Genomic DNA, 56,453 nt, shown 5'->3' with positions numbered 1-56,453 from the left:
TGATGGTTTCCGGCTTCTTCACTTCGCCGAAGGACCACGAACGGATCAGGTCCGGCGAAGCCAGCGCGATCTTGATCGCGTCGAAGTCCAGCGTCTGGCGCTGCTGGTTGAAGAGGTTGAGCAGGTCTTTCATGGTGTTTCTCCGAAAGGAGGAAATCTTGTCGATGGGGCTGTCAGGTCACATCCGGCGGCGCGGCTGCCGGGGCAGCCGCGCCTGCACGATCAGTTGTCTTCCAGTTCCATGTTGATGGCCAGCGAGCGGATTTCCTTCACGAGCACGTTGAAGGATTCCGGCATGCCCGCGACCATCTCGTGCTCACCGTCGACGATGTTCTTGTACATCTGGTTGCGGCCCTGCACGTCATCGGACTTCACCGTCAGCATTTCCTGCAGGGTGTAGGCCGCGCCGTAGGCTTCCAGCGCCCAGACTTCCATTTCACCGAAGCGCTGGCCGCCGAACTGCGCCTTGCCGCCCAGCGGCTGCTGGGTGACGAGCGAGTACGGACCGGTCGAACGGGCGTGCATCTTGTCGTCGACCAGGTGGTTCAGCTTCAGGTAGTGCATGTAGCCCACGGTGGTGTGGCGATCGAATGCCTCACCGGTACGACCGTCATACAGCTGGGTCTGGCCGCTGAGCGGCAGGTCAGCCAGGGCAAGCATGTGCTTGATTTCAGCTTCGGTGGCACCGTCGAACACCGGGGTGGCCATCGGCACGCCGTCGGTGAGGTTGCCGGCCAGGCGCAGCAGCTCCTCGTCGCTGAACTGGGTCAGGTCGACGTGGTTGGCGTGCTGGGTCTTGTCGTGGTTGTACACGTCGTCCAGGAACTTGCGCAGGTCGTTGATCGCGGCCTGTGCCTCGAGCATGCCCTGGATCTTGCGGCCCAGGCCCTTGGCGGCCCAGCCCAGGTGCACTTCCAGGATCTGGCCGATGTTCATGCGCGACGGCACGCCCAGCGGGTTCAGCACGATGTCCACGGTCTCGCCCGAGGCCATGTACGGCATGTCCTCGACCGGCACCACGTTGGAGACCACACCCTTGTTGCCGTGGCGGCCTGCCATCTTGTCGCCCGGCTGGATGCGGCGCTTCACGGCCAGGAACACCTTGACCATCTTCAGCACGCCCGGGGCGAGGTCGTCGCCGGCGGTGATCTTGCCGCGCTTGTCGGCGAAGCGACGCTCGAATTCCTTCTCGTGCGCCTGGATCTGCTTCTGGGCGCGTTCGATGGCTTCGGAAGCGTCGTCGTCCTTCATGCGCAGCACGAACCAGTCAGCCTTCTTCAGGCCGTCCAGGTAGGCGTCGGTGATGGTGTCGCCCTTCTTCAGGTTGGCACCGCCGTTGGCGACCTTGCCCACGATCTGCGAACGCAGGCGTGCGTAGATGGCGCCTTCCAGGATGCGGAACTGGTCGTCGAAGTCCTTCTTGACGCGCTTGATCTCGCTTTCCTCGATCTGGCGCGCACGCTTGTCCTTCTCGATGCCGTCGCGGGTGAAGACCTGCACGTCGATGACGGTGCCGTCCATGCCCGGCGGCACGCGCAGCGAGCTGTCCTTCACGTCCGACGCCTTCTCACCGAAGATCGCGCGCAGCAGCTTCTCTTCCGGGGTCAGCTGGCTTTCGCCCTTCGGGGTGACCTTGCCGACCATGATGTCGCCGGCGCGCACTTCGGCACCGATGTACACCACGCCCGACTCATCCAGGCGGTTCAGCGCCTGCTCGGACACGTTCGGGATGTCGGCCGAGATTTCCTCCGGCCCCAGCTTGGTGTCACGCGCGACGCAGGTCAGCTCTTCGATGTGGATCGTGGTGTAACGATCCTCTTCCACCACGCGCTCGGAGAGCAGGATGGAGTCTTCGAAGTTGTAGCCGTTCCACGGCATGAAGGCGATCAGCATGTTCTGGCCCAGGGCCAGTTCGCCGATGTCGGTGGACGGACCATCGGCCAGCACGTCGCCACGCGCCACCACGTCACCCACTTCCACCAGCGGACGCTGGTTGATGCAGGTGTTCTGGTTGGAACGGGTGTACTTGATCAGGTTGTAGATATCCACGCCGGCATCGCTGGCGTCGGTGATTTCCACTTCGTTGACCTTGACCACGATGCGGCCGGCGTCGATCTGCACGATCTCGCCGCCACGACGGGCGTTCACGGTCACACCCGAGTCACGGGCCACGGCGCGTTCGATACCGGTACCCACCAGCGGCTTCTGCGCACGCAGGGTCGGCACGGCCTGGCGCTGCATGTTGGCGCCCATCAGTGCACGGTTGGCGTCATCGTGTTCCAGGAACGGAACCAGCGCGGCGGCGATCGACACGGTCTGCATCGGCGAGACGTCCATGAAGTGGACTTCCGCCGGCGGCTTCAGCAGCGACTCACCCTGGAACCGGCACGGCACGAACTGCTCGGTGAGCATGCTCTTGGCGTCGGTCAGGGCGTTGGCCTGGGCGATGACGTACTCGTTTTCTTCGATGGCCGACAGGAACTCGATCTCGTCGGAGACCTTGCCGTCGTGCACCTTGCGGTACGGGGTTTCCAGGAAGCCGTACTGGTTGGTGCGGGCATACACGGCCAGCGAGTTGATCAGGCCGATGTTCGGGCCTTCCGGGGTTTCGATGGTGCAGACGCGGCCGTAATGGGTCGGGTGCACGTCGCGCACTTCGAAGCCGGCGCGCTCACGGGTCAGGCCGCCCGGGCCCAGGGCCGAGACGCGACGCTTGTGGGTGACTTCCGACAGCGGGTTGTTCTGATCCATGAACTGCGACAGCTGCGAGGAGCCGAAGAACTCCTTGATGGCAGCGGCAACCGGCTTGGCGTTGATCAGTTCCTGCGGGGTCAGGCCTTCGGATTCGGCCATCGACAGGCGCTCCTTGACCGCGCGCTCGACGCGGACCAGGCCCACGCGGAACACGTTTTCGGCCATTTCGCCGACCGAACGCACGCGACGGTTGCCCAGGTGATCGATGTCATCGACCACGCCGCGACCGTTGCGGATCTCGGTGAGGACCTTGATCACGTCCAGGATATCGGAGCTGTCGCCGTGCTCGGCGACCAGGCGCTTGGACTCTTCGTCGTTGCGCTCGCCGAAGTACCTGCGGTCGTACAGCACCGCTTCACCGGTGACTTCCTTGCGGCCGACACGACGGTTGAACTTCATGCGGCCAACCGTGGACAGGTCGTAGCGCTCGAAGGTGAAGAACAGGTTGTGGAACAGGTTCTGCGCGGCGTCCTTGGTCGGCGGCTCGCCCGGTCGCATCATGCGATAGATTTCGACCAGCGCTTCGAGCTGGGTCTTGGTCGGATCGATGCGCAGGGTGTTGGACAGGTACGGGCCACGATCCAGATCGTTCACCCACAGGGTACCCACGGCATCCACGCCGGCCTTGCGGAAGGCCTGCAGCTGCTCGTCGGTGATTTCGTCGTTGGCCTGGGCCAGCAGTTCGCCGGTGCTCGCGTCGACCACGTCGTGGGACAGGATGCGGCCGACGATGTAATCGTCCGGCACGGCCAGGGCGGCAATGCCCGAGGCTTCCAGCTGCTTCACGTGGCGCGCGGTGATGCGCTTGCCGGCTTCGACGATGACCTTGTCGCCGTCGGCCAGGTCGAAGTTCAGGGTCTCGCCGCGCAGGCGCTCGGAGACCAGTTCGAGCTGCACGCCCTCATCGGGATTGATGTGGAAGGTGTTGATCTCGAAGAACTCGGCCAGCATCTCTTCGTTGCTGTAGCCCAGCGCACGCAGCAGGATCGACACCGGCAGCTTGCGGCGACGGTCGATACGGGTGAACAGCGCGTCCTTCGGGTCGAACTCGAAGTCCAGCCAGGAGCCGCGGTACGGGATGATGCGGGCGCTGTACAGCAGCTTGCCCGAGCTGTGGGTCTTGCCACGGTCGTGGTCGAAGAACACGCCCGGCGAACGGTGCAGCTGCGAGACGATGACGCGCTCGGTGCCGTTGACGATGAAGGTGCCGTTGTCGGTCATCAGCGGGATTTCGCCGAGATAGACCTCCTGCTCCTTCACGTACTTGATGGCCTTGGTGGACGACTCGCGGTCGTAGATCACCAGGCGCACGGTCACGCGCAGCGGCGCGCCGTAGCTCATGCCACGCTGGCGGCATTCACGCTCGTCGAAGACCGGGTCGCCCAGCTTGTAGCCCACGTATTCCAGCGCAGCGTTGCCGCTGTAGCTGGCGATCGGGAACACCGACTTCAGGGCCGCGTGCAGGCCGAGATCACGGCGCTTGGCCGGATCCACGTTTTCCTGCAGGAATTCGCGGTAGGAATCCACCTGGATGGCGAGCAGGAACGGCACTTCGAGGATCGAGCGCTGCTTGCCGAAATCCTTGCGGATACGCTTTTTTTCGGTGAACGAATATGACGTCATGGGGTCTCACCTTGGCTGTGCGGGCCCCGCCATGGAGGCGTGGCCCGAAGGGAACATGAAAATTGTCAGTTGGAAGTCGCTGGTATTGCCGGCACCAGCACGCCTTCTCCCGCTACTTCCAACTGCCAACTCGTCGCCGGTGAAGCATCCGACTAACAGTCGGATCTACCGGTCGAATTGGCGCGGACCGGACATGCATCCGGCCTTACCGCAATAACGACCAAAGGCCGGGGGCTTACGCCCCCAGCCTTGGCTGCATCGCCGTGATTCGATGGCGACGCAAGGAGCTGCTTACTTGACTTCGACAGTCGCGCCAGCAGCTTCCAGGTCCTTCTTGAACTTGGCAGCGTCGTCCTTCGAAGCGGCTTCCTTGATCATGCCGCCGGCTTCTGCCAGGTCCTTGGCTTCCTTCAGGCCCAGGCCGGTGATGGCGCGCACGGCCTTGATCACTTCGACCTTCTTCTCGCCGGCCGACTTCAGGATGACGTCGAATTCGGTCTGCTCTTCAACAGCGGCAGCCGGGCCAGCTGCGGCAGCAGCGGCGACCGGAGCAGCGGCGGAGACGCCGAACTTCTCTTCGATGGCCTTGACCAGCTCCATCACTTCCATCAGGGACTTCTCGGCGATGGCGTCGACGATCTGTTCGTTGGTAAGGGACATTTTGATTACCTTTGGATAATTTTCTGGGTTGAGGTTCCGTTCGGAACCACGGAAACGTCGACTCAGGCGGTCTCGGCGGCCGGTTCGGCAGCGTCAGCGGTTTCACCGCCATTCTGCTTGTCACCGATGGCCTTGATGGCGCGGGCGAACATCGTGACCGGCTCGGTCAGGACGCGGGCCAGCATGGCCAGGGCCTGATCGCGGGTCGGCAGCGAAGCCAGCACGTCGACGTGGCTCGCCGGGAACACTTCACCACCAATCGCAACGACCTTGGCCTTGAGCTTGTCGTTGGTCTTGGCGGCATCCTTGATCAGGCGACCGGCAGCGCCGGGCTCCTCGAGCGAGAACGCATACAGCAGAGGACCAACCAGCTTGTCCTGTGCGACTGCGAACTCGGTGCCTTCAACGGCGCGCGAAGCCAGGGTGTTCTTGACAACTTTCAAGAAAACACCGGTTTCACGAGCCTGCTTGCGCATCGCGGTCATCTGGGCGACCGTGGTGCCAGCGTATTCGGCTGCGATCAAGGAGTGGGCCTTGGCGGCGACGTCTGCCAGCTCGGCGACTACTTCTTGCTTCTGGGACAGATTGAGAGCCATTGCACTCCTCCAATTGAACTCCGCTTACGGCTCCTGCCGTGTGCGGTCCTGGGCGGCATCCGTCCTGGACGCCGGGAACATCGGGTTGATGTTCCAAGGGTGGGCCGTTCTAGACCTGGATGGCCAACCTGGGTGAACCCAGACGTGCGTAAACCAGAAAAACTCCAGAAGGGCACCATCTACGCAGGGTGATTCCCGGGGGAAACGATTAAGCGGTCGGTACGGCACCGGCGGCGACTCCCTGCCAATGCGAGCATCCCTGCCCGTCGCCGGTATGCAACGACCGCGCCTGCGGTCTTTGACGGCTATCGTCACGGGCCAGGCCCGCTCGGATTGCCTTCAAAATTCACGGATACGCGACCGAGGCCGCGTACCCGCTTGAAACGATTACTTCAGGGTCAGCGACGACTGGTCGACGGTGACGCCCGGGCCCATCGTCGAGCTGACCGAAACCTTCTGCAGGTAGGTGCCCTTCGAGGTAGCCGGCTTGGCCTTGATCAGGTCCAGCAGCAGCGCCTGCAGGTTCGACTTCAGCGCGTCTTCGGCGAAGTCGGCCTTGCCGATGGTGCAGTGGATGATGCCGGCCTTGTCGGTGCGGTAACGCACCTGACCCGACTTGGCGTTCTTGACGGCTTCGCCCGGGTTGGCCGACACGGTGCCGACCTTCGGGTTCGGCATCAGGCCGCGCGGGCCGAGCACGGTGCCCAGCTTACCCACGACGCGCATGGCGTCCGGGGTGGCGATGACGACGTCGTAGTTCAGATCGCCGGCCTGCATCTTCTCGGCCAGGTCGTCCATGCCGACGGCTTCGGCGCCAGCGGCCAGGGCTTCGTCAGCCTTGGCACCGGCCGGTGCGAACACCGCAACGCGCACGCTCTTGCCGGTACCGGCCGGCAGCACGGTCGAACCGCGCACCTGCTGGTCGGACTTCTTGGCGTCCACGCCCAGGCGCACGGCAACGTCGAAGGACTCGACGAACTTGGCCTTGGTGGCGGTCTTCAGGATCTTGATTGCGTCCTCGAAGGCGTAAGCCTTGCCCGGGACGACTGCGGCCTGGATGGCCTTCTCACGCTTGGTCTGTGCCATCTTCTTAACCCTCTACCACAAGGCCCATGGAACGGGCAGAACCAGCGATCGTACGCACGGCGGCGTCCAGGTCGGCGGCCGTCAGGTCAGCTTCCTTCGCCTTGGCGATCTCTTCCAGCTGCTTGCGGGTCACCTTGCCCACCTTGTCGGTGTTCGGGCGCTTGGAGCCCGAGCTCACGCCAGCGGCCTTCTTCAGCAGCGTGGTGGCCGGGGTGCTCTTGGTGATGAAGGTGAACGTACGGTCCGAATAGGCCGTGATGATCACCGGAACCGGCAGACCCGGCTCGAGCTTCTGCGTGGCGGCATTGAAGGCCTTGCAGAATTCCATGATGTTCAGGCCACGCTGACCCAGCGCGGGACCGACCGGCGGCGAGGGGTTGGCCTGGCCGGCCTTCACCTGCAGCTTGATGTAACCAATTACTTTCTTTGCCATGTGAATACTCTCCGGGTGCTAGCGCCTTGCGACCACAGGCTCCCCATCGGACCGGGAATCTCGCGTCCCGGCATCGCGTTTTTGAATTCATGCAGAAGGCCACCTCGCGGCGGCCCTTTGCTTTTGCCAGCTTCCTGGCAGGAAGCCGCGCACTATATCAGATTTTCAGGCCGCCGCGTGAACAGGCGCGGCCGTCGGATCAGGTGGCCTTTTCGACCTGGCCGAACTCGAGCTCGACCGGGGTGGCACGACCGAAGATCAGCACCGAGACGCGCAGGCGGCTCTTCTCGTAGTTGACCTCTTCCACCACGCCGTTGAAGTCGTTGAACGGGCCTTCGGTGACGCGGACCATCTGGCCCGGCTCGAACAGCACCTTCGGACGGGGCTTTTCGACACCTTCCTGAACGCGGTTCAGGATGGCCTCGGCCTCGTGATCAGCGATCGGCAGCGGACGATCGGCGGTGCCGCCGATGAAGCCCAGCACCTTGGGCGTTTCCTTGACCAGATGCCAGCTTTCGCTCTCGATCCGGGGAATGCCGTTCTCTTCGTGCGTCTCGATCTGGACCAGGACGTAACCGGGGAAGAACTTGCGCTCGGAACGGCGCTTCTGGCCGGAACGCATCTCAACCACTTCCTCGGTCGGGACGAGGACGTCACCGAAGAATTCCTGCTTCTCATTACGCTCGATGCGGCCGCGCAGGTCCTGCGCCACCGACTTTTCGAAGCCTGAATAGGCGTGAACGACATACCAACGCTTCACAGGTTTCTCCTTATCGACCCAGGAACAACTGGATCGCTTTCTGAATCAAGAAATCAAAGCCGCCGAGCAGCAGGCTGAGGATGATCACCACGACCATCACCACCCAGGTCATGCGGATGGCTTCCTGGCGCGTCGGCCAGACCACCTTGCGCAGCTCGAAGCGGGATTCGGAAAGGAACTCACGGGTGTCACGACCCTTGGCGGTCAGCATGAATACGCCGAAACCGGCAGCAAGGCCGATGGCGACACCCAGGCCACGCAGGGGACCGGACCAGGCATTCTGGACCGCATGCTCGGGCATGCCGAACCAGAACCACGCAAAAAGACCCGCAAGTGCCAGGAGCACTGCGGCGGCGTATTTGACGATGTCACCCCCGGTGGAGGTGTCCTTGGAATGCTCGATCTTGCTGTTCATCCGGCTCTGGCTGCTGAGGCGGCATGGCCGCTGGAAGGGAGAAGTGGCACGCCAGGAGGGACTCGAACCCCCAACCTGCGGTTTTGGAGACCGCTGCTCTGCCAATTGAGCTACTGGCGTACTGAAAAAACTGCCTTCCCTGAGACGGCGAAGGCGGACCGAGGTTCCCGGCCCGCCGTTCGCGAGACCGGCAGCGCTGTGCTGCCGCCGGTAGTGCAGATTACTTGATGATCTTGGAGACCACGCCGGCGCCGACGGTACGGCCGCCTTCACGAATCGCGAAGCGCAGGCCTTCGTCCATGGCGACCGGGTTGATCAGGGTCACGACCATCTTCACGTTGTCACCCGGCATCACCATCTCGACGCCTTCCGGCAGCTTGGCGGCGCCAGTGATGTCGGTGGTACGGAAGTAGAACTGCGGGCGGTAGCCGTTGAAGAACGGGGTGTGACGGCCGCCTTCGTCCTTCGACAGCACGTAGACTTCGCCTTCGAACTCGGTGTGCGGCTTGATCGAACCCGGCTTGCACAGCACCTGGCCGCGCTGGACGTCGTCACGCTTGGTGCCGCGCAGCAGCAGACCGGCGTTGTCGCCTGCCTGGCCCTGGTCCAGCAGCTTGCGGAACATTTCCACACCGGTCACGGTGGTCTTCTGGGTGTCGCGGATACCGACGATTTCGATTTCTTCGCCGACCTTGATCACGCCGCGCTCGATACGACCGGTCACCACGGTGCCGCGGCCCGAGATCGAGAACACGTCTTCCACCGGCATCAGGAAGGTCTTGTCCACGTCACGTTCCGGCAGCGGGATCCAGGTGTCCAGCGCCTCGACCAGCTTGATGATGGCCGGCACGCCGATCTCGCTCTGATCGCCTTCCAGCGCCAGACGGGCCGAGCCCGAGATGATCGGGGTGTCGTCGCCCGGGAAGTCGTACTTGCTCAGCAGCTCGCGGACTTCCATTTCGACCAGTTCCAGCAGCTCGGCGTCGTCCACCATGTCGGCCTTGTTCAGGAACACGACGATGTACGGCACGCCGACCTGACGCGACAGCAGGATGTGCTCGCGGGTCTGCGGCATCGGGCCGTCAGCGGCCGAGCAGACCAGGATCGCGCCGTCCATCTGGGCAGCACCGGTGATCATGTTCTTGACGTAGTCAGCATGGCCCGGGCAATCGACGTGGGCGTAGTGACGGGTCGGGGATTCGTATTCGACGTGTGCGGTCGAGATCGTGATGCCACGGGCCTTTTCTTCCGGCGCGGCGTCGATCGAGGAGTAATCCTTGAACTCGCCACCGAAGCGCTCGGCACCGATCTTGGTCAGTGCGGCGGTCAGCGTGGTCTTGCCGTGGTCGACGTGACCGATGGTGCCGACGTTGACGTGCGGCTTGGTGCGCTCGAACTTACCCTTGGCCATGGCTGCTTATCTCGAAATCGTCTGAATGGTGGCACTAAGATGGTGCTCACGAAAGGAATCGAACCTTCGACCTCCTCCTTACCAAGGAGGTGCTCTACCGACTGAGCTACGTGAGCGAGTTTTGAATTATGGCACGAATTTGAATATATTCAAATCCATTCAATGGAGCGGGAGACGGGGATCGAACCCGCACCATCAGCTTGGAAGGCTGAGGTTCTACCATTGAACTACTCCCGCATCGGAAGCTCTTGCCACAACTTGAAACTGCATGAAACTGGTGGAGGGAGGTGGATTCGAACCACCGAAGGCGTAAGCCAGCAGATTTACAGTCTGCCCCCGTTGGCCGCTTGGGTATCCCTCCTTACCACCCTGTCCCGTGGCGCCGAAGCGTTTTCGGTGTGGGGTGGAAGAGCCGTGAATTTTGGGGGTGAATGCGGGTTCTGTCAACAACCTTTTTGAAATTTTTCACACCAATCGCAATTTGCCCTGACAACGCGGGCTATTGGCCCGGAAGCGTCAGCGTTTCGTCCGCGAAGATCGCCACGTGCGGCACGCCGTCGGCACCAATCCAGCCGCGATACATGCCCTGCGTATTGAACGGCGTGGCGGCACGGCCATCGACCCCCAGCACGATCGCACCACCATCGCCGCCCAGCGCGGGAATGCGCGTATTGATCACCTCGCGCCCGGCCTCTTCCGGGCCCTGCTTCAGGTACTGCATGCGCGCGCAGATGTCGTGCGCCGCCGCTGTGCGGATGTAGTACTCGCCCCAGCCGGTGCCGGACACGGCGCAGGTGGCGTTTGCATAGGTGCCGGCGCCGATGATCGGTGAGTCGCCCACCCGCCCGTAGCGCTTGTTGGTCATGCCACCGGTGGAGGTACCGGCGGCCAGGTGGCCCTGGCTGTCCAGCGCGACGGCGCCCACGGTGCCGAAGTGGCGGGCCGTTTCCAGATCGGCATGGGCCTGGCCGCTGGCCTCTTCCTTCAGCGCCTTCTGCAGCTGTTGCCAGCGCTTTTCGGTGCGGAAGTAGGACGGATCCACCAGCGCGATGCCCTGGCTTGCGGCGAAGGTCTCGGCACCCTGGCCCACCATCATCACGTGCGGGGAGTGCTGCATCACCGCTTCGGCGAGGAGGATCGGGTTGCGCACGCGCTGCACGCCGGCCACTGCGCCGGCCTTGAGGCTGGCGCCGTCCATCAGCGCGGCATCCAGTTCGTTGCGCCCGTCATGGGTGAACACCGCGCCCTTGCCGGCATTGAAGGTCGGATCGTCCTCGAGCACGGTGATGGCGGCGGTGACCGCGTCCAGCGCCGGCTTGCCGGCCGCCAGCGCCTGGTGGCCCTTGATGAGCGCCTGGCTCAGTGCCGCGCGCGCCGCCTTTTCCTCGGCCGCCGAGAGATCCTTGCGCTGCACCCCTGCCCCGCCATGGATGACCAGCACCGGTTCGGCGGCCAATGCGAGGGGGCTGAGCAGGCACAGGGACAGCAGGAGGGCGGATCGACGGGACATGGCGATGACCGGAGCGGGTGAACCCCCATCATGCCCGCGCCGCACGCCCACCTGCATCGGCCGAAAGCCATGCAGGCCGTGGCTGGGGCCGGAAATCGGCGTCAGCCGCTTCCTGAAGACGCGGCAGTGGTGAACAGCGTAAAAAAGGCGTTAAATGCGCGCCGTCCGTTCACCGAATGTGAATGGGGGTCGCGGCCTCCCCTGAGGCCTACTTTCTTGTTGGGAATTCTCATGCGTAAACAGGCGATGGCGTGGTCGATCCAGCTGGCGTTGATGGGTGTGGCCGCAACTGCGGCGGCGCAGGCCCCGGCCCCCGGGGTGCAGCAACTGGACACGGTGCAGGTCACCGGCTCGCGCATTCCGCGCGCGCAGGTTGAAGGCCCCGCCCCGGTGACGGTGATCACCGCCGAGCAGATCCAGGCCAGCGGTTTCACCAGCGTGCCGGACGTACTGCGTTCGATGACCCAGAACGGCGGCGAGACCCAGAGCCAGCAGTCCGCCAGCGGCGCCGATTTCTCACCGGGCGCGCAGCAGGTCGACCTGCGTGGGCTGGGGCCGAACCACACCCTGGTGCTGGTCAATGGCCGCCGGATCGCCGACTTCCCGATGCCGTTCCAGGGCCGCAGCAACTTCACCGACGTCTCCAACATCCCGCTGGGCATGATCGACCGGATTGAAGTGTTGACCGGCAGCGCGTCGGCCATCTACGGCTCGGACGCGATCGCCGGCGTGGTCAACTTCATCCTGAAGAAGCAGGTCGATGGCACCACGGTGGACGTGCGCATGGGCACCACCACCGAGGGCGGTGGCGAGTCGTTCGACATGAGCATCGCGAGCGGCTTCGATGCGGGTAAGTTCAGCGCGGTCTACAGCCTGGAACTGCAGTCGCAGACCCCGCTGTGGGCCTATGAGCGCGCGCAGCAGGATTCCACCCTCGACGCCCCCACCGACAGCGCGCGCGCCGCGCGCCGCGCTTACCTGCGCACGGATTACAACGACGATTACCTGGACCCGGGCCAGGCCACCTGCGAAGCGCTGGCCGGACAGAACAAGGGCAGCACCTACTACGCCGAGCGCGCGCGATACGGCTTCTACTGCGGCAGCGACCGCTCGATCGGCTACGGCACGATCCTGAGCAAGCGTCGTGGCGCCAACGGCTACGCTTCGCTGCGCTACGGCTTCGAGAATGGCGCGGAGTGGTTCGCCGACGTACAGCTGGGCTACCACGACATCGCGCTGATGCGCGACGTGACCCAGTGGGGGCTGATGGCGCCGGATGGCAACGAGGACGGCTACTTCCACAACCAGGCCACCGACCAGGTGGAGTTCTGGCAGCGCCAGTTCTCGCCGGAGGAAATGGGCGGGCTGAGCAACGGCATGATCCGCAGCACCCAGAAGACCTTCAGTGTCACCACCGGGTTCAAGGGCTCGCTGGGCGCGGCCTGGGATTACGAGGCCTCGCTGAGTCATTCGCAGTACCAGTCATCGATCCGCTGGCCGCAGATCATCGCGGCCAAGGCCAACGACCTGTTCCTGGGCCCGCAGCTGGGCGAGGACGACGATGGCTTCCCGATCTACAACGCCGACCCGGCGCGCCTGTACCGGCCGCTGACCCGCGCCGAGTACGATTCGATCGCCGCGCGCACCACCTACACGCCCAAGTCGCGCACCGATACCGCCGCGCTGACCCTGACCAACGGCGAGCTGTTCGAGCTGCCCGGCGGAAAGGCCGGCTTTGCGGCCACCGCCGAGTTCGGCAACCAGTCCTACGCGCTCAATCCCGATCCGCTGGCCACGCAGTACTACTACTACAGCTGGAAGGATTCGGACGGCCATGGCAGCCGCAACCGCTGGGCAACCGCCGCCGAGCTGCGGCTGCCGCTGCACGACACGCTCAACGTGAGCGTGGCCGGCCGCTTCGACCAGTACCGCTACTCGGGCAACACGATCGGCAAGGCGACCTGGAGCGGCGGCATCGAATGGCGGCCGATCGATTCGCTGCTGGTGCGCGGCTCGTACGGCACCGCGTTCCGCGCGCCGGACCTGCACTATGTGTATGCCGGCCCGGGCAACGATGAAACCAGCGCCAATGACTATTACGCCTGTGCGGTAGACGGTGCCGACGACTGCTCGGATTACGAAGAGAACCTGATCCGCACCCGCCAGGGCAACCGCCAGCTGGATCCGGAAACCAGCACGTCCTGGAGCGCCGGTCTGGTGTGGTCGCCCGCAGTGGGCCTGGACCTGTCGGTGGACTGGTTCGACATCGACATGCGCGACCAGGTGCAGGACATGGACGTGAGCACGATCCTGCGCGATGAGGCGGCCTGCCGCCTGGGCGATGCCGATGCCAGCTCGCCGACCTGCGTGGACGCCATCAGCCGCGTCACCCGAACCGACGACGGCCGCCTGTACGGGGTGCACGTAAGCCCGATCAACATCGCCCGCGAAACCACCCGCGGCATCGACGTCGGCCTGCGCTACCGCCTGACCACCGGCGCGGGTGATTTCATCCTGAGCGGCAACCACACCTGGGTGCAGCGCCATGATTTCCAGCAGTTCGCCGGGGACGTGGTGGAAGACCAGTTCGCGGTCAACAGCGGCTTCGACATACCGCGCACCAAGACCAGCGCCAGCCTGACCTGGGAGAACGCGGCGTGGTCGACCACGCTGTACGGTTCGCGCCTGGGCAAGCTGCCGAGCTTCGACAGCTACGACCAGAGTTTCGACTGGGAAAGCGGCGACAGCCCGTGGATGAAGGCGACGTACCGCTACAACCTGTCGGTGCAGTACCGCTTCGACGACCATTCGCGCCTGTCGCTGTCGGTGGTGAACCTGTTCAACAAGATGCCGCCGAAGGATGCGACCTATACGTCGTACCCGTATTACGACGTGTCGTGGTTCGATACCGTCGGCCGCCAGTTGAACCTGCAGTACACGCACAAGTTTGGTGGGTCTGCGCTGTAAGCGGGTGAGGCGAACAGCCGTTCTGCAACGATCGTCTGGCTTGGCGGGACGGTGCGGGTTTCCGGGGGACGCCGTGAACCCATCCATGGGGGCTTGTAGAAAACATCCATGTTTTCTACACCCCCGGAAACCCGCCCCGACCCGCCTTTGACGGTATGTCGTTGCCATGGGAAACGCGGGAGACGGCCGTTGGCCGTCGATCATTCCGATCCAATTCATGCGCTACCGGACGTAGATACGTTCACTGCGGTTGTTTGGGAACCAACCCTACCGGCGATGCCGGAGCATGCCGAACAACGGTAATTCCGCTCCTTCCCTGGCCACCGACCAACTGTCGGAGGGTCGGCGGGGGTGGGTTTGCGGGACCGTAGAAAACATGGATGTTTTCTACGAGCCTACAAGGACGTATTTACGGCGTGTCCCGCAAACCCGCACCCGACGGCCCAAGCCAGGTACGTTCGCAGAGCAAGGCTGTTCGCCCATATGCGTGAAGCAGCCCGGCGCTACGTCAGCAGCGTGCATGTTCTCCACAGGGGTCGTGGAGAGCGGTGGGAGTTAGCTGTGGACAAGCCTGCGTGAGCCCCGTGCCGCAATGGTTTCGAATGCATGGTGATTATTTGTCCATGCCGGCGGCGGGTTTTCCACATGGCGCGTGGAAAGCCATGGGAGTTTGCTGTGGACAAGTGCGGTGAAGCCTGTCGCGCAGTGCTTTCGGGGCGTGGCTAATTATTGTCCACGCCCAAACGCAAACGCCCCGCTCAAGGCGGGGCGTTGCGGACATCAGCGTCGGATCGATCAGACGTTGAAGCGGAAGTGCAGGATGTCGCCTTCCTGGACGCGGTATTCCTTGCCTTCCAGGCGCAGGCGACCGGCTTCCTTGGCGCCGGCTTCGCCCTTGTACTTGATGAAGTCGTCATACGCGATGGTTTCGGCGCGGATGAAGCCCTTCTCGAAGTCGGTGTGGATCACGGCGGCCGCCTGCGGGGCGGTGGCGCCCTTGCGCACGGTCCAGGCGCGGACTTCCTTCACGCCGGCGGTGAAGTAGGTCTGCAGGCCGAGCAGCTTGTACGCTGCGTTGATCACGCGGTTCAGGCCCGGCTCGCTCAGGCCGAGGTCGGCCAGGAACGTGTCGCGGTCTTCGTCGTCCAGCTGCGAGAGCTCTTCTTCGATCGCCGCCGAGACCGGCACCACCATCGCGCCCTCGGCCGCAGCGTGCACGCGCACCGCTTCCAGGTGCGGATTGTTCTCGAAGCCGTCTTCCAGCACGTTGCAGATGTACATCACCGGCTTCAGCGTCAGCAGGAACAGGTCGCGCACCAGCGCCTTCTCTTCCTCGTCCAGGCCCACCGAACGACCCGCCTTGCCGTCGGACAGCGCAGCCTGCAGCTTCGCCAGCACCGGCTTGCGTGCCGCGGCATCCTTGTCGCCACCCTTGGCCGCGCGCTCGGCGCGGTTCAGCGCCTTTTCCACGCTGTCCAGGTCCGCCAGGGCCAGTTCGATGTCGATCGTCTCGATGTCCGAGATCGGATCCACCTTGCCTGCCACGTGGATGATGTCGCCGTGCTCGAAGCAGCGCACTACGTGGGTGATCGCATCCACTTCGCGGATGTGGGCCAGGAACTTGTTGCCCAGGCCTTCACCGCTGGCGGCACCGGCGACCAGGCCGGCGATGTCGACGAACTCCACGGCGGTCGGGATGACCTTCTGCGGGTTGATGATCGCCGCCAGTTCGTTCAGGCGCGGATCCGGCACGGGCACGATGCCGACGTTCGGCTCGATGGTGCAGAACGGGAAGTTGGCCGCGGCGATGCCCGCCTTGGTCAGCGCATTGAACAGGGTCGATTTGCCGACGTTGGGCAGGCCGACGATGCCGCATTTGATACCCATCTTTGACAACCTCTGGGGTGGTAGGCACCGACCGTCGGTCGGTACGCCGTGGTTATTTCGGGGTGTGCAGGCGCTTCATCGCCTCACTGTAATCGCCACGCACGGCCAGCGGCAGTACGTCGATGGCGTCGTCGATGCCATGCCCGATCAGCACGTCATCGTCCTTGCTGGCACGGCCGAGCACCCATGGCACCACGCGGTCCTTGTGACCGGGATGACCGATGCCGATGCGCAGGCGGTGGAACCTGCCATGGCCGAGCAGGCGGATGGTGTCACGCAGGCCGTTCTGGCCACCGTGGCCGCCATCGAACTTGAGCCGGGCCACGCCGGGCGGCAGGTCCAGTTCGTCGTGCGCCAGCAGGGTTTCCTCGGGCTCGATCTTCCAGAAGCGCTGGGCGGCGGTGACCGACTTGCCACTGAGATTCATGAAGGTGGCGGGCTTGAGCAGCCACACCGGTTGGCCGGCGATATCGACCTTGGCGGTCTCGCCGAACAGCTTGCTGTCCACGCTCCAGCGCGCGCCGGCCTGTGCGACCAGGGCGTCAATGAAACGAAACCCGGCATTGTGCCGGGTCTGGGCGTGCTCGGGTCCGGGGTTACCCAGGCCAACGATCAATCGCAATCCTGTCATCGCTCTTCTTCATCGCTACCGGCGTCGTGCCGGTACATGCAGAAACGGCGCCTGCCCCGGGGGGACAGGCGCCGCAATCACTTACTCTGCAGCAGCCACTTCTTCGTCAGCGGCTTCGCCCTTGCCGTGCTTGGCAGTGACGATGGCGTCGTCGTGGTCCTTGCCCTGGGCCAGGGCAACGATCTCAACGCCCTTCGGCAGCTTGATGTTGGACAGGTACACCACGTCGCCAGCCTTCAGCTCGCCCAGGTCGACGTCGATCGACTCCGGCAGGTCCTTCGGCAGGCAGCTGACGGTGACTTCCTTCAGTTCGTGGGTGACCACGACGTCGGCAGCCTTGCCGGCCGGCGAGGTGTCTTCGTTGAGGAAGTGCAGCGGCACCGAAGCAGTCAGGGCCTGGTTCTCATCCACGCGCAGGAAATCCAGGTGCATGATCAGCTGCTTGTGCGGGTGGCGCTGCATGTCACGCAGCAGCACCTTGGTGATCTGGCCGTCCAGGTTCAGGCTCAGGATCGACGAGTAGAACCACTCGTTCTGCTGGGCCAGCCAGGTGGCGTTGTGGTCCAGGCTGATGGCGACCGGTTCGGCGTTGCCACCGTACACGATGGCCGGGATCACACCGGCGTGACGCAGGCGGCGGCTCGCACCCTTACGCTGCAGTTCACGCTTGGTGACCTTGATTTCATGGGTCTTCGACATTTTGCTTCTACCAGTTGTTGCCTTGCCGGAGTGGCTTGGCGATGAAGGGCACGTCCGCGACCAGACGTCCCCGGGGCCCTGGCTGCCGTTGCCGGCGGCCAGGAAAAAAACGAATCAATCCACGTACAGCGAGCTGACCGACTCGCCGAAGGCGATGCGGCGCATCGTTTCGGCCAGCATTTCCGCCACGCTGAGCTGGCGGATCTTGCTGCACACGCGCGCTTCTTCACGCAGCGGGATGGTATCGGTCACCACCAGCTCGTCGAGCTGGGAGTTGTTGATGTTGTCCACCGCCGGGCCCGAGAGCACGGCGTGGGTGCAGTACGCGGCCACCTTGAGGGCGCCACGCGCCTTCAGCGCTGCGGCGGCCGCACACAGGGTGCCGGCGGTATCGACGATGTCATCGACCATCACGCAGGTCTTGCCTTCGACGTCACCGATGATGTTCATCACGGTGGAGACGTTGGCGCGCGGACGGCGCTTGTCGATGATCGCCAGGTCGGCATCGTCCAGGCGCTTGGCGACGGCACGCGCACGCACCACGCCACCCACGTCCGGGGACACCACGATCAGGTTTTCAGTGCCGTAGGCGCGCCAGATATCGGCGAGCAGCAGCGGCGAGGCATACACGTTGTCCACCGGCATGTCGAAGAACCCCTGGATCTGGTCGGCATGCAGGTCCACCGTCAGGACGCGGTCGGCGCCAACGGCGCTGAACATCTTGGCGGCTACCTTGGCGGTGATCGGCACGCGCGAGGAGCGCATGCGGCGATCCTGGCGCGAGTAGCCGAAGTACGGCACCACGGCGGTGACACTGTTGACCGAAGCGCGCTTGAGCGCATCGATCAGGACCAGCAGTTCCATCAGGTTCTCGGCGCTGGGCGCGCAGGTCGGCTGGATCACGAAGACGTCCTGCTTGCGGACGTTCTCTTCGATTTCGACCTGCACTTCACCATCGGAGAAGCGCGACACCAGCGCCTTTCCCGGTCGCACCCCCAGTTCCTTGCAGATGCTCTGCGCAAGGCGCTTGTTGGCGTTGCCGGAAAATACCAGCAGGTTCGGGTGATCTTGCATCATGACGGTCTCGGGCGGGAGCGATTGGCGGAGAACTCTGCCGCCGGCGCCCGAGGACGTCTGCGGTGACAACACCGCGGCCGTTCAACCGTGTCCGCGCAGCATGCGCATGGAACGCGGTTGGCGTCCGCAAGTGGCAGGGGCGGGAGGATTCGAACCTCCGAATGCCAGGATCAAAACCTGGTGCCTTGGGCCTCTTGGCGACGCCCCTGCATCAAAATCAATAACGCTCGAGTACATCAAGCAGTGGCGAGCGCTCCACGCCCGCAGCCACCCATGCCCGCAGTTCCTTCGGCAACCGCGCCAGGCCCTGCTCTGCAGCAGCGCGCGTGGCGAACTCGACGAAACAACCGCTTCCCGACCCGGTGAGTCGTGCCCGGCCAATCCTGTCCAACGCGATAAGCACTGCCTCGACGGCAGGTTCGCGACGGCGCAGTACCGGCTCGAACGCATTCCCGAGCAAAGACCCGGAAGCGAAGTCCGCTATTTTCGCTACTGGGGCGTCGCGCGTCAAATCGGGACTGGCGAAAAGTGCAGCCGTGGGCACGTGAACGCCGGGGTCGGCGATCACATACCAGGCCGGCGGCAGCGCCAGCGGGGTCAGTTGTTCCCCCACGCCTTCGGCCCAGGCGTTGCGGCCGCGCACGAAGACCGGCACGTCCGCGCCCAGCTGCAGGCCCAGGCCGGCCAGCGCGTCTTCGTCCAGACCCGTTTTCCAGAGCGCGTTCAACGCCACCAGGACGGTCGCCGCATCGGAAGAACCCCCACCAAAACCGCCACCGGCAGGAATGCGCTTTTCGACGGCGATATCCACACCTTGCGCGACGTTCGCATGATTTTTCAGGAGAACCGCAGCACGCACGGCGAGATCATCGGCCTCGGCCACGCCGGGCACGGACGGCCCCACACGACGCACCTGGCCGTCTTCACGCACCTGCAGCTTGACCCGGTCGCCCCAGTCCAGCAGCCGGAACACGCTCTGCAGTTCGTGGTAGCCGTCGGCGCGGCGGCCGGTGATGTGCAGGAACAGGTTGAGCTTGGCCGGGGCCGGAAACCACGGCCCGCCGGCGTTCAGGTCCAGCGCGCTCATGGGCTGCCGAGCACCCAGCCGTCGACCAGCAGGCGCACCTTGGCGTCGCCATTGACCGCCTCGATCCGCCGCGGCAGCACGGGGCGGTCGCCTTCGGCCGGGTACCAGTCCAGGAATTGGATGTCCCAGCCCATCTGGCGGACGCGGCGCGGCCGGCCTTCGGCGTCCCGATCGATCTGCTCGGCACCGGCCCCTTCGGCGACCAGGCCGCGCACCCAGTCCGGCAACTGGTTGACCGGGATATCCCAGCCGGTGGCCTCCAGCAGCACCTGCTGCGCATCCTCGCCCTGGCGGGGCCCACCGTCCACGCCGTCCAGGCGCCCGCTGCGGTTTTCGCTGTCGCCGCTCAAGGTCCAGCTCTGCCGGGTGACCGGCGCGCTGAGTGACACCACGTATTGCCGCGCCTGCTGCTGCCAGTCGATGCGACCACTGCCGCCGTTGCGCCCCTTGCTGACCGCGACCCGGCCCTGGAACGACCACGCCGGCTGTGCGCGCAGCGCGTCCACGCGCGCGGCCTCTGCCTGCTGCGCTTCGGTGCTCACGGTGGTCACCACATCGGGGGCGGCCGGGGCCTTGCGCGTGTCCAGTGACACGCAGGCCGACAACGACACGGCCAGGACCGCCGCCAGGGCGGCCTTCACGGGAATCAGGTTCATACGCCGTATTTCTCGATCACGCGCTGCAGCGCACGGTTTTCCGGGTCGAGCTTGCGTGCTTCATCGAAGAAACGGCGGGCCTCGTCCTTGCGGCCGAGTACCCACAGCACCTCACCCACATGCGCGGCGATTTCCGGGTCCTTGGCCAGCGTCCACGCGCGGCGCAGCTGCACCAGCGCTTCTTCGTTGCGGCCCAGGCGATAGAGCACCCAGCCGTAGCTGTCGACGATGGCGGCGTTGTCCGGCTCGGCCACACGGGCACGGTCGATCAGCTCCAATGCTTCCTGGTAGCGCGTGGTGCGGTCGGCCAGGGTGTAGCCCAGCGCATTGAGCGCGGCCACGTTCTCCGGCTCGGTCACCAGGATCTTGCGCAGGTCCGCTTCGGCGCGCGGCACGTCATCGCGGCGCTCCCAGGCCAGCGCGCGGGCATACAGCAGCGCGTTCTCGTCCGGGTAGGCGGCCAGGCCCCGGGCCAGCGCGTCCAGCTCACCCGGCAGGTCATCGCCCCGCTGGCGCAGCTCGGCTTCGAGCAGGTAGGCATCGCGCCGCGCTTCGTCGTCGATCATGGCGTCGGACTGGATCGCGTGCACCCCGGCAAAGGCCTTGTCGGTCTGGCCCAGTTCGTACTGGGCGCTGGCCGCACGCAGGCGCGCTTCGGCGCGCTCTTCGCCGCCCGGCACGCTGAGGTACCAGTCCACCGCTTCGGCATGGCGTTTGAGGTATTCGGCGATCTTGCCCAGCAGCAGGCGCTGCGCCGGATCCGGCTTGGTCGCCTGCTTCGAGAGATCGGTATACAGCGCCAGCAGCGCCACATCGTCCTTCTGCTTGGCCAGCAGCGAGGCGCGCATGCCCCAGGTCTGCACGTTCTGCGGACCGACCGCGAGCACGCGCTCGGCCGATGTCGCATCGCCCATGGCGTCGTAGGCGATGGCCACGGCATTGCGCAGCTCCGGGTCTTCGGCGGTGCGCGGCTCCACCGAATGCAGCGCCGCCAGCGCGTCGTCGGTCTTGCCGGCCTGGAACATCAGGCTGGCATTGAGCAGCGCCACGCGCGGCTCACCGGGGAAGCGGCGCACCACTTCATCGACCATGCGCCGGGCCAGCTCGGGCCGGTCCATGCGCATGGCCAGCCGGCCGAATTCCTGCCAGGGCTCGAGCTGGTTGGGGATGGCGTTGTCGTCGACCAGCCGGCCCAGCACATCGGCGGCGGCGGCCGGGTCGCGGCCCCCACCGACCAGCGCGGCCAGTGCGAACTTCCAGCCGCGCGGGTCCGGGTCACGCAGCAGGCTGGCCAGCTCGGTCCGCGCGCCCTTCACATCGCCCTTGCGCAGGTCCAGCGCGGCCGCAGCGCTGCGCATGGACAACGAACGGGGCGCACGCTTCTCCCACAGGGCCAACGCGCGGGTGGCGCGCTTGTCATCGTCGGCGAGCATGGCGATCCGGGTGGCGCGCTCGGCCAGGCCGGCGTCGTCACGGCCCGCCTCGGCGGCCTCCAGGTACCAGCGCGCGGCCTCGGGCAGCTTGCCGGCCTGCAGCGCGAACTCACCGGCCATGACCGGGGTCAGCGACGCCGGTTCGGCCGTTCCGGCCTTGCCAGCCGGTGCAGCCGGGGCCGCCGCCAGGGCGCTGGCGGTGAACAGGGACAGCAGCAGAACGCTGGAGATGCGAATCAATGCGGGCATCGGGGGCTTCTGGCCTTAAAATGACGACTTGAATGGCCAGCAGCTTATCGCAAGCAACTGAACAATGACCCTGTGGGTGCTCGGACTGAATCACCAGACCGCGCCAGTGGAACTGCGCGAACGCGCGTCCTTTGGCGGCGACGCCCTGCCCCAGGCATTGGCGTCGCTGCGCGATACCCCACAGGTGGCCGAGGCGGTGCTGCTGTCCACCTGCAACCGCACGGAGCTGTATGCCGTGGCCGAATCGGGCGAGGCGCTGGCGCAGTGGCTGGAGTCGCACGCCGGGCAGCTGCACGGTTACCTGTACCAGCATGCCGATGCCGATGCGGTGCGCCACCTGTTCCGGGTCGCCACCGGGCTGGACTCGATGGTGCTGGGTGAGCCCCAGATCCTGGGCCAGGTGAAGGATGCCTGGGCGACCGCGCGCGACCATGGCCTGCTCGGCCAGCGCCTGGATCGCTTGTTCCAGCAGACCTTCTCGGTGGCCAAGCGCGCGCGCACCGATACCCGCGTGGGCGCCAACCCGATCTCGGTGGCCTCCACCGCAGTGCGCCTGGCGCAGAACTCCTTCGCGCGGCTGGAAGACTCCACCGTGCTGCTGGTGGGCGCCGGCGAAACCATCGAACTGGCCGCCCGTCACCTCAGCGAAGGCCGCGTACGCCGGCTGCTCATCGCCAACCGCACCCTGGCGCACGCGCAGGAGCTGGCCACCCGCCATGGCGGCGTGGCGCTGCCGCTGACCGAGCTGGAACGCCACCTGGGCGAAGCCGACGTGGTGTTTTCGGCCACCGCCGCGCGCGAGCCGGTGATCACCAAGTCGCAGATCGCCGCGGCGCTGCGCTCGCGAAAGCACAAGCCGATGCTGCTGTTCGACCTGGCGGTGCCGCGCGATATCGAAACCGGGGTGGGCGAGCTGCAGGATGCCTTCCTGTACACGGTCGACGACCTGGAGCGCGCGGTGGAGGACAACCGCCGCAGCCGGCGTGAGGCGGCCGCCGAAGCCGAAGCCATCATCGAGCTGCAGGTATCGCGGTTCGTCGAGACCCTGCAGGCCAATGCGCACCAGGCGCCGCTGCGCCAGCTGCGCGCGTACGGCGAAGCCACCCGGGTCGAAATGCTGGACAAGGCGCGCCAGCAGCTGGCCCACGGCAAATCGCCGGAGGAAGTGCTGGAGCTGCTTGCGCATGGCCTGACCAACCGCCTGCTGCACCCGCCGACCGCCGCGCTGCGTGCGGCCGCGCTCAGCGGCGATACTGAATTGACCCGCGCCGCCGAGCGCCTGTTCCCGGCCAAGCCGGGCTACCAACACCCTGCCGTGAGCAACGATGACGCCGACCCTGCGCCGTAAGCTGGAAGCGCTGGCCGAACGCCGCGAAGAACTTGAACGCCTGCTGGCCGACCCGGACGTGGTCGGCGACAACGAGCGCTTCCGCAATTTTTCACGTGAATTCGCCCAGCTGCAGCCGATCGCCACCGCGCTGGCCGATGAAGCGCGGGCGTTGGCCGACCTGGCCGCCGCCGAAGCGATGCGTGCCGACCCGGACCTGCGCGAGCTGGCCGAGGAGGAAATCACCGCCGCGCAGGAACGCCTGCAGCAGCTGGACCATGACCTGGCGCTGCTGCTGGTGCCGCGCGATCCGCGCGACGACGGCAACCTGTTCCTGGAAGTGCGCGCCGGCACCGGCGGCGACGAGGCGGCGATCTTCGCCGGCGACCTGTTCCGCATGTACGCGCGCTATGCCGAACGCCAGGGCTGGAAGGTCGAGATCGAATCGGACAGCCCCGGCGAGCATGGCGGCTACAAGGAGATCGTGGCGCGCGTGGTCGGGCGCGGCGCCTATTCCAAGCTCAAGTTCGAATCCGGCACGCACCGCGTGCAGCGCGTGCCGGCCACCGAGTCGCAGGGCCGCATCCACACCTCGGCGGCCACGGTGGCGATCATTCCCGAAGCCGACGAGGTCGATGAGATCGTCATCAACCCGGCCGACCTGCGGGTGGATACGTTCCGCTCGTCCGGCGCCGGTGGCCAGCACGTCAACAAGACCGAATCGGCCATCCGCATCACCCACGTGCCCAGCGGCGTGGTGGTGGAATGCCAGACCGAGCGCAGCCAGCACGCCAACCGCGACAAGGCGATGAAGCGCCTGAAGGCGCAGCTGCTCGATGCCGAGCGCAGCAAGCAGGCGGCCGCCACCGCCGAAAGCCGCCGGCTGCAGGTCGGCAGCGGCGACCGCAGCCAGCGCATCCGCACCTACAGCTTCCCGCAGGGCCGGATCACCGACCACCGGGTGGAAGGGCTGACCCTGTACGACCTGCCCAACATCATCGCCGGTGAGATGGATACGCTGGTGGAGCGGCTGATCCACGAACACCAGGCCGATGAACTGGCCCAGCTGTCCGCCGGCGCGTGAGCATGGACCCGCAGCGCGAGCAGCTGCGCAGCGCAGTGCAGCGCCAGCCGCAGGACTTCATCGCCTGGGTGATGCTGGCCGACGCCGAGCTTGAGGCCGGTGACACCGCTGCCGGCGATCATGCCGCTACACGCGCGTTGCAACTGCGCCCCGGCCACCCCGAAGCGCTGGCCCGGCTGGGCCGCGCGCGCTGGATGCAGGGCCGCCATGGCGAAGCAGCCACGCTGCTGCGCCAGGCCGCCAACCTGGTCCCGGAGCACCCCGGCATCGCGCTGTGGCTGGGCCACGCGCTGGAAGACGCCGGCCAGCCCGAAGCCGCTGCCGATGCCTACCGCCAGGCGCATCGGCTGCTGCCCGGCGAGCCTTACATCACCGCCCAGCTGCTCAACTGGCAACGCCGGCTGTGCGACTGGCGCGAACTCGAACCGCTGTCCCAGCAGGTGCGCCAGGCCGTGGCGCAAGGCGCGGCGGTAGTGGAGCCGTTCGCCTTCCTCAGCGAAGACGCCAGCGCCGCCGAGCAGCTGGCGTGTGCGCGGCAGCGCGCTGCGGGCATCGCCGAGGGACTGCGTGCGCTGCCGCCCGCGCAGGTCCGCCGCGCGGGGCAGCTGCGCGTGGGTTTCCTTTCCAATGGCTTCGGCGCGCACCCGACCGGGCTGCTGACCGTGGCGCTGTTCGAGCAGCTGCGTGCGCTCGGCGCGCTGGAGCTGCATCTGTTTGCCCTCAACGCCGATGATGGCAGCGCGATCCGCGCGCGCCTGCAGGCCGCTGCCACCGCACTGCATGACGTGTCGAGCCTGCCGCACGCGGCGATCGCCGCGCAAATCCGCGCGACCGGCATCGATGTGCTGTTCGATCTGCGTGGCTGGGGCGGCGGTGGCGCGCCGGCGGTACTGGCGATGCGCCCGGGCCCGGTGCAGGTGAACTGGCTGGCGTATCCGGGCACGTCGGGCGCGGCGTGGATCGACTACGTGCTGGCCGATGACTACGTGCTGCCCGCCGCGCTGACGCCGGCCTTCAGCGAACAGGTCCGGCGGCTGCCCCGCGCGTTCCAGCCCTCGGACAATACCCGCGTGCTGGAGCCGGCGCCGGGCCGCGAGGCCTGTGGCCTGCCCGCGCAGGGCGTGGTGTTCTGCTGCTTCAACAACAGTTACAAGCTCAACCCGCGCAGCATGCGCCGCGCGTTCGCGGTGCTGCAGGGCGTGCCGGGCAGCGTGTTGTGGCTGCTGTCCGGGCCGGGCAATGCCGATGCGCGGCTTCGCGCGGCGGCGCGCGAGGCGGGGCTGGATCCGGCGCGGCTGGTGTTCATGCCCAAGCTGCCGCACCCGACCTACCTGGCGCGCTACCAGCAGGCGGACCTGTTCCTGGACACGCACCCGTACAACGCGCACACCACCGCATCCGATGCACTGTGGGCCGGCTGCCCGGTGCTGACCTGCCCGGGCGCGACGTTCGCTTCGCGCGTGGCCGGTTCGCTCAACGATCACCTGCAGCTGCCGGCGATGAACGCTGCCGACGACCGCGTCTTCGTGGAGACCGCCATCGCGCTGGGCAACAACCCGCAGGCACTGGCAGCGCTGCGCGCCACCCTGGCCCAGCGGCGTTCGGACACCGGCCTGTTCGACATGGCCGCCTTCGCCCGCGACTTCACTGCCGAGGTGCAGGCGATGGGGCGATTGCATGGCTGGCAGGATGCACACGCGGGCTGACCACCCACTGCGCTAGGCTCGGGTTTCTTCTGTCAGCCGGAATACCGCACCGATGGGCAAGCTCAAGCGCAAGGCGTACCAGGCACTGCTTGAACCGATGCAGCTCGAACTCACGGCGATGGCGCGTTGGGCCCAGCACACCGGGCAGCGCGTGCTGGTGCTGTTCGAGGGCCGCGATACCGCCGGCAAGGGCGGCGCCATCCAGGCCATCGCCGAGCACCTAAACCCCCGCCAGTGCAGGGTGGTGGCGCTGCCCAAGCCGACCGACCGCGAAAGTACCCAGTGGTACTTCCAGCGCTATGTGTCGCACCTGCCGGCTGCCGGCGAGATCGTGCTGATGGACCGCAGCTGGTACAACCGGGCCGGGGTCGAGCACGTGATGGGCTATTGCACCGAGGCCGAGTACCACGCGTTCCTGGCGCAGGCGCCGGTGTTCGAGAAGCTGCTGGTGGACGATGGCATCCTGCTGTTCAAGTACTGGCTCACGGTCGACCAGGTGCAGCAGGAGAAACGCTTTGCCGAGCGCCACGTGGACCCGCTCAAGGGCTGGAAGCTGTCACCGGTGGACCTCAAATCGCGCAGCAAGTACAGCGCTTATACCGAAGCGCGCGAGGCGATGTTGCGCGCGACGCATCGGGAAGAGGCACCGTGGACGCTGGTGGACTTCAACGACCAGAAGCGCGGGCGGCTGGGATTGATCCGCAACCTGCTGGATCGTCTGCCCGATACCGGGGTGGAAGAACCCATCCCGGACCTGCCGCCGCTCAAGGGAAAACTGCACAAGGAACAATACGGTGCATTGAAGCCGATCAACCTGTCACCTCATGACCCCCAGGTTGATTGATCCCGATCCTGATGGGCCCGTATGAATTCGTAGCGCCGGCCGTTGGCCGGACACCGCGCGCAGCGCGGCCCACGTATCCGCAGCTGGCAAAACGCGGCTCCGGTAATCCGTCCGACGCTTGGACGATCCGAAGCCGACTGTAGCGCCGGCCGTTGGCCGGCCGCTTTTCGTTCCGGCGCCATGAACGCCCGACAGACGGCTTCGGAACCTGTAAACCCCGGCGTGTTGGTCGCGAGCGTGGCGCAACCGTCTCCGGACACTTGGGCCGCGCTTCGCGCGGTGTCCGGCCAACGGCCGGCGCTACGAATTGTTACGTGGCGTCCGCGGATCGGGATCAATCAACCAAGGGCAGATCGTCAATGCACAATCGCTTCGATGTCCGCTGCGGTGACCGGGCCCAGGAATTCCTTGGCGACCTTGCCGTCCGGGGCGATCAGGTAGGTCAGCGGCAGGCCGCGCGGCACGGCGAAGTCTTCCGGCGGGTTGTAGGTGTCCACCAGCACGATCGGGTAGGTCACCGGCAGCTTCTGCAGGAACGCCTTCATCTCCTCCGGTTCGATGTCTTCGTAGGCCAGGCCGACCACTTCGATCTCCTCGCGCATGGCATGCAGTGCCGACAGCTCCGGCATTTCCTTGCGGCACGGCGCGCACCAGGTCGCCCAGAAGTTCACCACCACCCATTTGCCGCGATGTGCGGCCAGGTCGTACGTGGTTCCGTCAAGGGCGGGCAGCACCAGGCGCGGCTGCGCCACGGTTTTGCGCTCCAGGTCGGGCGTAGCGGGGTCGGCGGCCGGGGCTGCCGGTTCTGCTGCGGGGGCTGGCGCCGGGGCGGCCGCTTCGGGCTGCGGTGCCGGCTTGTTGCAGCCGGCCAGGGCCAGCAGGCCGACGGCCAGCAGCAGGGGCTTGAAGGTCATGGGGTGTCTCCAGACGGGGAATAGATATCGCTGACGCGGCGCTTGAGCAGCTCGCGCAGCGGCAGCCGCAGGGCATCCAGCGCCGCCACCGAGGCGGTACCGAGGCTGTCGTCGCGGTAAGGCAAGTAGGCTTCCTTGACCGGAATGCGCAGCTGCGTGGATTCGTAGAGGTCGGCCAGGGTGAGTTTGTCCAGGTCGCGCGACAGCAGCCATTGGCCCTGTTCGTCGCGGCGCACCACCCGGATCGCTTCCAGGTCGCAGAGCATGCTCTGCAGCAGCGAGTCGGTCAGCATCGGCTCCAGCCCCAGGATCTCGTCTTCGTCCAGCCCGCGTCCGTCCATGCGCGCCTGGTGGAAGCGGCCGATCAGGCGCAGCAGGCCATACAGTTCGTAGCCGGTGGGCAGGCGCAGGTCGGCCGGCTGGTAGCGGAACGCGGCGATCGACGAGGCCAGCGAGGCGCCCAGCAGTACCGACACCCAGCACAGGTAGATCCACAGCAGCAGGATCGGCACGAAGGCCACCGTGCCGTAAAGCTTCTGGTAGGACTGGAAGCTGCCCAGGTAGGCGCCCATGCCCCACTTCACCAGCTCCAGCATCACTGCCGCGAGGATCGCGCCGGGAATGGCATGCCGCCACTTCACCGTGTGGTGCGGCACCACCCGGTAGACCAGCATGATGCAGACGAACTCGATCAGGATCGGCGCCAGGGTCAACGATGCATTGGCCAGCAGGCGGCCTTCACTGGTGCCGAACAGCGGCAGCGCGAACACGCGGGCCGACACGGCCAGCGAGGCGGCCGCCAGCATCGCGCCCAGGGTCAGTACGGTCCAATAGACCAGGAAGCGGGTGAGCTTGGGCCGCGCCGAACTGACCCGCCAGATCTGGTTGAAGGTCTGCTCGACGCTGTTGAGGGTGATCAGCAGCGACACCACCAGCGCGATGAAGCCGGCGGCGGTGAGCTGCCCGGCACTGGCCGAGAACTGGCGCAGGTAGCCTTCGGCCGCGCGCGCGGCGTTGGGCACGAAGTTGGAGAACACGTAGTCGCTGAGCGTGTCGCTCCAGCGGTCGAACACCGGGAACGCCGAGAGCACGCCGAACACCACGATCGCCAGCGGCACCAGCGCGAACACGGTGGTGTAGGCCAGCGAAGCAGCGGCCTGGAACAGGCGGTCGTCGAGGAAGCGGCGCCACAGGAAGCGACCGAAGCTGGCGGTACGGGCGCGATCGCGCACGCGTTCCATCCACAGGTTGAGGGTGTCCAGGGGTTCCATCGTGGCAAGCGTACCTGAAGCCGGGTGGAGGCAATGCCATACTGCGGACAGACTGGACACAACGGAAGCGAGATGGCGGAGATCCTGGTGCTGTATTACAGCCGCGGCGGTTCGGTGGCGCGGCTTGCGCGCCAGATCGCGCGTGGCATCGGCGAAGTGCCCGGCATGAGCGCGCGCCTGCGCACGGTGCCGCCGGTGGCGGCGGTCACCCAGACCGCGCGCCCGCCGGTGCCCGATGACGGTGCGCCCTACGTGAGCGTGGAGGACCTGGCCGAGTGCAGCGGCCTGCTGCTGGGCAGCCCGACGCGGTTCGGCAACATGGCCGCGCCGGTCAAGCATTTCCTCGACGGGCTGGGGGCCGAGTGGGTCAACGGCACGCTGGCCGGCAAGCCCGCCGGGGTGTTCACCTCCACCGCGTCGCTGCATGGCGGGCAGGAATCCACACTGTTGTCGATGCAGGTGCCGCTGCTGCACCACGGCTGCCTTATCGTGGGCATTCCGTTCACCGAGCCGGCGCTGAGCCATACCACCACCGGCGGCACCCCCTACGGTGCCAGCCATGTGGCCGGCGCCGACGACAACCCGGTGCCGAGCGAGGACGAAGCGATCCTGGCGCGCGCGCTCGGCCGGCGCGTGGCCGATATCGCACGGCGGCTGGGATGAGCCCGCGCGCGCAGAAGTGGACGTTGGCCACCGTGCTGCTGGCGTTGGCGGCGGTGTTTGCGGTGTGGTTCGCGCACGACCGGCACTGGCTGGCCAGCCAGCTGGTCTTCAGCGCCCCGCCGCTGCTGTTGGCGCTCGGCGTGGTCACGGGGCGCGGCAAGGCGATGTTCTGGGCCGGGGTGCTGGCGCTGTTCTGGTTCAGCCACGGCGTGATGAGTGCCTGGAGCCACCCGGAAACCGCGCACTTCGCCTGGTTGGAACTGCTGCTGGCCCTGGCGGTGATCGGGGTCTCCAGCGCGCCTGGCCTGTGCCGGCGTTTCTCGAAGCGTTGAGCGCCTCGCGCGCGGCTGCGGGCGGGCGCCGGCAGCCGTATCATGGGCACCCAGCGCGGGTATTGCCCGCGGTACCGCCCGCACTCCAGGAAGCCTGCAATGGAAGAACTACTGATCATCACCACCGGTGGCACGATCGACAAGATCTACTTCGACGACAAGTCGGACTACCAGATCGGCGATCCCCAGATCGGGATGATCCTGCGCGAGCTGGGCGTGACCTTCCGCTTCAACGTGATTCCGATCCTGCGCAAGGATTCGCTGCACATCACCGACGAAGACCGCGAGCTGATCCGCGCCACCATCGCCGCGCAGCCGACCCGCCACGTGCTGGTCACCCACGGCACCGATTCGATGGTGCAGACCGGCCGGGTGCTCAAGAGCATCCCCGACAAGACCATCGTCATGACCGGCGCACTCAGCCCGGCGCGCTTCCGTGGTTCGGACGCCGAGTTCAACATCGGCTGTGCGATCGGCGCGGTGCAGTCGCTGCAGCCGGGCGTGTACATCGCCATGAACGGCCGCATCTGGAACCCCGAACACGTGCGAAAGAACGTCGCTGCGAACCGGTTCGAAGACGCGTGACGCGGTAACCGCGTCACGCGTGGGGCGTGCCAACCAACGGTCGGCACCTACCTCCGGCAGCACCCGACCGTTGGTCGGGTGACCGATGACATCAATACTGCGCGGTCAGGGTCACGCCGGAGAAGGTGCTGTAGGCCTTCACCCGGACGTGCCAGGTCCCCGCAGCCGGGGCGGTGATCGTGCAGGTTTCGTTGTTGCCGCTCAGGTACGGGCGGCAGGTGTACACGGTGTCGGTGGGCGCGCTGCCCGAGCGCACGTACAGATCCGCATCACCCGTGCCGCCGGCGACGGTCACCTTCAGCTGCGAGCGGCCCGAGGGCACGGCCACGGTGTAGGCCAGCGATGCACCGCTGGAAGCACCCAGGCCGCTGACCGGCACGTTGTTCTGCAGCGTGCCGGTGCCCGGGTTCGGGTTGGTCCCGCCCAGCGCGGCGGTGACGGCCGCATCCGCATCGACGATGCCCGCGCCGCAACCGCCGCTGCAGGCGCCTGGCAGGGCCCGTGCGGTGTTCTTGAGCAGCGTCTCAATGGCTGCCGGCGACAGCGCGGTGGGCGCGACCGACTGCACCAGCGCGACCACGCCGGCCACGTGCGGGGCCGCCATCGAGGTGCCGTTGTACGACGCATAGGACGCAGCGCCCGGCACGGTGGTGCCGCTGTTGAGCGTGGACAGGATCGCCTGGCCCGGCGCCGAGACATCGATGCCGGCACCGTAGTTGGAGAAGCTGGCACGGGCGCCGGCCGAGGTGGTGGCGGCCACCGCGATCACGTTGGCGCAGTTGGCCGGCACCGACGAGGACACGTTGGTGTTGCTGTTGCCCGCTGCCACCACCACGGTGGTGCCGCGCGAGACCGCGCCGTTGATGGCGTTCTGGTAGGTGGTCGAGCAGCTGCCGCCGCCGCCGAGGGACATGTTGATCACTTCGGCCGGGTTGGCATTGGCCGGCACGCCGCTGACGGTGCCGCCGGATGCCCACACGATCGCATCGGCGATGTCGGAGGTGTAGCCGCCGCACTTGCCCAGCACGCGCACCGGAACGACCTTGGCGTTGTAGGCGGTGCCGGCCACGCCGGTGGTGTTGTTGGTCACCGCGGCGATGGTGCCGGCCACGTGGGTGCCGTGCCAACTGGAATTGGAAGCCGGGTAGCCGGCACCGCATTCGTTGGCGGCGTACCAGTCGCCTTCGTCGTTGGCATTGTTATCGCGGCCACCGCCATCTCGTGCCATTGCGGCATCGCTGATGAAGTCATAGCCGGGCAGGATGTTGGCGTTCAGATCCGGATGGTTGGTAATGCCGGTATCGATCACCGCCACCACCACGCCGGTCCCCGTGGCCTTGTCCCAGGCCGGGCGCACGTTGATCGAGGCGTTGCTGGTACCGAAGCCCCACTGCTCGGACAGGCGGCTGTCGTTGGGCACCAGGGTGGCGTGCATCAGCTGGTCGACTTCAACGTATTCCACGTTCGGATCGGCGGCCAGGCGACGCATCAGCAGTTCCGATTCGGCCACATCCAGCGGCCGGTCGGCCTTGACCACGGTCGGGCCGATGGCCAGCTGGCGCAGCTTCTGCAGGCCCAGCGCGCGCCCCTGCGCGGCAGGAACGGCCTGGGCGGCGGCCTTGAGCGAACTGGCCAGCGCGGTCGGGGTGGCCACGTCGGTGGCGCCGTCCTTGTACTTGACGATGAAACGCTGGTGGGTCGGGGCCGAGGCCAGGCCACTCAACTGCACGTCGCCGGCGAATGCCGGCGCCGCCAGGAGCAGGGTCGAAAGCACCGAACCACCGAGTACAACCAAGGCACGCTGACGCAAGCGCTGCGGATCATGAGACATCGGAATTCCCTTCAAGATTGAGGAGCCGTCGAGGCGGCAAAGTTCGGTCAGATCCGGCGCTGTGGAGCGGTGGCTTGGATCGAACCTGGAAGACGGATCGGCTTTCCCCTGCGAAACCGCCCGAACCCGGACGCTAGTGGTTTCGATTCGGCCCAACAATGTTTCAGCCCGCTTTCAGGGTTGTGAAAGTTTCGATCTGAGACTTTTCGGGTCAACGGTTTGTGAATGTGAAGAAACTTCCCCGTGCCGATGCGGTCACGCCGGACGCAATTCGTGTCCTGCGTCACTGTCTTGCGCGCCATGGCCGAGACATTGCTTGCGCGTCAATGAGTTGAGTGCGTTTGGATCGTTCAGACCGGGCTTCGGCAGGCGCCGCCCATGAAAAAGGCCCGCCTGTTGCCAGGCGGGCCTTGGGTATCCAACGCGCGTCGAACGATCAGCGGTCCAGGCGCACCAGCCAGCCATGACGGTCCGGCAGGCGGCCGTACTGGATGTCGGTCAGTTCCTTGCGCAGCGACATGGTCACCTCGCCAGCCGGCGCGGTCAGGTCACCCACCGAGAAGCCCTCGCCCTTGAGCTGGCCGATCGGCGTGACCACCGCCGCGGTCCCGCAGGCGAACACTTCGGCGATCTCGCCCGAGGCCACGCCCTGCTTCCACTCGTCGATGGTCACCTTGCGCTCTTCGACCTTCATGCCGCGGTCGCGCGCCAGTTGCAGGATGCTTTCGCGGGTGATGCCTTCCAGGATGCTGCCGGACAGCGCCGGGGTCACCAGGGTGCCGTCCTTGTAGACCAGGAACACGTTCATGCCACCCAGTTCTTCCAGGTACTTGCCTTCGACCGGATCCAGGAACAGCACCTGCGAGCAACCCTGCGCCTGCGCCTTCTGCTGCGGCAGCAGCGAGGCGGCGTAGTTGCCACCGCACTTGGCCGCACCGGTGCCGCCCTTGGCCGCACGCGCATATTCGGTGGACAGCCAGATCGACACCGGCGCCACGCCCTTGGCGAAATACGGGCCTGCCGGGCTGGCGATCACGTAGTAGCCGGCCTTCTGCGCGCCGCGCACGCCGAGGAAGGCTTCATCGCCGATCATGAACGGGCGGAAGTACAGGCTGGATTCGTCGGCCGACGGCACCCAGCTGGCATCCACGGCGATCAGCTGCTTGAGCGATTCGACGAAGATCTCCACCGGCAGTTCCGGCAGCGCCAGGCGCTGCGCCGAACGCTGCAGGCGGCGGCCGTTGGCATCTGGGCGGAACGTCCAGATCGAGCCGTCGGCATGGCGGTAGGCCTTGATGCCTTCGAAGATTTCCTGCCCGTAGTGCAGCACCGCGGCGGCCGGGTCCAGCTGCAGCGGGCCGTACGGGCGCACGCTGGCGTTGTGCCAACCAGTGTCCTTGTCCCACCGCACTTCCACCATGTGGTCGGTGAAGTGCAGACCAAAACCGGGGGCGGCCAGGATGCGTTCACGCTCCTCGCTGCTGCGCGGCTGGGCGGAACGGGTGGTGGTGAAGCTCACGGAAGACTGGGACACCGGAAATTTCCTGTTCTGGTTACGGGTTCAATTACAGCATGCCGGTTTCAAGGCGGGCGGCCTCGGACATCATGTGCTGGCCCCACGGTGGGTCGAATACCAGTTCGACATCGGCTTCGACCACGGTCGGGATCATTTCCAGCTTGCTGCGCACGTCATCGACGAGGATGTCGCCCATGCCGCAGGCCGGCGCGGTCAGGGTCATCTTGACGTCGACCTCGCGCTGGCCATCGTCCAGGTGCTTGAGCTCCACTTCGTAGACCAGGCCCAGGTCGACGATGTTGAACGGGATCTCCGGGTCGAAGCAGGTTCGCAGCTGCTGCCAGACGAGCTTTTCGACCTCCTCGTCGGAGGCGTCGGCGGGCAGTTCCAGCGGCGCGGGCGGTTCCTTGCCCATGGCGTCGCCGTCCTTGCCGGCGATGCGGAACAGATTGCCTTCGACAAACACGGTATAGCTGCCGCCCAGCGCCTGGGTGATGTACCCATAGCTGCCGGCGGGCAAGGTGACCGTTTCGCCCTGCGGGACCATGACGGCCTCGCAGTCGCGTTCGAAGTGGACGGGTTCGCTGCTACGGGAGTACATGTGGATCGATATGGGGTCGCGGCCGATTCCCGCAAGGCGCTCATTTTAGCCCAGTGGCCGGCCACGCGCCGGTCACCCCGCAAGCCGGTATCCTGTGGCGGACCAAAGGAAGAATGCATGCCGCCCACCTCTGCGCCCGCCAGGTCCGCCCACTGGCTCTGGCCCCCGCTGTTGTTGCTAGGAGTTGTCACGGCCACGCTGGCCTGGTTGTTCATCGCGCTGCTGAGCGGCCGCCAGGCAGGCTGGATGGCCGTCCTGGTGGCGCTGGAGCTGGGTTTCATGCTGCGCCTGGGCAACCTGCGCGGCGGCCTGCTGCGGGTGGCGTTGACCCTGCTGGGCACCGTGCTGGTGGCATTGGCAGCCAACTGGGGGATCGCGTCGGCCTACCTGGGTGGGTCGCTGGGACTGGATCCGTGGGAATCAGCGTTGCGGATGGGGCCGTTCATGGCGTTCACGTTGGTTCAGCTGGCCAACGGGGTGGCCGAATGGCTGTGGCTGGGGGTGGCGTTGGTCATCGGCTGGTGGATAGCGAGGTAACGTTCGGCGATTGCGTGGGCCGGCCAACGGCCGGCGCTACCGGTCGATTGATCCAGATCTCAATGGGCCCGTAACAATTCGTAGCGCCGGCCGTTGGCCGGCCCTGGCCCCCGGCGCCACGTGCGGTCAATGCCCTCCATCGAGGGCTTTGAGCTCGCTCACCAGCGCGCTGGCCGCACCGGCGCCATCGCCGTAGAGCATGCGGGCGTTGTCGGCGTAGAACAGCGCGTTTTCGATGCCCGCGAAGCCGGTGCCCTTGCCGCGCTTGATCACCACCACGTTGCGGGCGTTGACCACGTCCAGGATCGGCATGCCGTAGATCGGGCTGGCCGGGTCGGTGCGCGCCACCGGGTTGACCACGTCGTTGGCGCCGATCACCAGCACCACGTCGGTGGTGGGGAACTCGGGGTTGATATCGTCCATGTCGGCGATCAGGTCGTAGGGCACGCCCGCTTCGGCCAGCAGCACATTCATGTGGCCCGGCATGCGCCCGGCCACCGGGTGGATCGCGAATTTGACCTTGATGCCGCGTTCCAACAGCCGCTGCGCGAGCTCCCACACCTTGTGCTGGGCCTGGGCCACGGCCATGCCATAACCGGGCACGATCACCACGCGCTCGGCGAACGCCAGCATCGCGGCCACGTCGCTGGCCTCGATCGGCTTCTGCGCGCCGGTGATTTCCTGGGCCGTGCCACCGCCGCCGAAGTTGGAGAACAGCACGCCGCTGATCGGCCGGTTCATCGCCTTGGCCATCAGGCGGGTGAGCAGGATGCCGGCCGCGCCGACCATCATGCCGGCGATGATCAGCGCCTCGTTGCCCAGCACGTAGCCTTCGAAAGCGACCGCCAGGCCGGTGAACGCGTTGTACAGCGAGATCACCACCGGCATGTCGGCGCCGCCGATCGGCAGGGTCATCAGCACGCCCAGCGCCAGCGCGACCACGAAGAAGCTGATGATCGCCACCGGGCTCAGGGTCACTGCCGCCCAGATGCCCAGCACCACCATCGCCAGCGCAACCAGCAGGTTGAACGCCTGCTGGCCGGGGAAGGTTACCCGCCGGTCCAGCCGGCCATCGAGCTTGGCCCAGGCGATGACCGAGCCGGACAGCGACACCGCGCCGATCGCCGAGCCGATCACCGCCAGCGCCAGCACCGTGGCCGAGGGCTGGCGCGCGCTCAGTTCGGCGATGGCCTGCGCGCTCCAGTGGCTGGTATCGCGGTTGGCCAGGAACGAGAAGCGCAGCAGTTCCACCGCACCGATCGCGGCGGCCGACCCGCCGCCCATGCCGTTGTACAGCGCCACCATCTGCGGCATGTCGGTGATGGCCACGCGCTTGGCCGACCACCACGCCACGCCGGTACCGATCGCCACCGCAGCCAGGATCAGTGGCACGTTGTGCAGGTCGGGCAGGAAGAAGGTCGCCACCGTGGCGATCAGCATGCCCAGGCCGGCCCAGCGGATGCCGCTGCGCGCGGTCATCGGCGAGGCCATGCGCTGCAGGCCGAGCAGGAACAGGGTGGCGGCGACCAGGTAGCTCACCTGCACCAGCCACTGAAGCAGTTGCGCGGTGGTGATGTTCAAGGCGCCTTCTCCCCGGCGTCGCGCTTCTGGCTGGGCTTGAACATGTCCAGCATGCGTTCGGTCACCACGTAGCCACCGGCGGCATTGCCCGCGCCGAGCACCACGGCGATGAAGCCGATGATCTTTTCCAGCGGGGTCTGCGCATGGCCCAGCACCACCATGGCACCGATCAGCACGATGCCGTGGATGAAGTTCGACCCGGACATCAGGGGGGTATGCAGGATCACCGGCACCCGCGAAATGATCACGTGGCCTGCGATCGCAGCCAGCATGAAGATATACAACGCCACGAACCCGTCGCTCATTGCTGTTCCTCTTCCCGGCGGTCATCCCGTCCCCTGCATCATAACCATGCGCTGAACCGTTCTGCAGGGCGGTCAACCGATGCCGCGCTGGTGCGTTCTCACCGTATCCCCCTGCGCGAGCGCTACCCTGTGCTGGTGAGCCCCTCCCTGCCGCCCCTGGCTGACGATGCCGATGCCGAAACCGCGTTGCCGGTGTCGCTGGATGCGTTCCTGGCCGGCATCGGCCCGCGCGCGTTCCGCTTCGCCGAGGCCGGGCTGCGCCAGCGCGACGACGCATTGGACGCGGTGCAGGACGCGATGCTGCGCATGCTGGCCTACCGCGACAAGCCCGCAGGGGAGTGGTCCCCGCTGTTCTGGAGCATCCTGCGCCGCCGGGTGGTCGACCTGCAGCGCCGCCGCGGCTTCCGGCTGCGGTTCTGGCGCAGCAGCGACGAGCTGGCCGGCGACCACGACATCGACTGGGCCGACCCTGGACCCGGCCCGGCCCAGGCCCATGAGCAGCGCGACCAGTACGCGGCGCTGGTCAGGGCATTGCGCGATCTACCTGCACGCCAGCGCGAGGCCTTCACCCTGCGCGTGCTGCAGCAGCTCGACGGCGCCACGACCGCAGCGGCCATGGGCTGCAGCGAGGGCGCGGTCAAAACCCATCTTTCGCGCGCCAGGCAGGCGCTGCAGCAGCACCTGGAGATTGAACTGTGAGCCGCCACGTGCCCCCCACCCTTCCCGATGACGCCGCACTGGCGCAGCTGCACGCACATGCGGTGACCCAGCTATCTCCCGCCACGCTGGCGCGCCTGCGTGCCGCGCGGCATGCGCCGCAGCGGGCCCGCGCGCACGGCTGGTGGCTGGCCACCGCATGTTCGCTGGTGGTGGCGCTGGGCCTGGGCATCAGCTTCACCGCCCGACCGCCTGCGGTCACCCCGATGCAGGTGGCGGCCATGGCGGCGGATGACAGCAGCGACGTGCTCGACGAGAATCCGGACCTGTACCTGTGGCTGGGCGCCACCGACCTGGCAATGGAGTGAACATGAAACCGCGACTGACCCTGGCACTGGTACTGCTCTCGCTGAGCGCGGCCAGCGCCGCGCAGACCTCGACGCTGCCCGAGTGGGACAAGCTCACCCCGCAGCAGCGCGATGCGCTGATCGCGCCGGTACGCGACCGCTGGAACGACGCGCCGCCGCCACAGCGAGAGCGCATGCTGCAGCATGGCCAGCGTTGGCAGAGCATGACCCCGGAACAGCGCGAGCTGGCGCGGCGCGGCCGCCACCGTTTCGAGAACATGAGTCCGGAGCAGCGCGAGCAGGCCCGCGCGCTGTTCGCGCAGATGCGCGGCATGACCCCGGCCCAGCGCGATGCGCTGCGAGAGCGCTGGGGCAGCATGAGCCCGGAGCAGCGGCAGGAATGGCTGAAGGCCAATCCGGTCAAGGATCTGCCGCCGCGGTAGCGATATCAGTTCGCAATCCAGCGCGTTTTCGCCAGCAGCTCATCGTCCCAGTCAAACGCCACCGCGCCATCCTTCAGGAACAGCGCGACGAAGTTGTAGAGGTTGCGCGCATACATCTCACTGGCGTGCACCGCACCCTGGCTGGCCAGGTTGAGCGGGCCGTCCACGGTGACGCCGCCGACGTCGACGGTTTCGCCCGGCCGGGTGGCCTCGCAGTTGCCGCCGGTTTCAGCCGCCAGGTCCACGACCACGCTGCCTGGGCGCATGCCCTGCACCATCGCGCTGGTGACGATCTTCGGCGCGGGGCGGCCGGGCACGGCGGCGGTACAGATCACCACATCGACCAACCGCAGGTGCTCGCCCAGCCGGCGCTGCTGCTCGGCCCGCTCGTCATCGGTCAACGGACGGGCGTAACCGCCCTCGCCCACCGCGCTGACGCCAAGGTCAAGGAACTTGCCGCCGAGCGATTCAATCTGTTCGCGGGTTTCGGGGCGCACATCGAAGCCCTCCACCTGCGCCCCAAGCCGGCGCGCGGTGGCAATGGCCTGCAGGCCGGCCACGCCGGCGCCCACCACCAGCACGCGCGAGGGCCGGATGGTGCCGGCGGCGGTGGTCAGCATGGGGAAGAAGCGCGGTGCAAGCTGGGCAGCAATCAGGGTGGCCTTGTAGCCGGCCATGCCGGCCTGCGAACTGAGCACGTCCATGGACTGTGCACGGGTGGTACGCGGCAGGCGCTCCAAGGGAAATGCCTGCAGCCCACGTGACTGGATCACGCCGGCGCGTTCGTCATCGGCCTGCGGGTGCAGCATGCCGACCAGGCCGGCACCGGATTTGAGCTGGCGCAGCCGCGCGGTTTCCGGCGGCTGCACGCACAGCACGATGTCGGCCTGGCCCAGGCGGGTGTCATCGGCGAGCTGCGCGCCGACATCCAGGTAGGCCTGGTCGGTAAAGCCGGCGCGCGTGCCGGCGCCCGGTTCGATCCACACGGTGGCGCCCAGCGCGATGTACTTGCGCGCCGTTTCCGGCGTCAGCGCTACGCGGCGTTCGCCCTGCGCGTGTTCCTTGACCCCCAACACCTCGACAGCCATGCATGTCCCCGAGCAGCGGTAAGTGGTGGGATCGTAACCCGATTGGTCGGGTGGAAGACCTTTCCGCTGGAAGCGCTGCCTGGAATCGGGCTTTGCATGGGTGCCGGCCGTTGGCCGGCAGCTTCATGCCTTCAGGCGAACAGCCATTGCCTGACGGGTTATCGCGCAGGGCCGGCGGGTGCGGGGGTACGGGGGGCGCCGTGAACCCATCCATGGGGGCTCTTGCGAAACATCCATGTTTCGCAAAGCCCCCGTACCCCCGCACCCGCCGACCCTCTGACGGCGTGACGGTGGCCATGGGAGATCAAAGGCCGTTTTGATCATTTCCATGCGTTACCGGGCGTGGATGTTACAACGGCAGTCGTTTGGGAACCGACCCTACCCTGCCCTGATGCCATGTGATCCGCGTAGAGCCACGCCCTGCGTGGCTGTTCTTCCATCCGCGCGCGATCCACTGTCGGGGGAGGCCGGCGGGCAGCCCCTGTAGGGACTGTCAAAAACATGGATGTTTTTGCCAAGCCTACAAGGATGTATTTACGGCGTGTCCCGTAAGGGGCTGCCCGTCGGCCTCCCCCAGCACGTAGCAACCGAAACGCTGCCTTTGACGTTGACGTTGACGTTGCTGCAAGCGGCAACCTCAGTGAACCGTAGCGCCCTTGGTGTCCAGGCGATCGATCACGCCCTGCATGGCGCTGTCGAAGGCGCCATCGTCGATGTGCGCGCGCAGGCGGCCGAGGCGCACCATGACTGCCAGCTCTTCCGGCGAGGCCACGCAGAAACGCACGCCGCGTCGGTTCACGAACAGCAGGCGCTGCGAGATCGGGCTGACCCAGGAAAGTTTGCCGGCCTGGACTTTGCCGTCCTTGTCGACGAAATCGAGCCAGCTGCCGATTTCCAGGCCGCGGAAACGGTCGGCATCGGCATTGTCGAAATCGGTGACGTCTACCTTGCTGCCCAGCTCCACGCCCGCGCTGTCCGCAGCCGGCGGCGTCGGCAGGACCACTTGGGGCAGCTCCGGCAGCGCGCGTTCCAGTTCCGGGCGCGATTCGGCAATGGACTGCAGCGTGTCATGCAGCGAATCGATCGCCGCGTTGGCGCCATCGGCGTGTACGCCGACACTGGCAAACACCTTGCGCAGCACCGGGTGCCATGCCTGCAGCCACGGCTTGCCGACGATCTGGCGCCGGGCTTCGGACACTTCTTCCAGGATCCCGTCCGCCAACGCGAGCGCCTCGCTCACGGAAGGGCCGTCGTCGCCTTCGCGCAGCACCGCCAAGGTGAGATGGTGCTGCCACGGCTGCCGCAGGAAATCGCCGATGGCCTGCGGCAGTGCCGTATCGGCAATCCGCCAGTCCAGTTCGGATGCCGCGCGGGTGCGCGCCACTTCCAGCTTTTCCTGGCCGCGCTGGGTCTCGGCCGCGCGGCGCTCGGCGATTTCGATGCGGCGGCGGTGCTGGGCCAGGAAGTCGCGGAATTCTTCTTCCAACGTCAGGAAGATGGCCAGGTTCTCGTTGAACTCGGCCACCAGCCGCTCGATGATTTCCTCGACCTTGCCCATCAGCACGCGCTCGGCCTGGCTCTCGCCGGTGTTGCCTTCGCAGGCCTCGGCCAGCGAATTGAGCAGCTTGCGCGCCGGGTGGGTCTTCTGCACGAACATGCGGCGGTCGAGCATGGCCACCTTCACGAAGGGCACCACCAGCCGGCCGATCAGCTCGCGCGAGCGACCTTCCAGGTCGCGCTCGTCCAGCATCACATCGAACAGCATGCCCACCAGGTCGATCGCATCTTCATCCTGCGGATCCAGCCGCGCCTGCGCCGGGTCCACGCCGAGCCGGGTTGCCCCGGACAGCACTTCGCTCTTCAGCCGCTGGGCCAGCGATTCGCCGTCTTCGCCGATCGCCGCGCGCAGGGTCGCGCTCGGCGTGGCCTGCAGCAGCGACAGCACCGACATCATCTCGCGCTGGCTCAATGGTCGCTGTTGCCCCACCGCCACGCTGGCGGCAGAGGTCGCGTCTTCGCGGACATGCCGGGTCTGCTGCAGCAACTCGTGCAGCGCTTCCAGCAACATGCCCTGGTTGCCGCTCATCCCGTCCGGGCCTTCGGCTGCATGGTCATGCGCGGCCTGCGCCGACTGCATGCGGCCACGGCTGGCCGCCCAGCGGTCGGCGAAGCGCCGTGCCCAGGCCGGGGCCGCACCTTCGTCGGCTGCGCCGCTTTCGGTTTCCAGGGCCTGGACCAGCTCGTCCAGCTCCTGCCGGGGCGTGGGCGGACGCGGCGCGGCGCGGCGCGGGGCGGCCATCTGCGGCATCACACCGGCAGCGGCCAGTTGTTCGTCGAGTTTCTCGTAACGCTTGCCGATCGGCGCGTGCAGGTCGCGCTCGCACAGCTTGATCAGCACCAGGCGCACTTCCGGCGCCAGTTCACAGTCTGCGAAGGCCTCATGGATGGCCACGCCGATGTGTTCGGGGCTGATCGGGTTGCTGTCGGCGTTCAGTTCCAGCCCGCCGGCGATCCAGCCCAGGCGGCGGTCAAGCCGGCCCAGTACCGGCTTCCAGTCACGCAGCAGCACGGTGGCGAAGTTGCGCACCGCCAGCCGCGATTCCAGCACGTGCTCGGGGACCAGGCTGAGCCCTTCCCCGCCCGCACCGGCCAGCGTGGCTTCGGCCGACAGTGGCTCAGCGTGTTCCAGCGCGTCCCAGGCCCTGGCCAGGTGCCCACGGAAACCGGCCACGATGTCTTCACGGCGCCGACGCAGTTCACGCATGCCATCGAGGAACAGCAGCTGCGACGCGCCAGCGGTGCCGGCACGGTCGAACAGCACGTCGTCGAAGCGGGCGATCACGGTCGCGAACGACTCGGCCAGGCCCGGCAGGGCGGCCTCGCGTGCAAGCTTCAACAGCGCCGGGTCGCGACCCGGCTGTCCCGATACGTTGGGCGTGGCGATCATGCGAAAAGGCTCCCCACCCTCGCTGGTACAGAATGCAGCATGGATACAACAGGCACGGGCGTCCCCAAGACACCAGCACACGGATGGTAGGACGCCCCACCGGTCAGGGACAGTGAAACAGTCCGCACTTTGAACCTCATGACCCGGGTGCCGGCAGGCCTTGTATCGTAAGGCCAGCGCGGGTGGGAAGCGAGTACAGCGACGTGAAGGAGTGCCATTAATTAAGTGAGGTTCATCACGTTTTGTCGCAAATGGGCAGGAGATCGCCGGAAGACGGGTCACAAACTGCCCCGACTATAATCAGGGCCACCACGAAGCCCGACAGAGACCCCATGCTCGACTCCCCTGCGCTGCAAGCCCTGGACGCCCGCCGTTCGGTTCCCGCCCTGCAACTGGGCGCGCCCGGACCGGACCCGGCCACCCTGCAGCGGATGCTGGCCTCGGCCGTGCGCGTGCCCGACCACGGCAAGCGGGTGCCCTATCGCTTCCTGCGCATCGCCGGCGATGCCCGCCTGCAGCTGGGTGAGTTCCTGGCCCGGCGCAGCCGCGAGCGCGACCCCACTGCCTCCGACGCACAGGTCGAAAAGGACCGGCTGCGCTTTTCGCATGCGCCGCTGATCATTTCCGTCATCGCCGCGCCTACGCCCAGCCCGAAGGTACCCGAGCTGGAGCAGCTGATGACCGCCGGCTGCGTCTGCTTCGCGCTTTTGCAGGCCGCGCAGGCGCTGGGCTTTGGCGCCCAGTGGCTGACCGCCTGGATGGCGTTCGACCCGGCCGTGCATGCCCACCTGGGCCTGGCCGAGCATGAGCAGATCGTGGGTTTCATCCATATCGGCACCCCGAAGACCGCCGTGCCCGAACGCGAGCGCCCTGATCCGGCCGCGCTGCTGCAGGACTGGGTGGGCTGAGTGCACACGCCTCTCTACCTGGTGGATGCCAGCCTGTACGTGTTCCGGGCCTGGCATTCGATGCCCGATGAATTCCAGGACCAGCAGGGCTGGCCGACCAACGCGGTGCATGGCTTTGCCCGCTTCCTGCTCGACCTGCTGGAGCGCGAGCGCCCACAGCACATCGCCATCGCCTTCGACGAGGCGCTGGACAGCTGCTTCCGCCACACCCTCTATGCTGCCTACAAGGCCAACCGCGATCCCGCGCCCGACGCGCTGCGCCGCCAGTTCGCGCACTGCAAGGCGCTGTGCAGCGCGCTGGGCCTGGCCGTGCTGGCCCACCACGAGTACGAGGCCGACGACCTGATCGGCAGCGCGCTGCATGCGCGCCGCCCGACCGGCATGCGCGGGGTGATCATCTCGGCCGACAAGGACCTGTCGCAGCTGCTGTTCGAGCATGACGAGCAATGGGATTACGCCCGCAACCAGCGCTGGGGCATGGCCGGGGTCAAGGCCCGCCACGGCGTGCATGCGCACCAGATCGCCGATTACCTGGCACTGTGCGGCGATGCGGTCGACAACATTCCCGGGGTGAGCGGCGTCGGCGCCAAGTCGGCCGCCGTGCTGCTCGCCCATTTCGGCAGCCTGGACACCCTGTACGAGCGGCTGGACGAAGTGCCGTTCCTGCGCCTGCGCGGCGCCGCCCAGATGGCGGTGCGGCTGCGCGAGCAGCGCGAGCATGCACTGCTGTGGCGGCAGCTCACCACCATCGCGCTGGATGCACCGCTGGATGCGGCGCAGGCCGATTTCAGCCGTTCCAGCGCCGATCCGCAGATGCTGCAGGGCCTGTGCGAGGCGCTGCGCTTTGGTCCGCTGACCCGCCGCCGGCTGTTCAACGCCGCCGGCATTCCCGATATTTCTTCTCCCGCCAGCGAGTTCGCATGAACCCCAACACGCAAGCCCCGAAGGTCGTCTACGAAGGCAAGTACCAGCGCATGGTCGTGCGCGGCTCGTGGGAGTACAGCGAACGCACCCACGCCGGCGGACTGGCCGCGATCATCATCGCCGTCACCCCCGACGACAACGTGCTGTTCGTCGAGCAGTTCCGCGTACCGCTGCAGGCCAACACGATCGAGATGCCGGCCGGCCTGGTGGGCGATATCGACGCGGGAGAATCGATTGAAGACTCGGCCGTGCGCGAGCTGGAAGAAGAAACCGGCTGGACCGCCGAGCATGCCGAAGTGTTGATGATCGGCCCGACCTCCTCCGGTGCCAGCAGCGAGAAAATCGCCTTCGTGCGCGCCACCGGCCTGCGCAGGGTCGGCGAAGGCGGCGGCGATGCCAGCGAGGACATCACCGTGCATGAGGTGCCGCGCGCCCGCGCGGCGGCCTGGCTGGTGGAGAAAATGGGCCAGGGCTACCAGCTGGACGCGAAGTTGTGGGCTGGGCTGTGGATGATCGAGCACCACCTGGATGGGACCGCACGTGGCTGACTCCCGCGCGCTTCCGCTGGCGGCCGCGCCCCTGCTTGGCGCGGAGGATCCGGCACCGTTCACCGTGCTGCATCCGGCCGGGCGTTCGGCGTATGTGCTGATCGCCGACCACGCCGGCCAGCAGGTGCCGGGGGTGCTGGCGAACCTGGGGCTGCCGCAGGTCGAGCGCGACCGCCATATCGGCTTGGACATCGGCATTGCCGGGGTCACCCGCGAACTGGCGCGGTTGCTCGACGCGTGGGCGATCACCCAGACCTATTCGCGGCTGGTGATCGACTGCAACCGTCCGTTGGCGTCGCCGACGCTGATTCCCGAGGTCAGCGACCATACCGTTGTGCCGGGCAACGCCGGGCTGTCGGCCGCGCAGCGCCAGCAGCGCATCGATGCGATCCACGCGCCCTACCATGCGCGCATTGCCGCCGAGCTGGATGCACGCGCCGGGCAGCAGCGCCCGACGCTGCTGGTGATGATGCACAGCTTCACCCCGCGCATGAACGGTGCGGACCGGCCATGGCATGCCGGGGTGCTGTACCACCAGGACACGCGCCTGGCGCATGCGCTGCTGCAGGCACTGCGCGACGAAGGCGACCTGGTGGTGGGCGACAACGAACCGTACTCGGTCAGCAGCACCAGCGATTACGCGGTGCCGGTGCATGGCGAAGGCCGCGGGCTGCTGCACGTTGAGCTGGAAATCCGCCAGGACCTGATCGCCGATGCCGCCGGTCAGCGCGCGTGGGCCGAACGCCTGGCGCGGGTTTTCACCGCGCTGGACGTTACCGCGCGGCCAACTCCGTAACCGGCACGGCGGCGCCGGTTTTCTCCGGGCGCAGCCACAGCGCTACGGCCACGCCCAGCAATGCGAACAGCGCCGCGCCGTACTGCGCATGGACCAGCCCCTGCAGTGCTTCGGGGCTGGTTCCCACCGCGCTGGTGCTGCGGTTCGCATTGGCCAGCATCACCAGCAGCGCCAGGCCCAGTGCGCCCCCGATCTGCTGCGCGGTGGCGGCCATGCCCGAGGCCACGCCCTGCTGCGCGGCCGGCACGCCCTGCCCGGCCACGATCCACATCGCTGTCCAGGTCATGCCCTGGCCGATGCTCAGCACCACGATGCCCGGCAGCAGCGCCCAGTAAGTGGCGCCATAGGGCAGCGCCACCGCCACCGCGCCGATGCCGATCGCGCCGGCGGCCATGCCCAGCGCCAGCACCTGGCGCGGCGAACGCCGGCGCAGCATCCGTTCGCTGATGCGGATGCCGAACGTGCACACCAGCGTGGGTGGCAGGAACGCCAGGCCGGCCTGCAGCGCGCTCCAGCCGTAGCCATCCTGGAAGTACAGCGCCAGGAAGTAGTACTGCACGCCGAAGCTGCTCATGAACACCATCGTCAACAGCATGGCGGCGCGCAGGCTGCGCAGGCGCAGCAGCGAAAACTGCATCAACGGGTCGCGGCTGCGCTGTTCGATCACCACGAAGGCGGCCAGCAGCGCCGCGGAGGCCAACAGGCAGCCCAGCGTGCGCGGCGCGGCCCAGCCCCACTCCGGCGCCTGCACCAGCGTGGTCACCAGCAGGCTGCCGCCCAAGGTGACGGTCAGGCAGCCGGCCAGGTCGAACGAGCGGCCGCGCAGCACCGCCGCGTCGCGCGGCAGCCACCAGCCTGCCAGCAGCGCGCAGGCACTGGCGACGGGCACGATCACCAGCAGCACCGACGACCAGCCGAAGCTCTGGGTGAGCACGCCACCGAGCAGCGTACCCAGCGCCAGGCCGCCGGCGCTGGCCATCGACCAGATCGCCAGCGCCCGGTTGCGCGCTGCCCCTTCGGCGTAGAGCGTGCTGATCAACGACAACGTGGCCGGAAACAGCAGCGCTGCGCCGATGCCCTGCACGGCGCGTGCGGCGATCAACACCCCGCCGCTGCTGCTGAGCCCACCCACCAGCGAGGCCAGGGCGAACAGCGCCATGCCGCTGCGATAGACCCGGCGCCGACCGATCAGGTCGGCGGCGCGACCGCCCAGCAGCAGGCAGCCGCCGAAGGCCACGGTGTAGGCGCTGACGATCCACTGCAGCTGCTGGGCGTTGATGCCCAGCTGCACGCCCATCTCATGCAGGGCCACGAAAATGATGGTGGCGTCCAGCGCGATGATCAGCTGGGCCATCGCCAGCAGGGTCAACGCCAGGCGGGGCGGGAAAGCAGGGGCGGAGTGGGTCATGCCGGTGGGTACGAGGGGGAGGCGGGCAGTCTCATTGATGACGTCGAACAAATAAACCCGGATACTTCGATTTCTGTCATGCATTTTCGCATTAATCGGACGTCGCCATGGATCTCAATGCCGTGCGCATGCTGGTGCAGGTGGCCGAAGCCCGCAGTTTCACCGCGGCCGCCGGGCAGCTGGGCATCAGCCAGTCGGGGTTGTCGCGCGCGATCGGCCGGCTGGAAAGCGAACTGGGCGTGCGCCTGCTCCAGCGCACCACCCGCGCGGTCAGCCTGACCCCGGATGGACGCCAGTTCGTGGAGCACTGCACGCCCCTGTTGTGCGGGCTGGAGGATGCCGAACGCCGGCTGGGCGACCGCCCCTGCACGCCCTCGGGTGTGCTCAAGCTGACCGCACCCTCGATGTTCGGGCGCAAGGTGCTGGTGCCGTTGACCGGGCAGCTGATGGCCCGCTACCCGCAGCTGCAGTTCGAGCTGGTGCTCAACGACCGCCTGGTGGACCTGGTCGAAGAAGGCTTCGACGCCGCTCTGCGCACCGGCCCGATCAGCGACGTGCGCATGGTGGCGCGGCCGCTGCGGCCGCTGCGTTGGGTAACCGTGGCCTCGCCCGGCTACATCGCCCGGCATGGCGCGCCGGAAAGCGTCGACGCGCTGCAGGACCACACCTGTCTGGCGGTGCGCAACCTGCGCAGTGGACGGCTGGTGGACTGGCAGTTCCGCGACGGCGATGGGCTGCGCGACGTCACCGCGCCGGCGCGGATGGTGTTCGACAGCGGCGATCCACTGGTGGAAGGCGCGCTGGCCGGAGTCGGCATCGTACAGGTCATGGATTTCGCAGTAGCCGATGCGTTGGCGGACGGCCGCCTGGTGCGCGTGCTGGAACCCTTCGAAGGCCGCACGCGGGCGTTGTCGCTGGTCTATCCGACGTCGCGGCAGGCCTCGCCGAAATTGAAGGTGCTGGCCGACGCGTTGTCCGCCGGCACCTGGTGACCGCCGGCCACGACCCACGGTCGTGGCCTACCCTTCCGCCCTGGCAGGTGGCTGGGTACGTGGATCAGGCGGCAAAGCCATCCGTGGCGCGCACCAGCGCATCGATGGTCTCTGCCTCGAACGCGGAATGACCCGATGCCGGGCTGATCTCGAGCGTGGATTTCGGCCAGGCCTTGTGCAGCTCCCACGCATTCTGCAGCGGGCAGACCACGTCGTAACGGCCGTGCACGATCACGCCCGGGATGTCGGCGATGCGGTGCGCGTCGCGCAGCAGCTGTTCTTCGACCTCGAAGAAGCCGCCGTTGACGAAGTAGTGGTTCTCGATGCGCGCGAATGCCAGCGCGAAGCGCGGATCTTCATGGCTGTTCACGAAGTCGGCATCCACGTGCAGGAAGCTGGTCGCCCCTTCCCACACGCTCCACGCCTTGGCCGCGGCCAGGCGGGTGGCTTCATCGTCGCTGGTGAGACGGCGGTGGAAGGCGGAAATAAGGTCGTGGCGTTCCACCGCCGGGATCGGCGCCAGGTAGTGTTCCCACGCATCGGGGAACAGGCGGTTGGCGCCTTCCTGGTAGAACCATTCCAGTTCCCAGCGGCGCAGCATGAAGATGCCACGCAGCACCAGCTCGGTGACCTGCTGCGGGTGGGTCTGGGCATAGGCCAGCGCCAGGGTCGAACCCCAGCTGCCGCCGAAGACCTGCCAGCGTTCTACCTTCAGGTGCTCGCGCAGCTTCTCGATATCGGCCACCAGGTCCCAGGTGGTGTTGTCCACCAGGTCGGCGTGTGGGGTGGAACGGCCAGCACCGCGCTGGTCGAACAGGATGATGCGGTACTTGGCCGGGTCGTGGAACTGGCGCATCTTGTCGCTGCAGCCGCCACCGGGGCCGCCGTGCAGCATCACCACCGGCTTGCCCTGCGGATTGCCGCACTGTTCGAAATACAGCGTGTGGCGGTCGTCGACCTTCAGGCTGCCAACGTCGTAGGGGGTGATGGCCGGGTACAGCGTGCGCATGGGTGGAGCTCCAGTGGAATCACGGTCGCTCATTCTACCGCTGGGTGGTGGGCCACCGTCCCAGGCTCACCCGGTCGCGCTGCTCCAGGTCAAGCGCGGTTTCCACCTCGACGAATCCGGCGCCCTCCAGCAGCGCGCGGATCGCTTCGCCCTGGTCCCACCCATGTTCCATCAGCAGCCAACCGCCCGGCTGCAGGTGCGCGGGCGCGCCGGCGATGATCAGGCGGATGTCGTCCAGCCCGTCGTGGCCAGACGCCAGTGCGGTGGCTGGTTCGAAGCGCAGGTCGCCCTGGGCCAGGTGCGGATCGTCGCTGGCGATGTACGGCGGGTTGCTGGCGATCAGGTCGAAGCGCTCGCCGGCCAAGGGTGCATGCCAGGATCCCTGCCGGAACGCGACGTTGGCCAGCCCATGCTGGCGGGCATTGCCGGCAGCGACAGCGAGGGCATCGGCACTCATGTCGGTTGCCACGATCTGCGCCAGCGGGCGTTCACTGGCCAAGGCCAGCGCAATGGCACCGCTGCCGGTGCCCAGGTCGGCGATCCGCAGCGGTACGCCCTCCGGCAGCCGCTCCAGGGCCAGTTCGACCAGCCGTTCGGTTTCCGGGCGCGGAATCAACGTGGCCGGGCTGACCGCCAGGTCCAGGGTCCAGAAGCCGCGCCGGCCCAGCAGGTAGGCCACCGGCTCACCGGCGATGCGACGCTGCAGCAGCGTCGCGAATGCCTCTGCCGTGGCCGGGTCGAGCAGGTCGGTGGCATGGGCGAACAGCCAGCCGCGCTCGCGCCCCAACACATGCAGCAGCAGCAGTTCGGCTTCGTGCCGGCCTTCCACCCCGGGCAGCACGCGGGCGGCGGCGGCAAGCAGTTGGCGGATCTCCTGCGGGGCGGCGTTCATGGCGGGCCTGGGCGACGGTGGGGGCGCAGTGTAGGCCAATGGCGGCACGGGCCGGCCCCCGCGACCGGTTGCCGCAGCCACCTCGCGACGCTGAAAGGCGGTTCAGGCTCCGCGACGGGCGGATAACCTGCGGCTATCACTGCGCGGCGCGAGGCAATGATGAAAATCCTTTCCACACAATGGGCTACGAATGAAAGGCGGCCCGCGTTCACTCGGGAATCAGGACGTTTCGATAGACTGTATCTATCGTATTGATGAAATCAATGCATTTTCCTTATCGAAACCCAGCCGGTACGCTGTGTTGGCTGCTTCACCCATCCCCCTTCACCACGAGGAATATCGATGTCGCTCATCAACACCCAGATCAAGCCGTTCGAAGCCAACGCCTATCAGAATGGCGAATTCATCAAGGTGTCGGACAGCACCCTGAAGGGCCAGTGGTCGGTCCTGATCTTCATGCCGGCCGCCTTTACCTTCAACTGCCCGACCGAGATTGAAGACGCCGCCGATCATTACGCCGAGTTCCAGAAGGCCGGTGCCGAGGTGTACATCGTCACCACCGACACCCACTTCTCGCACAAGGTGTGGCACGAAACCTCGCCGGCCGTCGGCAAGGCCCAGTTCCCGCTGGTCGGCGACCCGACCCACCAGCTGACCAACGCCTTCGGCGTGCACATTGCCGAAGAAGGCCTGGCCCTGCGCGGCACGTTCATCATCAACCCGGAAGGCGTGATCAAGACCCTGGAGATCCACTCCAACGAGATCGCCCGTGACGTCTCCGAGACCCTGCGCAAGCTGAAGGCTGCCCAGTTCACCGCCGCCAACCCGAACCAGGTGTGCCCGGCCAAGTGGAAGGAAGGCGAGAAGACCCTGACCCCGTCGCTCGACCTGGTCGGCAAGATCTAAGCAACGCCTCATCCCCATTCCCGTTGCGACGGGAGTGGGGGTGAATCCAAGCCGGTGCGCCCGCGCCCGCTTCGGTTCGCCCCTACGCCGCCCAGATGTACCGTAGTGGTACGTCGACGCCGTTCCTTTGCCTGAATCAAGGAGTTTTTCGATGTTGGATGCCAACCTCCAGTCCCAGCTGAAGACCTACCTGGAACGCGTCACCCGGCCGATCCAGATCACCGCGCACGCCGACGACGGCGCCAAGTCGCAGGAGATGCTAGAGCTGCTGGAAACCCTGGTCAGCCTGTCCAGCCAGATCACCCTCGACGTGCGCCGCGACGGCGCCGAGCGCACCCCCTCCTTCGCGCTGACCACGCCGGGCCAGGACATCCACCTGGCCTTCGCCGGCCTGCCGATGGGCCACGAATTCACCTCGCTGGTGCTGGCGCTGCTGCAGGTCGGCGGCCACCCCTCCAAGGCAACGGCCGAGGTGATCGAGCAGGTGCAGGGGTTGGAAGGCGAGTACCGGTTCGAGACCTACTTCTCGCTGTCCTGCCAGAACTGCCCGGACGTGGTCCAGGCACTCAACCTGGCGGCGGTGCTGAACCCGCGCATCCAGCACGTGGCGATCGACGGTGGCCTGTTCCCGGCCGAGGTCGAAGCACGCCAGATCATGTCCGTGCCCACCGTGTACCTCAACGGTGAAGTGTTCGACCAGGGCCGCATGAGCCTGGAGCAGATCGTGGCCAAGCTGGACACCGGTTCGGCCAAGCGCGATGCGGCGAAGATCGCCGCGAAGGCGCCGTACGACGTGCTGGTCATCGGCGGCGGCCCGGCCGGCGCCGCTGCGGCGATCTACGCCGCCCGCAAGGGCATCCGTACCGGCGTCGCAGCCGAGCGTTTCGGTGGCCAGGTGCTGGACACCATGGCGATCGAGAACTTCATCTCGGTCAAGGAAACCGAAGGCCCGAAGCTGGCCATGGCGCTGGAACAGCACGTGCGCGAGTACGACGTGGACATCATGAACCTGCAGCGCGCCAGCGGCCTGGTGCCGGCCGGCGACGATGGCCTGGTCGAGATCAAGCTGGAGAACGGCGCATCGCTGAAGTCGCGCTCGGTGATCCTGTCCACCGGTGCGCGCTGGCGCCAGATGAACGTGCCCGGCGAAGACCAGTACCGCAACAAGGGTGTGGCCTACTGCCCGCACTGCGACGGTCCGTTGTTCAAGGGCAAGCGCGTGGCGGTGATCGGCGGCGGCAATTCCGGGGTGGAAGCGGCGATCGACCTGGCCGGCATCGTGACGCATGTGACCCTTCTGGAGTTCGACGACAAACTGCGTGCCGATGAAGTCCTGCAGAAGAAGCTGCGCAGCCTGGGCAATGTCACCATCATCACCAGCGCGCTCACCCAGGAAGTGCTGGGCGATGGTCAAAAGGTGAACGGCCTGGTCTACAAGGACCGCGTGGGTGGTGACGCCCACCGGATCGAGCTGGAAGGCATCTTCGTGCAGATCGGGCTGCTGCCCAATACGGAGTGGCTGAAGGACGCGGTGGCGCTGTCGCCGCGCGGCGAAGTGGTCATTGACGACCGCGGCCAGACCAGTGTTCCGGGCGTGTTCGCCGCGGGAGATTGCACAACCGTACCCTACAAGCAGATCATCATCGCCATGGGCGCCGGTTCGACGGCCGCGCTGAGCGCTTTTGACCACCTGATCCGAACTACCGTTCCCAAGAGCAGCGGCGCCGTCGCCGAAGCTGCCTGAAACGTCCGGTTCCCCGCTTGCGGGGAACCTTTTTTACCTGCTGGGGAAACCACGCCATCGCCCGGTCCATTACCGTCTAGAGGTACAAGGAAATGAACCTACGTGATCTGAAATATCTGGTGGCGTTGGCTGACCATCGCCACTTTGGTCGCGCGGCGGCGTCCTGCTTCGTCAGCCAGCCCACGCTCTCGACCCAGATCCGCAAGCTCGAGGATGAGCTGGGCCTGCCGCTGGTGGAACGTTCCCCGCGCAAGGTGATGCTGACCCCGGCCGGGCTGGAAGCGGCCGCCCGCGCGCGCTCGATCATGGGCGAAATCGAACAATTGAAAGAAGCGGCGCGGCGCAGCCGCGACCCGGAAGCGGGCACGGTCCGGCTGGGCATCTTCCCCACGCTGGGCCCCTACCTGCTGCCGCACGTCATCCCCAACATCCGCGGACGCTTCCCGCAGCTGGAACTGCTGCTGGTCGAAGAAAAAAGCGACGAGCTGCTGCACCGGCTGCGCGACGGCCGGCTGGACGCGGCGCTGTTGGCACTGCCCCTGGACGACGACCAGCTGCACGCCGAGTTCCTGTTCGAGGAACCGTTCCTGTTGGCCGTCTCCGGCCAGCACCCGCTGGCGCGACGCCTGCACCTGGACGTGCAGGAACTGTCTTCGCAGAAGCTGCTGCTGCTTGAAGACGGGCACTGCCTGCGCGACCAGGCGCTGGCGGTGTGCCGGCTGTTCGGCGCCAACGAGAAATCCGAATTCCGCGCCACCAGCCTGGAGACGCTGCGCCAGATGGTTGCGGCCGACGTCGGCATCACCCTGCTGCCGACGCTGTCGGTGAAGCCGCCGGTGCCGCGCTCGGACAACATCCGTCTGCTCGACTTCGAAGGCGAAGACCGCCCCAGCCGGCGCATTGCGATGGCCTGGCGGCGCAGCTCGGCCATGACCGGGTTCCTGGAACAGCTGGCCGAGCAGTTCAAGCGGCTGCCGGAGGCATTGTTCATGCTGGACCCCGCCGATGGCGCCCCTGACCGGCCGCAGCCGCTGCAGGCGCGGGCCTGACGGTCACGCTGAACCGGCCATGCCGGCGCCCCCCGGGCCCGGGTCGCATCCGCTGCGGATAGGCAGCACAATAGGACAAGGCGGTGCCAGCAGGCGCCGCCTTTTGCTTGGGTCTTCCATAAACAAGGAGTTTCAGATGTCTACCGCCAGCGGCCTGCCGCCGTCCATCACCGTTTCCAGTCACGACATGGACCGCCTCGAGGCCATGCTCGACGGACCCACCGTCGCCAAGACGCCCGCGGCGCTGGCCCTGGCCGATGAGTTGAACCGTGCGACCGTCGTGGCGCCGGAACAGATGCCCGAAGGCGTGGTCATGATGCATTCGCGTGTGGAATGCGAAGATGAGCTGCACGGCGACAAGCACGAGCTGACGCTGGTGTACCCGCGCGAAGCCGATGTCGACCAGGGCAAGGTCTCCATCCTCGCACCGGTGGGCACCGCACTGCTGGGCCTGGCCGTTGGCCAGTCGATGGACTGGGATGCACCTGGCGGCCGCAAACTGCGCCTGCGGGTGAAGGCCGTCCACGCCCCCAAGATTTGATCGTCCCTGCCACGCACCGCGCAGGGCCCAGGTAACGTTCCAGGAGCCGCAATGAGCACCGCAACCCCGTCCAAACTTTCGCAGCTGCGCGACCTGTCCGTGGTCGTGGCCGATACCGGCGATTACGAGGCGATCAAGCGCCTGAAGCCGGTCGACTGCACGACCAATCCCACGCTGGTCAAGAAGGCACTCGACTTGCCGGTCTACGCCGAACTGATCGAGCGCGAACTGGCCTGGGGCCGGGAGCAGTCGGGCGGGCGCGAAACCGTCGTGCACGCCGTGGCCGACCGCCTCACCGTGGGCGTGGGCACGCTGCTGAGCACGCTGGTGCCGGGCCGTGTGTCCACCGAAGTCGACGCCGACCTGGCGCACGACACGGCGAACACGGTGACCAAGGCGCGCCAGTTCATCGCCATGTACGAAGCGGCCGGCGTGCCGCGCAGCAAGGTGCTGATCAAGATCGCCGCCACCTGGGAAGGCGTGGAAGCCGCCCGCCAGCTGCAGGCCGAAGGCATCGACTGCAATCTGACGCTGATCTTCAACCCGACCCAGGCGCTGGCCTGCAGCGAGGCCGGCGCGTTCCTGATCTCCCCGTTCGTCGGCCGGATCCTGGACTGGTACGTGGCCAACGGCCAGGCCCCGGCCAACATCGACGCCGACCCGGGCGTGGTGTTCGTACGTGGCGTGTACGCCGAGTTCAAGCGCCGCGGCTCGCCGACGGTGGTGATGGGCGCCTCGTTCCGCTCCACCGCGCAGATCGAAGCACTGGCCGGTTGCGACCGCCTGACCATCTCGCCGGACCTGCTGGAAAAGCTGGACGCCGACCACGGCGAGCTGCCGCGCAAGCTGGTGGCGGGCGCCCCCGAAGCGGTCAACGTCACCCCGATCGACGCCGCGACATTCGCCGCCGACCTGGCCGCCGACCCGATGGCCACCGAGAAGCTGGCCGCCGGCATCGACGCATTCGCCAAGGACCTTGAAGCGCTGCGCCAGACGATTCGCGAACGGCTGTAAGCCGTAGTTGTTACCGATGTAAAAGCGGGACGGATGCTGCGATTGCATTCGTCCCGTTTTCATTTGAGATTTCCGCGAACGGCTGGCGTTTCAGTTCATCCGAGCAGGGCGGCCGTCGGCCAGCCCCGCTCCGGGACACGCCGTAAACCCATCCATGGGGGCTTGGCAAAAACATCCATGTTTTTGACAGTCCCTACGGGGGCTGCCCGCCATCCGCCCCAGATGGTGAGTCGCGGGCGGATGCAAAAGGCAGCCACGCAGGGCGTGGCTCTACGCCGAATGGGTATCGGGCCGGTAGCGTCGGTTTCCGAACGACGGCACGGAACGCCACCGCGCCCGGTAACGCATGAAAATGATCGGCACCGCCGTTGATCTACCGTGGCCACCTTTGCACCGTCGGGGGTCGGCGGGGGCGGGTTTGCGGGACCGTAGAGCGCCATGGATGGCGCGAACGAGCTTACATGGACGTACTTGCAGCGTGTCCCGCAAACCCGCACCCGCCGGCCCAGCTCAGGCCATGCGCAGGCTACCGGCTGTTCGCCAGAACGCATGAAGGTGCCGGGCAACGCCCGGCACCTCCAGCATCAAATGCAACCAGGAGCTGTTAAGCCCCAACCCCGATCGGGCAACTCACCCCAGTCCCACCAATCCCGCAATAGCCATTCGGATTCTTGGCCAGGTACTGCTGGTGGTAATCCTCAGCGTAGTAATACGTAGGCGCCGGATATTCGATCTCGGTAGTGATCGCCCCCAGCCCAGCCTCGGTCAAGCGCTGCTGATACGCATCACGGCTGGCCAGCGCCGCATCGAACTGGGCCTGGGACGTGGCATGGATCGCCGAACGGTACTGGGTGCCGGTATCGTTGCCCTGGCGCATGCCCTGGGTCGGGTCGTGGTTCTCCCAGAACACCTGCAGCAGCTCGCCCAGGCTGATGATCGCCGGGTCGAACACTACCTCAACGATCTCGGTGTGCCCGGTCAGGCCCGAGCACACTTCCTCGTAGGTCGGGTTCGGGGTCACCCCGCCCGCATAGCCCACCGAGGTCGAATACACCCCCGGCAAGGTCCAGAACTTGCGCTCCGCGCCCCAGAAGCAGCCCATGGCGAAGCGGATGCGCTCCAGCCCGGCGAAGCCGTCCTTGAGCGGATGGCTGTTCACATAGTGCTGGTTGTGCAGCGGAAGCGGGTGCTGGCGGCCGGGCAGCGCCT

The 56,453-nt window shown here is 66.7% G+C and carries 52 protein-coding genes and 5 tRNA genes (2 of these 57 only partly in view); 22 read left to right on the top strand and 35 right to left on the bottom strand.

Going from position 1 to position 56,453, the window contains the following annotated elements:
• From rpoC to BAY15_RS04645, 14 genes are all read right to left on the bottom strand, one after another.
• Positions 1–133, bottom strand: partial view of a DNA-directed RNA polymerase subunit beta' gene (gene rpoC / locus BAY15_RS04710; RefSeq protein ID WP_068849448.1) — the start only. Its footprint begins 4,109 nt before the window's first position; 133 of the gene's 4,242 nt are visible here — the first part of the coding sequence; its start codon is at positions 131–133; the stop codon falls past the left edge of the window.
• 89 nt (positions 134–222) lie between these two features.
• Positions 223–4,377, bottom strand: a complete 4,155-nt coding sequence (rpoB, locus tag BAY15_RS04705; protein WP_068849446.1) for a DNA-directed RNA polymerase subunit beta — start codon at positions 4,375–4,377, stop codon at positions 223–225.
• Positions 4,378–4,668: 291 nt separating this feature from the next.
• Complete coding sequence (gene rplL / locus BAY15_RS04700; protein ID WP_068849444.1) at positions 4,669–5,037, bottom strand: 50S ribosomal protein L7/L12; 369 nt, start codon at positions 5,035–5,037, stop codon at positions 4,669–4,671.
• Between the two features lie 62 nt (positions 5,038–5,099).
• The gene (gene rplJ / locus BAY15_RS04695; RefSeq protein ID WP_068849442.1) at positions 5,100–5,633 is read right to left on the bottom strand and encodes a 50S ribosomal protein L10; all 534 of its coding nucleotides are present in this window, start codon (positions 5,631–5,633) and stop codon (positions 5,100–5,102) included.
• Between the two features lie 387 nt (positions 5,634–6,020).
• Positions 6,021–6,719, bottom strand: coding sequence for a 50S ribosomal protein L1 (gene rplA, locus BAY15_RS04690; protein WP_068849440.1), 699 nt, complete (start codon positions 6,717–6,719; stop codon positions 6,021–6,023).
• A 4-nt stretch (positions 6,720–6,723) separates the two neighbouring features.
• The gene (rplK, locus tag BAY15_RS04685; protein ID WP_068849438.1) at positions 6,724–7,152 is read right to left on the bottom strand and encodes a 50S ribosomal protein L11; all 429 of its coding nucleotides are present in this window, start codon (positions 7,150–7,152) and stop codon (positions 6,724–6,726) included.
• Positions 7,153–7,351: 199 nt separating this feature from the next.
• On the bottom strand, positions 7,352–7,912 hold the full coding sequence (nusG, locus tag BAY15_RS04680; protein WP_068849436.1) for a transcription termination/antitermination protein NusG: 561 nt from the start codon (positions 7,910–7,912) through the stop codon (positions 7,352–7,354).
• 10 nt (positions 7,913–7,922) lie between these two features.
• Entirely contained in the window at positions 7,923–8,327 is a 405-nt protein-coding gene (gene secE, locus BAY15_RS04675) for a preprotein translocase subunit SecE (protein WP_068849434.1), read from the bottom strand.
• A 44-nt stretch (positions 8,328–8,371) separates the two neighbouring features.
• Positions 8,372–8,447, bottom strand: a tRNA-Trp gene (locus BAY15_RS04670).
• A gap of 100 nt (positions 8,448–8,547) precedes the next feature.
• The gene (gene tuf / locus BAY15_RS04665; protein ID WP_068849432.1) at positions 8,548–9,738 is read right to left on the bottom strand and encodes an elongation factor Tu; all 1,191 of its coding nucleotides are present in this window, start codon (positions 9,736–9,738) and stop codon (positions 8,548–8,550) included.
• 40 nt (positions 9,739–9,778) lie between these two features.
• Positions 9,779–9,854 (bottom strand) — tRNA-Thr (locus BAY15_RS04660).
• 47 nt (positions 9,855–9,901) lie between these two features.
• Positions 9,902–9,975 (bottom strand) — tRNA-Gly (locus BAY15_RS04655).
• Positions 9,976–10,013: 38 nt separating this feature from the next.
• A tRNA-Tyr gene (locus tag BAY15_RS04650) sits at positions 10,014–10,099 on the bottom strand.
• A gap of 138 nt (positions 10,100–10,237) precedes the next feature.
• Positions 10,238–11,248, bottom strand: coding sequence for an isoaspartyl peptidase/L-asparaginase family protein (locus tag BAY15_RS04645; protein ID WP_068854552.1), 1,011 nt, complete (start codon positions 11,246–11,248; stop codon positions 10,238–10,240).
• Positions 11,249–11,479: 231 nt separating this feature from the next.
• Here BAY15_RS04645 and BAY15_RS04640 point away from each other — a divergent pair, with 231 nt between their 5' ends.
• Positions 11,480–14,215, top strand: coding sequence for a TonB-dependent receptor plug domain-containing protein (locus BAY15_RS04640; RefSeq protein ID WP_068849430.1), 2,736 nt, complete (start codon positions 11,480–11,482; stop codon positions 14,213–14,215).
• 795 nt (positions 14,216–15,010) lie between these two features.
• Here the strand turns inward: BAY15_RS04640 and ychF are convergent.
• The 8 genes from ychF to BAY15_RS04600 form a co-directional block, all read right to left on the bottom strand.
• Positions 15,011–16,102 carry a redox-regulated ATPase YchF gene (gene ychF, locus BAY15_RS04635; RefSeq protein ID WP_068849428.1) on the bottom strand — a complete coding sequence of 364 codons (1,092 nt, stop codon included), beginning with the start codon at positions 16,100–16,102 and terminating at the stop codon, positions 15,011–15,013.
• 52 nt (positions 16,103–16,154) lie between these two features.
• Entirely contained in the window at positions 16,155–16,733 is a 579-nt protein-coding gene (gene pth, locus BAY15_RS04630; protein ID WP_068849426.1) for an aminoacyl-tRNA hydrolase, read from the bottom strand.
• Positions 16,734–16,814: 81 nt separating this feature from the next.
• Positions 16,815–17,432: a 50S ribosomal protein L25/general stress protein Ctc gene (locus tag BAY15_RS04625; protein ID WP_068849424.1), complete on the bottom strand. Its 618-nt coding sequence runs from the start codon at positions 17,430–17,432 to the stop codon at positions 16,815–16,817.
• A 114-nt stretch (positions 17,433–17,546) separates the two neighbouring features.
• Positions 17,547–18,506: a ribose-phosphate diphosphokinase gene (locus BAY15_RS04620; RefSeq protein WP_038692467.1), complete on the bottom strand. Its 960-nt coding sequence runs from the start codon at positions 18,504–18,506 to the stop codon at positions 17,547–17,549.
• Between the two features lie 134 nt (positions 18,507–18,640).
• Positions 18,641–18,717 (bottom strand) — tRNA-Gln (locus tag BAY15_RS04615).
• A 9-nt stretch (positions 18,718–18,726) separates the two neighbouring features.
• Positions 18,727–19,596 (bottom strand): 4-(cytidine 5'-diphospho)-2-C-methyl-D-erythritol kinase, encoded by an 870-nt coding sequence (gene ispE / locus BAY15_RS04610; protein ID WP_068849422.1) that lies wholly within the window; start codon positions 19,594–19,596, stop codon positions 18,727–18,729.
• Positions 19,593–20,252, bottom strand: a complete 660-nt coding sequence (gene lolB / locus BAY15_RS04605; protein WP_068849420.1) for a lipoprotein insertase outer membrane protein LolB — start codon at positions 20,250–20,252, stop codon at positions 19,593–19,595. The genes ispE and lolB overlap by 4 nt, the downstream gene beginning before the upstream one ends.
• Complete coding sequence (locus BAY15_RS04600; RefSeq protein WP_068849418.1) at positions 20,249–21,934, bottom strand: tetratricopeptide repeat protein; 1,686 nt, start codon at positions 21,932–21,934, stop codon at positions 20,249–20,251. Before BAY15_RS04600 ends, lolB begins: the two co-directional genes overlap by 4 nt.
• A gap of 64 nt (positions 21,935–21,998) precedes the next feature.
• Between BAY15_RS04600 and hemA the strand changes: the two genes are divergently transcribed.
• From hemA to ppk2, 4 genes are read left to right on the top strand one after another with little or no spacing between them, the layout of a single operon-like run.
• Positions 21,999–23,282: a glutamyl-tRNA reductase gene (gene hemA / locus BAY15_RS04595; RefSeq protein WP_068849417.1), complete on the top strand. Its 1,284-nt coding sequence runs from the start codon at positions 21,999–22,001 to the stop codon at positions 23,280–23,282.
• A complete protein-coding gene (gene prfA / locus BAY15_RS04590; RefSeq protein WP_068849415.1) occupies positions 23,260–24,345 on the top strand; it encodes a peptide chain release factor 1 in 1,086 nt (361 codons plus the stop codon). The genes hemA and prfA overlap by 23 nt, the downstream gene beginning before the upstream one ends.
• A complete protein-coding gene (locus BAY15_RS04585) occupies positions 24,342–26,051 on the top strand; it encodes a tetratricopeptide repeat protein (RefSeq protein WP_068849413.1) in 1,710 nt (569 codons plus the stop codon). Before prfA ends, BAY15_RS04585 begins: the two co-directional genes overlap by 4 nt.
• A 52-nt stretch (positions 26,052–26,103) precedes the next feature.
• The gene (gene ppk2, locus BAY15_RS04580; RefSeq protein ID WP_068849411.1) at positions 26,104–26,895 is read left to right on the top strand and encodes a polyphosphate kinase 2; all 792 of its coding nucleotides are present in this window, start codon (positions 26,104–26,106) and stop codon (positions 26,893–26,895) included.
• Positions 26,896–27,251: 356 nt separating this feature from the next.
• Here the strand turns inward: ppk2 and BAY15_RS04575 are convergent, their stop codons facing one another.
• Both BAY15_RS04575 and BAY15_RS04570 read right to left on the bottom strand, forming a co-directional pair.
• The gene (locus tag BAY15_RS04575; RefSeq protein ID WP_068849409.1) at positions 27,252–27,809 is read right to left on the bottom strand and encodes a TlpA family protein disulfide reductase; all 558 of its coding nucleotides are present in this window, start codon (positions 27,807–27,809) and stop codon (positions 27,252–27,254) included.
• On the bottom strand, positions 27,806–29,080 hold the full coding sequence (locus BAY15_RS04570) for a YihY family inner membrane protein (RefSeq protein ID WP_068849407.1): 1,275 nt from the start codon (positions 29,078–29,080) through the stop codon (positions 27,806–27,808). The genes BAY15_RS04575 and BAY15_RS04570 overlap by 4 nt, the downstream gene beginning before the upstream one ends.
• Before the next feature lie 72 nt (positions 29,081–29,152).
• Here BAY15_RS04570 and wrbA point away from each other — a divergent pair, with 72 nt between their 5' ends.
• The 3 genes from wrbA to BAY15_RS04555 all read left to right on the top strand — a co-directional run bounded on the left by wrbA (position 29,153) and on the right by BAY15_RS04555 (position 30,660).
• Positions 29,153–29,743, top strand: coding sequence for an NAD(P)H:quinone oxidoreductase (gene wrbA / locus BAY15_RS04565; protein WP_068849405.1), 591 nt, complete (start codon positions 29,153–29,155; stop codon positions 29,741–29,743).
• Entirely contained in the window at positions 29,740–30,075 is a 336-nt protein-coding gene (locus BAY15_RS04560; RefSeq protein WP_068849403.1) for a DUF2069 domain-containing protein, read from the top strand. Before wrbA ends, BAY15_RS04560 begins: the two co-directional genes overlap by 4 nt.
• Before the next feature lie 99 nt (positions 30,076–30,174).
• Entirely contained in the window at positions 30,175–30,660 is a 486-nt protein-coding gene (locus BAY15_RS04555; protein WP_068849402.1) for an asparaginase domain-containing protein, read from the top strand.
• A gap of 91 nt (positions 30,661–30,751) precedes the next feature.
• Here BAY15_RS04555 and BAY15_RS19335 read toward each other — a convergent pair whose 3' ends face one another.
• The 3 genes from BAY15_RS19335 to sufT all read right to left on the bottom strand — a co-directional run bounded on the left by BAY15_RS19335 (position 30,752) and on the right by sufT (position 34,608).
• Positions 30,752–32,491 (bottom strand): S8 family peptidase, encoded by a 1,740-nt coding sequence (locus tag BAY15_RS19335; RefSeq protein WP_068849400.1) that lies wholly within the window; start codon positions 32,489–32,491, stop codon positions 30,752–30,754.
• Between the two features lie 436 nt (positions 32,492–32,927).
• Entirely contained in the window at positions 32,928–34,025 is a 1,098-nt protein-coding gene (locus BAY15_RS04545; protein WP_068849398.1) for a branched-chain amino acid aminotransferase, read from the bottom strand.
• A 31-nt stretch (positions 34,026–34,056) separates the two neighbouring features.
• Entirely contained in the window at positions 34,057–34,608 is a 552-nt protein-coding gene (gene sufT / locus BAY15_RS04540; protein ID WP_068849396.1) for a putative Fe-S cluster assembly protein SufT, read from the bottom strand.
• A 117-nt stretch (positions 34,609–34,725) separates the two neighbouring features.
• Between sufT and BAY15_RS04535 the strand changes: the two genes are divergently transcribed.
• Complete coding sequence (locus tag BAY15_RS04535; RefSeq protein WP_068849394.1) at positions 34,726–35,145, top strand: hypothetical protein; 420 nt, start codon at positions 34,726–34,728, stop codon at positions 35,143–35,145.
• 126 nt (positions 35,146–35,271) lie between these two features.
• Here BAY15_RS04535 and BAY15_RS04530 read toward each other — a convergent pair whose 3' ends face one another.
• On the bottom strand, positions 35,272–36,726 hold the full coding sequence (locus BAY15_RS04530) for an NAD(P)(+) transhydrogenase (Re/Si-specific) subunit beta (RefSeq protein WP_068849392.1): 1,455 nt from the start codon (positions 36,724–36,726) through the stop codon (positions 35,272–35,274).
• Positions 36,723–37,031 carry an NAD(P) transhydrogenase subunit alpha gene (locus BAY15_RS04525; protein WP_068849390.1) on the bottom strand — a complete coding sequence of 103 codons (309 nt, stop codon included), beginning with the start codon at positions 37,029–37,031 and terminating at the stop codon, positions 36,723–36,725. The genes BAY15_RS04530 and BAY15_RS04525 overlap by 4 nt, the downstream gene beginning before the upstream one ends.
• A 129-nt stretch (positions 37,032–37,160) precedes the next feature.
• Here BAY15_RS04525 and BAY15_RS04520 point away from each other — a divergent pair, with 129 nt between their 5' ends.
• Genes BAY15_RS04520 through BAY15_RS04510 form a run of 3 tightly spaced genes read left to right on the top strand, consistent with a single transcriptional unit; the run spans position 37,161 to position 38,478 of the window.
• Positions 37,161–37,730 (top strand): RNA polymerase sigma factor, encoded by a 570-nt coding sequence (locus BAY15_RS04520; protein ID WP_068849388.1) that lies wholly within the window; start codon positions 37,161–37,163, stop codon positions 37,728–37,730.
• Between the two features lie 8 nt (positions 37,731–37,738).
• The gene (locus BAY15_RS04515) at positions 37,739–38,056 is read left to right on the top strand and encodes a hypothetical protein (protein ID WP_095364651.1); all 318 of its coding nucleotides are present in this window, start codon (positions 37,739–37,741) and stop codon (positions 38,054–38,056) included.
• A 2-nt stretch (positions 38,057–38,058) separates the two neighbouring features.
• A complete protein-coding gene (locus tag BAY15_RS04510) occupies positions 38,059–38,478 on the top strand; it encodes a DUF3106 domain-containing protein (protein WP_068849384.1) in 420 nt (139 codons plus the stop codon).
• A gap of 5 nt (positions 38,479–38,483) precedes the next feature.
• Here BAY15_RS04510 and BAY15_RS04505 read toward each other — a convergent pair whose 3' ends face one another.
• On the bottom strand, positions 38,484–39,566 hold the full coding sequence (locus BAY15_RS04505) for an NAD(P) transhydrogenase subunit alpha (RefSeq protein ID WP_068849382.1): 1,083 nt from the start codon (positions 39,564–39,566) through the stop codon (positions 38,484–38,486).
• A gap of 637 nt (positions 39,567–40,203) precedes the next feature.
• Complete coding sequence (locus BAY15_RS04500) at positions 40,204–42,513, bottom strand: DUF1631 domain-containing protein (RefSeq protein ID WP_068849381.1); 2,310 nt, start codon at positions 42,511–42,513, stop codon at positions 40,204–40,206.
• A gap of 332 nt (positions 42,514–42,845) precedes the next feature.
• On the opposite strand from BAY15_RS04500, the gene BAY15_RS04495 reads away from it, so the two are divergent.
• From BAY15_RS04495 to BAY15_RS04480, 4 genes are read left to right on the top strand one after another with little or no spacing between them, the layout of a single operon-like run.
• On the top strand, positions 42,846–43,421 hold the full coding sequence (locus BAY15_RS04495; protein WP_068849379.1) for a nitroreductase family protein: 576 nt from the start codon (positions 42,846–42,848) through the stop codon (positions 43,419–43,421).
• Positions 43,422–44,345 (top strand): 5'-3' exonuclease, encoded by a 924-nt coding sequence (locus tag BAY15_RS04490; protein ID WP_068849378.1) that lies wholly within the window; start codon positions 43,422–43,424, stop codon positions 44,343–44,345.
• Positions 44,342–44,893, top strand: coding sequence for an NUDIX hydrolase (locus BAY15_RS04485; RefSeq protein WP_068849376.1), 552 nt, complete (start codon positions 44,342–44,344; stop codon positions 44,891–44,893). Before BAY15_RS04490 ends, BAY15_RS04485 begins: the two co-directional genes overlap by 4 nt.
• Complete coding sequence (locus tag BAY15_RS04480; protein ID WP_068849374.1) at positions 44,874–45,689, top strand: N-formylglutamate amidohydrolase; 816 nt, start codon at positions 44,874–44,876, stop codon at positions 45,687–45,689. Before BAY15_RS04485 ends, BAY15_RS04480 begins: the two co-directional genes overlap by 20 nt.
• Here the strand turns inward: BAY15_RS04480 and BAY15_RS04475 are convergent.
• Positions 45,667–47,097, bottom strand: coding sequence for an MFS transporter (locus BAY15_RS04475; protein WP_068849372.1), 1,431 nt, complete (start codon positions 47,095–47,097; stop codon positions 45,667–45,669). The two genes, BAY15_RS04480 and BAY15_RS04475, sit on opposite strands and share 23 nt — an antisense overlap.
• Positions 47,098–47,204: 107 nt before the next feature.
• Here BAY15_RS04475 and BAY15_RS04470 point away from each other — a divergent pair, with 107 nt between their 5' ends.
• On the top strand, positions 47,205–48,089 hold the full coding sequence (locus BAY15_RS04470) for a LysR family transcriptional regulator (protein ID WP_068849370.1): 885 nt from the start codon (positions 47,205–47,207) through the stop codon (positions 48,087–48,089).
• Positions 48,090–48,153: 64 nt separating this feature from the next.
• On the opposite strand, the gene pip is transcribed toward BAY15_RS04470, so the two are convergent.
• Both pip and prmC read right to left on the bottom strand, forming a co-directional pair.
• Positions 48,154–49,098 carry a prolyl aminopeptidase gene (gene pip, locus BAY15_RS04465; protein WP_068849368.1) on the bottom strand — a complete coding sequence of 315 codons (945 nt, stop codon included), beginning with the start codon at positions 49,096–49,098 and terminating at the stop codon, positions 48,154–48,156.
• A gap of 34 nt (positions 49,099–49,132) precedes the next feature.
• Positions 49,133–49,990 (bottom strand): peptide chain release factor N(5)-glutamine methyltransferase, encoded by an 858-nt coding sequence (prmC, locus tag BAY15_RS04460; RefSeq protein ID WP_068849366.1) that lies wholly within the window; start codon positions 49,988–49,990, stop codon positions 49,133–49,135.
• 342 nt (positions 49,991–50,332) lie between these two features.
• Between prmC and ahpC the strand changes: the two genes are divergently transcribed.
• From ahpC to BAY15_RS04435, 5 genes are all read left to right on the top strand, one after another.
• Positions 50,333–50,896 carry an alkyl hydroperoxide reductase subunit C gene (gene ahpC, locus BAY15_RS04455; protein WP_068849365.1) on the top strand — a complete coding sequence of 188 codons (564 nt, stop codon included), beginning with the start codon at positions 50,333–50,335 and terminating at the stop codon, positions 50,894–50,896.
• A 151-nt stretch (positions 50,897–51,047) separates the two neighbouring features.
• A complete protein-coding gene (gene ahpF, locus BAY15_RS04450; protein ID WP_068849363.1) occupies positions 51,048–52,640 on the top strand; it encodes an alkyl hydroperoxide reductase subunit F in 1,593 nt (530 codons plus the stop codon).
• A gap of 92 nt (positions 52,641–52,732) precedes the next feature.
• A complete protein-coding gene (locus tag BAY15_RS04445) occupies positions 52,733–53,689 on the top strand; it encodes a LysR substrate-binding domain-containing protein (protein WP_068849361.1) in 957 nt (318 codons plus the stop codon).
• 136 nt (positions 53,690–53,825) lie between these two features.
• Positions 53,826–54,230, top strand: a complete 405-nt coding sequence (gene rnk, locus BAY15_RS04440; protein ID WP_068849359.1) for a nucleoside diphosphate kinase regulator — start codon at positions 53,826–53,828, stop codon at positions 54,228–54,230.
• A 51-nt stretch (positions 54,231–54,281) separates the two neighbouring features.
• Positions 54,282–55,244, top strand: coding sequence for a transaldolase (locus tag BAY15_RS04435; protein WP_068849357.1), 963 nt, complete (start codon positions 54,282–54,284; stop codon positions 55,242–55,244).
• A 604-nt stretch (positions 55,245–55,848) separates the two neighbouring features.
• Here BAY15_RS04435 and msrA read toward each other — a convergent pair.
• Positions 55,849–56,453 carry the 3' portion of a peptide-methionine (S)-S-oxide reductase MsrA gene (gene msrA / locus BAY15_RS04430; RefSeq protein WP_068854551.1) on the bottom strand. 46 nt of this gene lie beyond the right edge of the window, so 605 of the gene's 651 nt are visible here — the last part of the coding sequence; its start codon lies beyond the right edge, outside the window; the stop codon is at positions 55,849–55,851.

The organism is Stenotrophomonas rhizophila (assembly GCF_001704155.1).
In the GTDB taxonomy this organism is placed as follows: Bacteria; Pseudomonadota; Gammaproteobacteria; order Xanthomonadales; family Xanthomonadaceae; genus Stenotrophomonas; species Stenotrophomonas rhizophila_A.
This window is presented reverse-complemented; position numbering and strand designations above follow the sequence as displayed.

Bases quoted from the DNA above. Each gene is read 5' to 3' on its own strand.
- rpoB (WP_068849446.1), bottom strand. From the start codon at position 4,377: ATGACGTCATATTCGTTCACCGAAAAAAAGCGTATCCGCAAGGATTTC.
- rplL (WP_068849444.1), bottom strand. From the start codon at position 5,037: ATGTCCCTTACCAACGAACAGATCGTCGACGCCATCGCCGAGAAGTCC.
- rplJ (WP_068849442.1), bottom strand. From the start codon at position 5,633: ATGGCTCTCAATCTGTCCCAGAAGCAAGAAGTAGTCGCCGAGCTGGCA.
- rplA (WP_068849440.1), bottom strand. From the start codon at position 6,719: ATGGCACAGACCAAGCGTGAGAAGGCCATCCAGGCCGCAGTCGTCCCG.
- rplK (WP_068849438.1), bottom strand. From the start codon at position 7,152: ATGGCAAAGAAAGTAATTGGTTACATCAAGCTGCAGGTGAAGGCCGGC.
- secE (WP_068849434.1), bottom strand. From the start codon at position 8,327: ATGAACAGCAAGATCGAGCATTCCAAGGACACCTCCACCGGGGGTGAC.
- tuf (WP_068849432.1), bottom strand. From the start codon at position 9,738: ATGGCCAAGGGTAAGTTCGAGCGCACCAAGCCGCACGTCAACGTCGGC.
- BAY15_RS04645 (WP_068854552.1), bottom strand. From the start codon at position 11,248: ATGTCCCGTCGATCCGCCCTCCTGCTGTCCCTGTGCCTGCTCAGCCCC.
- BAY15_RS04640 (WP_068849430.1), top strand. From the start codon at position 11,480: ATGCGTAAACAGGCGATGGCGTGGTCGATCCAGCTGGCGTTGATGGGT.
- ychF (WP_068849428.1), bottom strand. From the start codon at position 16,102: ATGGGTATCAAATGCGGCATCGTCGGCCTGCCCAACGTCGGCAAATCG.
- pth (WP_068849426.1), bottom strand. From the start codon at position 16,733: ATGACAGGATTGCGATTGATCGTTGGCCTGGGTAACCCCGGACCCGAG.
- BAY15_RS04625 (WP_068849424.1), bottom strand. From the start codon at position 17,432: ATGTCGAAGACCCATGAAATCAAGGTCACCAAGCGTGAACTGCAGCGT.
- BAY15_RS04620 (WP_038692467.1), bottom strand. From the start codon at position 18,506: ATGCAAGATCACCCGAACCTGCTGGTATTTTCCGGCAACGCCAACAAG.
- ispE (WP_068849422.1), bottom strand. From the start codon at position 19,596: ATGAGCGCGCTGGACCTGAACGCCGGCGGGCCGTGGTTTCCGGCCCCG.
- lolB (WP_068849420.1), bottom strand. From the start codon at position 20,252: ATGAACCTGATTCCCGTGAAGGCCGCCCTGGCGGCGGTCCTGGCCGTG.
- BAY15_RS04600 (WP_068849418.1), bottom strand. From the start codon at position 21,934: ATGCCCGCATTGATTCGCATCTCCAGCGTTCTGCTGCTGTCCCTGTTC.
- hemA (WP_068849417.1), top strand. From the start codon at position 21,999: ATGACCCTGTGGGTGCTCGGACTGAATCACCAGACCGCGCCAGTGGAA.
- prfA (WP_068849415.1), top strand. From the start codon at position 23,260: ATGACGCCGACCCTGCGCCGTAAGCTGGAAGCGCTGGCCGAACGCCGC.
- ppk2 (WP_068849411.1), top strand. From the start codon at position 26,104: ATGGGCAAGCTCAAGCGCAAGGCGTACCAGGCACTGCTTGAACCGATG.
- BAY15_RS04575 (WP_068849409.1), bottom strand. From the start codon at position 27,809: ATGACCTTCAAGCCCCTGCTGCTGGCCGTCGGCCTGCTGGCCCTGGCC.
- BAY15_RS04570 (WP_068849407.1), bottom strand. From the start codon at position 29,080: ATGGAACCCCTGGACACCCTCAACCTGTGGATGGAACGCGTGCGCGAT.
- wrbA (WP_068849405.1), top strand. From the start codon at position 29,153: ATGGCGGAGATCCTGGTGCTGTATTACAGCCGCGGCGGTTCGGTGGCG.
- BAY15_RS04560 (WP_068849403.1), top strand. From the start codon at position 29,740: ATGAGCCCGCGCGCGCAGAAGTGGACGTTGGCCACCGTGCTGCTGGCG.
- BAY15_RS04555 (WP_068849402.1), top strand. From the start codon at position 30,175: ATGGAAGAACTACTGATCATCACCACCGGTGGCACGATCGACAAGATC.
- BAY15_RS19335 (WP_068849400.1), bottom strand. From the start codon at position 32,491: ATGTCTCATGATCCGCAGCGCTTGCGTCAGCGTGCCTTGGTTGTACTC.
- sufT (WP_068849396.1), bottom strand. From the start codon at position 34,608: ATGTACTCCCGTAGCAGCGAACCCGTCCACTTCGAACGCGACTGCGAG.
- BAY15_RS04535 (WP_068849394.1), top strand. From the start codon at position 34,726: ATGCCGCCCACCTCTGCGCCCGCCAGGTCCGCCCACTGGCTCTGGCCC.
- BAY15_RS04525 (WP_068849390.1), bottom strand. From the start codon at position 37,031: ATGAGCGACGGGTTCGTGGCGTTGTATATCTTCATGCTGGCTGCGATC.
- BAY15_RS04510 (WP_068849384.1), top strand. From the start codon at position 38,059: ATGAAACCGCGACTGACCCTGGCACTGGTACTGCTCTCGCTGAGCGCG.
- BAY15_RS04505 (WP_068849382.1), bottom strand. From the start codon at position 39,566: ATGGCTGTCGAGGTGTTGGGGGTCAAGGAACACGCGCAGGGCGAACGC.
- BAY15_RS04500 (WP_068849381.1), bottom strand. From the start codon at position 42,513: ATGATCGCCACGCCCAACGTATCGGGACAGCCGGGTCGCGACCCGGCG.
- BAY15_RS04495 (WP_068849379.1), top strand. From the start codon at position 42,846: ATGCTCGACTCCCCTGCGCTGCAAGCCCTGGACGCCCGCCGTTCGGTT.
- BAY15_RS04485 (WP_068849376.1), top strand. From the start codon at position 44,342: ATGAACCCCAACACGCAAGCCCCGAAGGTCGTCTACGAAGGCAAGTAC.
- BAY15_RS04480 (WP_068849374.1), top strand. From the start codon at position 44,874: ATGGGACCGCACGTGGCTGACTCCCGCGCGCTTCCGCTGGCGGCCGCG.
- BAY15_RS04475 (WP_068849372.1), bottom strand. From the start codon at position 47,097: ATGACCCACTCCGCCCCTGCTTTCCCGCCCCGCCTGGCGTTGACCCTG.
- BAY15_RS04470 (WP_068849370.1), top strand. From the start codon at position 47,205: ATGGATCTCAATGCCGTGCGCATGCTGGTGCAGGTGGCCGAAGCCCGC.
- pip (WP_068849368.1), bottom strand. From the start codon at position 49,098: ATGCGCACGCTGTACCCGGCCATCACCCCCTACGACGTTGGCAGCCTG.
- prmC (WP_068849366.1), bottom strand. From the start codon at position 49,990: ATGAACGCCGCCCCGCAGGAGATCCGCCAACTGCTTGCCGCCGCCGCC.
- ahpC (WP_068849365.1), top strand. From the start codon at position 50,333: ATGTCGCTCATCAACACCCAGATCAAGCCGTTCGAAGCCAACGCCTAT.
- ahpF (WP_068849363.1), top strand. From the start codon at position 51,048: ATGTTGGATGCCAACCTCCAGTCCCAGCTGAAGACCTACCTGGAACGC.
- BAY15_RS04445 (WP_068849361.1), top strand. From the start codon at position 52,733: ATGAACCTACGTGATCTGAAATATCTGGTGGCGTTGGCTGACCATCGC.
- rnk (WP_068849359.1), top strand. From the start codon at position 53,826: ATGTCTACCGCCAGCGGCCTGCCGCCGTCCATCACCGTTTCCAGTCAC.
- BAY15_RS04435 (WP_068849357.1), top strand. From the start codon at position 54,282: ATGAGCACCGCAACCCCGTCCAAACTTTCGCAGCTGCGCGACCTGTCC.